General features: G+C 39.2%; 52 protein-coding genes, 1 other RNA gene and 2 pseudogenes (1 of these 55 running past the window's edge). 39 read left to right on the top strand and 16 right to left on the bottom strand.

The genetic code is table 11. From position 1 onward, the window contains the following. The 3 genes from hppD to HC000_RS08750 form a co-directional block, all read right to left on the bottom strand. Positions 1 to 482 carry the start of a 4-hydroxyphenylpyruvate dioxygenase gene (gene hppD, locus HC000_RS08760; RefSeq protein ID WP_179807459.1) on the bottom strand. It extends 565 nt beyond the left edge of the window, so 482 of the gene's 1,047 nt are visible here — the first part of the coding sequence; it begins with the start codon at positions 480 to 482; its stop codon lies off the left edge, out of view. Between the two features lie 320 nt (positions 483 to 802). Next, the gene (locus tag HC000_RS08755) at positions 803 to 3,535 is read right to left on the bottom strand and encodes a metallophosphoesterase (protein WP_179807458.1); all 2,733 of its coding nucleotides are present in this window, start codon (positions 3,533 to 3,535) and stop codon (positions 803 to 805) included. Positions 3,536 to 3,710: 175 nt separating this feature from the next. Further along, positions 3,711 to 5,201, bottom strand: coding sequence for a peptide MFS transporter (locus HC000_RS08750; protein ID WP_179807457.1), 1,491 nt, complete (start codon positions 5,199 to 5,201; stop codon positions 3,711 to 3,713). 735 nt (positions 5,202 to 5,936) lie between these two features. Between HC000_RS08750 and bcsG the strand changes: the two are divergent. From bcsG to HC000_RS08735, 3 genes and pseudogenes are all read left to right on the top strand, one after another. Then, a pseudogene (bcsG, locus tag HC000_RS08745) lies at positions 5,937 to 6,203 on the top strand (cellulose biosynthesis protein BcsG); the annotation flags it as partial. Between the two features lie 129 nt (positions 6,204 to 6,332). Next, positions 6,333 to 7,889: a transcriptional regulator TyrR gene (gene tyrR / locus HC000_RS08740; protein ID WP_011328814.1), complete on the top strand. Its 1,557-nt coding sequence runs from the start codon at positions 6,333 to 6,335 to the stop codon at positions 7,887 to 7,889. A 128-nt stretch (positions 7,890 to 8,017) separates the two neighbouring features. Beyond that, positions 8,018 to 8,554: a thioesterase family protein gene (locus HC000_RS08735; RefSeq protein ID WP_179807456.1), complete on the top strand. Its 537-nt coding sequence runs from the start codon at positions 8,018 to 8,020 to the stop codon at positions 8,552 to 8,554. A 95-nt stretch (positions 8,555 to 8,649) separates the two neighbouring features. On the opposite strand, the gene HC000_RS08730 is transcribed toward HC000_RS08735, so the two are convergent. Next, complete coding sequence (locus HC000_RS08730; protein ID WP_179807455.1) at positions 8,650 to 9,303, bottom strand: OmpW family outer membrane protein; 654 nt, start codon at positions 9,301 to 9,303, stop codon at positions 8,650 to 8,652. 242 nt (positions 9,304 to 9,545) lie between these two features. Here HC000_RS08730 and HC000_RS08725 point away from each other — a divergent pair, with 242 nt between their 5' ends. The 9 genes from HC000_RS08725 (at position 9,546) to HC000_RS08695 (ending at position 16,709) form a co-directional block, all read left to right on the top strand. Further along, on the top strand, positions 9,546 to 10,964 hold the full coding sequence (locus tag HC000_RS08725; protein WP_011328811.1) for an MATE family efflux transporter: 1,419 nt from the start codon (positions 9,546 to 9,548) through the stop codon (positions 10,962 to 10,964). A gap of 50 nt (positions 10,965 to 11,014) precedes the next feature. Further along, complete coding sequence (locus HC000_RS08720) at positions 11,015 to 11,935, top strand: glyoxylate/hydroxypyruvate reductase A (RefSeq protein ID WP_179807454.1); 921 nt, start codon at positions 11,015 to 11,017, stop codon at positions 11,933 to 11,935. A 459-nt stretch (positions 11,936 to 12,394) separates the two neighbouring features. Then, the gene (locus HC000_RS08715) at positions 12,395 to 13,180 is read left to right on the top strand and encodes an SDR family oxidoreductase (protein WP_179807453.1); all 786 of its coding nucleotides are present in this window, start codon (positions 12,395 to 12,397) and stop codon (positions 13,178 to 13,180) included. A 9-nt stretch (positions 13,181 to 13,189) separates the two neighbouring features. After that, positions 13,190 to 13,651, top strand: a complete 462-nt coding sequence (locus HC000_RS08710) for a MaoC family dehydratase (RefSeq protein WP_179807452.1) — start codon at positions 13,190 to 13,192, stop codon at positions 13,649 to 13,651. Positions 13,652 to 13,803: 152 nt separating this feature from the next. Further along, the gene (locus HC000_RS18540) at positions 13,804 to 14,382 is read left to right on the top strand and encodes an AraC family transcriptional regulator (RefSeq protein WP_257025470.1); all 579 of its coding nucleotides are present in this window, start codon (positions 13,804 to 13,806) and stop codon (positions 14,380 to 14,382) included. 26 nt (positions 14,383 to 14,408) lie between these two features. Continuing rightward, positions 14,409 to 14,819 (top strand): AraC family transcriptional regulator, encoded by a 411-nt coding sequence (locus HC000_RS18535; protein ID WP_257025469.1) that lies wholly within the window; start codon positions 14,409 to 14,411, stop codon positions 14,817 to 14,819. Between the two features lie 130 nt (positions 14,820 to 14,949). Further along, positions 14,950 to 15,552, top strand: a complete 603-nt coding sequence (locus tag HC000_RS08700) for a class II aldolase/adducin family protein (RefSeq protein WP_218910973.1) — start codon at positions 14,950 to 14,952, stop codon at positions 15,550 to 15,552. A gap of 26 nt (positions 15,553 to 15,578) precedes the next feature. Continuing rightward, positions 15,579 to 15,719 carry a hypothetical protein gene (locus HC000_RS18425; protein WP_218910972.1) on the top strand — a complete coding sequence of 47 codons (141 nt, stop codon included), beginning with the start codon at positions 15,579 to 15,581 and terminating at the stop codon, positions 15,717 to 15,719. A gap of 39 nt (positions 15,720 to 15,758) precedes the next feature. Beyond that, a complete protein-coding gene (locus HC000_RS08695) occupies positions 15,759 to 16,709 on the top strand; it encodes a TauD/TfdA family dioxygenase (protein WP_179807451.1) in 951 nt (316 codons plus the stop codon). A gap of 240 nt (positions 16,710 to 16,949) precedes the next feature. On the opposite strand, the gene HC000_RS08690 is transcribed toward HC000_RS08695, so the two are convergent. From HC000_RS08690 to HC000_RS08680, 3 genes are read right to left on the bottom strand one after another with little or no spacing between them, the layout of a single operon-like run. Continuing rightward, positions 16,950 to 18,455 carry an FAD-dependent oxidoreductase gene (locus tag HC000_RS08690; protein WP_179807450.1) on the bottom strand — a complete coding sequence of 502 codons (1,506 nt, stop codon included), beginning with the start codon at positions 18,453 to 18,455 and terminating at the stop codon, positions 16,950 to 16,952. Between the two features lie 33 nt (positions 18,456 to 18,488). Continuing rightward, positions 18,489 to 19,256, bottom strand: a complete 768-nt coding sequence (locus HC000_RS08685; RefSeq protein WP_179807449.1) for an SDR family oxidoreductase — start codon at positions 19,254 to 19,256, stop codon at positions 18,489 to 18,491. Positions 19,257 to 19,305: 49 nt separating this feature from the next. Next, complete coding sequence (locus HC000_RS08680) at positions 19,306 to 20,289, bottom strand: MFS transporter (RefSeq protein ID WP_346010170.1); 984 nt, start codon at positions 20,287 to 20,289, stop codon at positions 19,306 to 19,308. Between HC000_RS08680 and HC000_RS08675 the strand changes: the two genes are divergently transcribed. The 3 genes from HC000_RS08675 to HC000_RS08665 are packed head-to-tail and all read left to right on the top strand — an operon-like array spanning position 20,271 to position 23,292. Further along, the gene (locus HC000_RS08675) at positions 20,271 to 20,894 is read left to right on the top strand and encodes an AMP-binding protein (RefSeq protein WP_346010169.1); all 624 of its coding nucleotides are present in this window, start codon (positions 20,271 to 20,273) and stop codon (positions 20,892 to 20,894) included. The two genes, HC000_RS08680 and HC000_RS08675, sit on opposite strands and share 19 nt — an antisense overlap. Before the next feature lie 21 nt (positions 20,895 to 20,915). Then, on the top strand, positions 20,916 to 22,073 hold the full coding sequence (locus HC000_RS08670; RefSeq protein WP_179807448.1) for an acyl-CoA dehydrogenase family protein: 1,158 nt from the start codon (positions 20,916 to 20,918) through the stop codon (positions 22,071 to 22,073). 25 nt (positions 22,074 to 22,098) lie between these two features. Continuing rightward, positions 22,099 to 23,292 (top strand): acyl-CoA dehydrogenase family protein, encoded by a 1,194-nt coding sequence (locus HC000_RS08665; RefSeq protein WP_179807447.1) that lies wholly within the window; start codon positions 22,099 to 22,101, stop codon positions 23,290 to 23,292. 205 nt (positions 23,293 to 23,497) lie between these two features. On the opposite strand, the gene HC000_RS08660 is transcribed toward HC000_RS08665, so the two are convergent. Further along, entirely contained in the window at positions 23,498 to 24,292 is a 795-nt protein-coding gene (locus tag HC000_RS08660) for an SDR family oxidoreductase (protein WP_179807446.1), read from the bottom strand. A 55-nt stretch (positions 24,293 to 24,347) separates the two neighbouring features. Further along, positions 24,348 to 25,553, bottom strand: coding sequence for an acetyl-CoA C-acyltransferase (locus tag HC000_RS08655; RefSeq protein ID WP_179807445.1), 1,206 nt, complete (start codon positions 25,551 to 25,553; stop codon positions 24,348 to 24,350). Positions 25,554 to 26,711: 1,158 nt separating this feature from the next. Here HC000_RS08655 and HC000_RS08650 point away from each other — a divergent pair. From HC000_RS08650 to HC000_RS08625, 6 genes are read left to right on the top strand one after another with little or no spacing between them, the layout of a single operon-like run. Further along, positions 26,712 to 27,182, top strand: coding sequence for a hypothetical protein (locus HC000_RS08650; RefSeq protein ID WP_179807444.1), 471 nt, complete (start codon positions 26,712 to 26,714; stop codon positions 27,180 to 27,182). 51 nt (positions 27,183 to 27,233) lie between these two features. Further along, complete coding sequence (locus HC000_RS08645) at positions 27,234 to 27,710, top strand: hypothetical protein (RefSeq protein ID WP_179807443.1); 477 nt, start codon at positions 27,234 to 27,236, stop codon at positions 27,708 to 27,710. A gap of 56 nt (positions 27,711 to 27,766) precedes the next feature. Beyond that, entirely contained in the window at positions 27,767 to 28,465 is a 699-nt protein-coding gene (locus tag HC000_RS08640; protein ID WP_179807442.1) for a fimbria/pilus periplasmic chaperone, read from the top strand. Next, positions 28,465 to 29,190, top strand: a complete 726-nt coding sequence (locus tag HC000_RS08635; RefSeq protein ID WP_257025467.1) for a hypothetical protein — start codon at positions 28,465 to 28,467, stop codon at positions 29,188 to 29,190. Before HC000_RS08640 ends, HC000_RS08635 begins: the two co-directional genes overlap by 1 nt. Positions 29,191 to 29,195: 5 nt before the next feature. Beyond that, the gene (locus HC000_RS08630) at positions 29,196 to 31,601 is read left to right on the top strand and encodes a fimbria/pilus outer membrane usher protein (RefSeq protein WP_179807441.1); all 2,406 of its coding nucleotides are present in this window, start codon (positions 29,196 to 29,198) and stop codon (positions 31,599 to 31,601) included. Next, positions 31,591 to 32,442 (top strand): hypothetical protein, encoded by an 852-nt coding sequence (locus HC000_RS08625; RefSeq protein WP_179807440.1) that lies wholly within the window; start codon positions 31,591 to 31,593, stop codon positions 32,440 to 32,442. The genes HC000_RS08630 and HC000_RS08625 overlap by 11 nt, the downstream gene beginning before the upstream one ends. On the opposite strand, the gene HC000_RS08620 is transcribed toward HC000_RS08625, so the two are convergent. Further along, positions 32,432 to 33,022: a LuxR C-terminal-related transcriptional regulator gene (locus tag HC000_RS08620; protein ID WP_011328777.1), complete on the bottom strand. Its 591-nt coding sequence runs from the start codon at positions 33,020 to 33,022 to the stop codon at positions 32,432 to 32,434. The genes HC000_RS08625 and HC000_RS08620 overlap by 11 nt on opposite strands. A 385-nt stretch (positions 33,023 to 33,407) precedes the next feature. Between HC000_RS08620 and HC000_RS08615 the strand changes: the two genes are divergently transcribed. After that, positions 33,408 to 35,594, top strand: coding sequence for a TonB-dependent receptor (locus HC000_RS08615; protein ID WP_089368579.1), 2,187 nt, complete (start codon positions 33,408 to 33,410; stop codon positions 35,592 to 35,594). Positions 35,595 to 35,667: 73 nt separating this feature from the next. On the opposite strand, the gene HC000_RS08610 is transcribed toward HC000_RS08615, so the two are convergent. The 3 genes from HC000_RS08610 to HC000_RS18675 all read right to left on the bottom strand — a co-directional run bounded on the left by HC000_RS08610 (position 35,668) and on the right by HC000_RS18675 (position 37,813). Beyond that, entirely contained in the window at positions 35,668 to 36,033 is a 366-nt protein-coding gene (locus HC000_RS08610) for a hypothetical protein (protein WP_041454510.1), read from the bottom strand. Positions 36,034 to 36,228: 195 nt separating this feature from the next. Continuing rightward, a complete protein-coding gene (locus HC000_RS08605; protein ID WP_080516816.1) occupies positions 36,229 to 37,431 on the bottom strand; it encodes an aromatic amino acid transport family protein in 1,203 nt (400 codons plus the stop codon). Between the two features lie 172 nt (positions 37,432 to 37,603). Beyond that, entirely contained in the window at positions 37,604 to 37,813 is a 210-nt protein-coding gene (locus HC000_RS18675) for a hypothetical protein (RefSeq protein ID WP_179807425.1), read from the bottom strand. On the opposite strand from HC000_RS18675, the pseudogene HC000_RS08595 reads away from it, so the two are divergent. Then, positions 37,713 to 38,542 (top strand): annotated as a pseudogene (locus tag HC000_RS08595) (DMT family transporter). The gene HC000_RS18675 and the pseudogene HC000_RS08595 sit on opposite strands and share 101 nt — an antisense overlap. Before the next feature lie 10 nt (positions 38,543 to 38,552). Here the strand turns inward: HC000_RS08595 and HC000_RS08590 are convergent. Then, positions 38,553 to 39,431 (bottom strand): OmpA family protein, encoded by an 879-nt coding sequence (locus HC000_RS08590; RefSeq protein ID WP_086998494.1) that lies wholly within the window; start codon positions 39,429 to 39,431, stop codon positions 38,553 to 38,555. Positions 39,432 to 39,638: 207 nt separating this feature from the next. Here HC000_RS08590 and rnt point away from each other — a divergent pair, with 207 nt between their 5' ends. From rnt to HC000_RS08545, 9 genes are all read left to right on the top strand, one after another. Further along, a complete protein-coding gene (gene rnt / locus HC000_RS08585; protein ID WP_179807439.1) occupies positions 39,639 to 40,337 on the top strand; it encodes a ribonuclease T in 699 nt (232 codons plus the stop codon). Positions 40,338 to 40,512: 175 nt separating this feature from the next. Continuing rightward, positions 40,513 to 40,869, top strand: a transfer-messenger RNA (tmRNA) gene (gene ssrA, locus HC000_RS08580). A gap of 185 nt (positions 40,870 to 41,054) precedes the next feature. After that, positions 41,055 to 42,287: an integrase domain-containing protein gene (locus HC000_RS08575; protein WP_179807438.1), complete on the top strand. Its 1,233-nt coding sequence runs from the start codon at positions 41,055 to 41,057 to the stop codon at positions 42,285 to 42,287. 1 nt (position 42,288) lies between these two features. Then, positions 42,289 to 43,035, top strand: coding sequence for a hypothetical protein (locus HC000_RS08570; RefSeq protein WP_179807437.1), 747 nt, complete (start codon positions 42,289 to 42,291; stop codon positions 43,033 to 43,035). 74 nt (positions 43,036 to 43,109) lie between these two features. Beyond that, the gene (locus HC000_RS08565; RefSeq protein ID WP_179807436.1) at positions 43,110 to 43,391 is read left to right on the top strand and encodes an AlpA family phage regulatory protein; all 282 of its coding nucleotides are present in this window, start codon (positions 43,110 to 43,112) and stop codon (positions 43,389 to 43,391) included. Next, positions 43,384 to 43,662 carry a hypothetical protein gene (locus HC000_RS18530; RefSeq protein WP_257025465.1) on the top strand — a complete coding sequence of 93 codons (279 nt, stop codon included), beginning with the start codon at positions 43,384 to 43,386 and terminating at the stop codon, positions 43,660 to 43,662. Before HC000_RS08565 ends, HC000_RS18530 begins: the two co-directional genes overlap by 8 nt. A 319-nt stretch (positions 43,663 to 43,981) precedes the next feature. Beyond that, positions 43,982 to 45,016, top strand: coding sequence for a hypothetical protein (locus tag HC000_RS08555; protein WP_179807435.1), 1,035 nt, complete (start codon positions 43,982 to 43,984; stop codon positions 45,014 to 45,016). Beyond that, positions 45,013 to 46,383: a VapE domain-containing protein gene (locus HC000_RS08550; RefSeq protein ID WP_179807434.1), complete on the top strand. Its 1,371-nt coding sequence runs from the start codon at positions 45,013 to 45,015 to the stop codon at positions 46,381 to 46,383. The genes HC000_RS08555 and HC000_RS08550 overlap by 4 nt, the downstream gene beginning before the upstream one ends. 724 nt (positions 46,384 to 47,107) lie before the next feature. Then, a complete protein-coding gene (locus HC000_RS08545; RefSeq protein ID WP_179807433.1) occupies positions 47,108 to 47,545 on the top strand; it encodes a terminase small subunit in 438 nt (145 codons plus the stop codon). Positions 47,546 to 47,780: 235 nt separating this feature from the next. Here HC000_RS08545 and HC000_RS18670 read toward each other — a convergent pair whose 3' ends face one another. Further along, positions 47,781 to 48,686 carry a YbjQ family protein gene (locus HC000_RS18670; protein WP_346010168.1) on the bottom strand — a complete coding sequence of 302 codons (906 nt, stop codon included), beginning with the start codon at positions 48,684 to 48,686 and terminating at the stop codon, positions 47,781 to 47,783. 506 nt (positions 48,687 to 49,192) lie between these two features. On the opposite strand from HC000_RS18670, the gene HC000_RS08535 reads away from it, so the two are divergent. The 7 genes from HC000_RS08535 (at position 49,193) to HC000_RS08505 (ending at position 55,293) form a co-directional block, all read left to right on the top strand. Then, positions 49,193 to 50,428: an integrase domain-containing protein gene (locus HC000_RS08535; protein WP_179807432.1), complete on the top strand. Its 1,236-nt coding sequence runs from the start codon at positions 49,193 to 49,195 to the stop codon at positions 50,426 to 50,428. Positions 50,429 to 50,435: 7 nt separating this feature from the next. Beyond that, positions 50,436 to 51,128: a hypothetical protein gene (locus HC000_RS08530; RefSeq protein WP_179807431.1), complete on the top strand. Its 693-nt coding sequence runs from the start codon at positions 50,436 to 50,438 to the stop codon at positions 51,126 to 51,128. Positions 51,129 to 51,258: 130 nt separating this feature from the next. Further along, on the top strand, positions 51,259 to 51,528 hold the full coding sequence (locus HC000_RS08525; RefSeq protein WP_179807430.1) for an AlpA family transcriptional regulator: 270 nt from the start codon (positions 51,259 to 51,261) through the stop codon (positions 51,526 to 51,528). Then, positions 51,518 to 51,823, top strand: a complete 306-nt coding sequence (locus HC000_RS08520) for a hypothetical protein (protein WP_179807429.1) — start codon at positions 51,518 to 51,520, stop codon at positions 51,821 to 51,823. Before HC000_RS08525 ends, HC000_RS08520 begins: the two co-directional genes overlap by 11 nt. 310 nt (positions 51,824 to 52,133) lie before the next feature. Then, positions 52,134 to 52,700, top strand: a complete 567-nt coding sequence (locus tag HC000_RS08515) for an inovirus Gp2 family protein (RefSeq protein ID WP_257025464.1) — start codon at positions 52,134 to 52,136, stop codon at positions 52,698 to 52,700. Between the two features lie 560 nt (positions 52,701 to 53,260). Further along, positions 53,261 to 54,673: an AAA family ATPase gene (locus HC000_RS08510; RefSeq protein WP_179807427.1), complete on the top strand. Its 1,413-nt coding sequence runs from the start codon at positions 53,261 to 53,263 to the stop codon at positions 54,671 to 54,673. After that, positions 54,673 to 55,293, top strand: coding sequence for an HNH endonuclease (locus HC000_RS08505; RefSeq protein WP_218910971.1), 621 nt, complete (start codon positions 54,673 to 54,675; stop codon positions 55,291 to 55,293). The genes HC000_RS08510 and HC000_RS08505 overlap by 1 nt, the downstream gene beginning before the upstream one ends. A gap of 256 nt (positions 55,294 to 55,549) precedes the next feature. On the opposite strand, the gene HC000_RS08500 is transcribed toward HC000_RS08505, so the two are convergent. Beyond that, positions 55,550 to 57,001, bottom strand: a complete 1,452-nt coding sequence (locus HC000_RS08500; protein ID WP_179807426.1) for a hypothetical protein — start codon at positions 56,999 to 57,001, stop codon at positions 55,550 to 55,552. Positions 57,002 to 57,671: the final 670 nt, after the last annotated feature.

Below are 57,671 nucleotides of genomic sequence, written 5' to 3'. Positions count from 1 at the left end.
GTTAAATGGTCGATGCGAATAAAGCCTTTATCGTCAACCACGTTTTGCTCGGTTAGATCTTCAAAGTCTTGTGCGTAAATAGAGCCTTTTTCGCCAAATTGCTCAATAAAGTAAATTAAGCTGTCGCCAATGCCATAAATTGCAGGGTAAGGTAAATCTTTATTTGCCGAGTCGGTTGCTGGTTTTGCACCGCGCTCTACCGCTGCTTCAAATGCTTTTTGCGCATTCTCTACTCGCCAACCCATAGAACAAATAGCCGGGCCATGATCTTTAGCAAACTGTGCCGAAAAGCCATCACGCTCGTTATTTAATAAAAAATGAATATCGTTTTGATTGTAATAAACAATGTCTTTACCTTTGAATTTTTTTAGCTTTGAAAAGCCAAAGTCGGTAAATACTTTATCCATGTAATCTGCATCAGGTGTTGCATATTCGGTAAATTCGATACCAACTAAACCTAAAGGGTTATTTACTTCACTCATTATCATTACTCCCGCAATTAAGCACTGCGATTATTTGTTGTCGTATTGCTGTAGATGATTAACTAAATTTGTACTTTGGGGAAGAGGGCGTTGTTATTTAGTAAACAGCGCGTGTGTAAATTTTATAGGACGGTTAGCAGTAAGTTACTTTTTTGCTGTGTACTTTAAATGCGCTTATGTATAAAAACGTTTGAATAAGTATAGTGGTTTAAGTTTTAGTTGTTGATTGTATTGTGGTTTATTTGTTTTTAAAGAGATTTAAGCTAACTTAAATCTCTTTTTTTACCCTAGTAAAAATAAGGTTTTTTGTATTCAATTGTTTACGGTTTGCTATTGTTAAAGAACTTGCTACGTTGCTCTAACCATAAATTAGGTTTTATTGCAGGCGCAAGTTGGTAATGGCGTTCAACACTTTGATTAAGCTCTCGGGTTGTTTGCTTAAAAGTCAGCTTTTGTTGCGCGTTACCCATACTTTTTATTTCACTGCGAGTCATTGCGCGACCAGCATAAAGCAGTGCGTTTAAATAACCCGGTTCGGTTTCGTAGTTATTATCGGTTAATAATAATACGGCTTGATCGAGTGCCCAGCGTTTACCTATTTCACCGTCTCTTTTAACACCCGCAAATTCACCATCAATATACACTTCAAATACGCCATTGCTTGGTGCGGTATAAAATACAAAAGCTATACGGTGCCAGGTATCAGGCTCATATGTGCCAAAATAACCACTGTCGCTGGTTGATGCACCTAACCCACCAATAGGATTAATAAATATGTCGGCGTCGTTATTCAAATCATTTGTTGCATCGGTTTGAACTAGTGCTCTGTATATTTCTTTTGCTGCAAAAGGCCAATAAATGTCCATCACTAAAGTGTAGTCAGACACCATTCCTTGGTTTGCAAAATCCCCATTTGGCGCGGTATTTAACTCAATCTTTAGCCCTTCGTTAGGAGAGTGATCGGTAAATGCCATTACAGTTGATGCGCCATCAGCTAAATCACTAATATTAAATGTGCTAGTACTAGCAAAGGTGGTCTTTTTAGGACCCCAGCCTTTATTGTCAGGATCAAAGTAACTAAGAGTTGATGGGCCTAAGTCGGCTTTAAGCGGATCGCTAACATCATCAAAGTTCCAAATAGTGATATTAGCAATGTCTTGGCAGGCATTGAGTGGCGTATTTGTATCAATATGCAAGCATTGAGTGGTTCTATGACGTGCGTATTGATCCAGAAGCCACCAAGCCTCGGCTATCGGTGCTACATCATTAAAAGTAACCCCATTAAAAAATAAATCAGGATTAAGAGCTGCCCCTTTAAAAAGTGCGACACTGTAGTTATTTGATGCTTGAATATTTTCAGGCGCTAGTAAAAACCAATCAGGTTGATTGGCTAACATAGCATTTAAATCATTGCCGCTAACCGTGACTTTATATAAAGAGTTAAAGCCTGGGGTGTTAGATGGCTGCCTTTCTACGTAGTAAGCTTTATGAAAGTCCTCTTGTGTTAGGGCGCCAGGGGTCCAACGTTTTTGCACTAACTCAGGGTTGAGTAAAGCTGCTGAAATAGTGCTGCTTGAGTGCTGAGCGGCTGCAGCGGTGACTGCTGCTAATTGCATTGCATTTAAGTAGTTTTCTGATATTGCAATTTCAGTTTGTGCATCGGGAGCATAACGGCCCATAATTGTGTCGATGGCTTGTTGTGTGGTTGTGTCTCGCTCAGTAATGGTGTCGGTTTTTACTGTTTTGTAGTCAACATTTTTGAGCGTTTTATTACTAGTGTCGAACGTTAAGTTTAAGTCGGTTATGCCCTTAGCGTAAAAGTTAGGTTGAATAACAATAGCGCCATTATCAAGGGTATTAAAGCTCTCACCGCCATGGGTATGACCGCCTAAAACCAAATCAATACCACTCACACTTTGTGCGATTTTAGTATCAAGGCCTTCACCTAAATGGCTTAACATCAGCATATAATCTACTTCATCACTGTACTGACTAACAATACTTTGTGCTATTTGTTGCCATTGCCAGCTCATTTTAAATTGTTTGATAAAATCAGGAATAGGGTCATCTTGTAGTGGTCTATCTAGCTCGTTCCACGGGACCGATGTCATACCAAATACGCCGAGTGTAATGCAGCCTACTTGTACTTTAGCAAAACCTACTGCTGCAAAATCTTGTGTTTGTTCGCCTTCGTAGCGTGTATTACTGGCAAGTACAATGGCATTATCATCCTTTGAGAAGCCTAATAATTTTTCAGGGCCCCAAGCATAGTCATGGTTACCTATTACACGAAGATCGAACTTCATTGCTTTTAAGGCTTCATCGGTCGCTAAACCTTGTGATATTTGCTCAGCTACAGTGCCTTTTTCGTAATCATCTCCACCATCGGTAAATAAAGTATGAGGTGATTCGCTTAAAACCTTTTTATGATATGCCTTAATTCGGCTAAAAAATTGCTCTTGATAACCAAATCGAGCATGTAAGTCGGCAATATGTACAAAGCGAATAGATTGCTCAGTGCTGTTTACATCACAGGTAGGGCCTATACTGGCAGTGCGTTCTTTACGCTGCATTTTTATGGCATATGTGCCTAACTGATTAACTTGAGCTGTAACAAAACCATTTAAAACACGAGAGTTCTCTATAGTTTCCCAAGTTGTAGCGTTTAAACGGGCAATATAAAGTTGGCCGCCTAATGCGTAATCGTCAGGGATTTTTAAGGAAATTGTAAAAGGATTACTAAGTGAAAGCCCTGCGGGAGTTAAGCTATGTAGATTAGAAATAATATTTTGATTCTGCGACGTTTCGTCTTGCTCAATACTAATATAAGTAAGCTCTGTATCAGAGTTAACACTATTGGCAGGAATTTCAATTTTAAAGTTATCGTTAATAGTGGCAGATAAACCTGCACCAGTAATAAGTAATACGTTAGCTTGGGGAGTGGAAGGGTTATTAGGATTAGGAGTGACTTGATCGCCAGCGCCACCACAAGCAGATAAAAAACCAATGAAAAAAACAACTAAAATTACTTTATACAAAGTGAACAATTGCATCTACCCGCTATCCCTAAAAATCTAATCAGTAATCAATTGGCTAAATAATACCAGTTAACAACTAAGCAATAAAAGATTATCAAGAGGAAACTTCCCCATACTGCTATGGGGAAGTAATTAAAAGTTGGGTAATAGATATTTAATTAACAAATAGTTTAATTAAATACTTTAACTACTAGGCTTCCTCACTTAGTCCCTGTCTTTCCCACACTTTAGATTTAAAGGTCATTAGTACTAAAATAACACCAACACCAATACTAAATAATGCTATTTGTAGGTATAAGTTAGGTATTTCATCAACATTATTTGGATCGAAGTTACCAGCAAGTAATCCTGCAATGATATTACCGATAGAATAAGTTAATACAAATACGCCCATCATTTGGCCTGTGTAGCGACGAGGCGATAACTTACTTACAGCACTTAATGCCACAGGGCTCAAACAAAGCTCACCCACAGTGTGTAAAAAGTAGGTAGTAACAAGCCAGTAAGGTGCTACTTTTAGGCCTTCAGCCGCATAATGCGCTGCCATAAACATAACTAAGAAACCTGTTGCCATTATAATTAAACCAACAGCACATTTTGCACTATAAGATGGTGAAACAAGACGCTTTGACATATTGATCCAAAGCGCTGCAAAAAATGGTGATAGCGCAATAATAAACAGCGAGTTTAATGACTGAAACCAAGTTGTAGGGATTTCAAAAGTACCAATAAGACGGTCAGTATAATCACGTGCAAATAAGTTTAATGATGAACCTGCTTGCTCAAAGCCAGACCAAAAACAGGCAGAAGCTATACATACTAAAAACAGTGCCCACATTCTTTGTTTTTCAGCATCGGTTAACTTACCTTTAAAGTAGATAAGACCAAAATAAACAAAGAAAATAATAGTGAATGCAATCGCAGTATAACCTGCAACTACCGTTGGATTAATAATTATAGCGCCAGTCATAGCGGCGGTAGTGATAGCAGCCGCTATAATGATAAACATAGCAATACTGCCCCATGCGCGAGCAGTACCTTTAGGACCTAAAGGATTAGCTGGTAGAGCACTATGCTCAGGTAAGTTTTTAAGTGAGCGCTTGTATTGCACTAAACCAATAGCCATACCAACAGCTGCAACACCAAACGCCCAGTGCCAACCTAGATTTTCCATAAAGTAACCACAAACGTAATAACCAATTAATGAACCTAAGTTAATACCCATGTAGTAAATAGCATACCCGCCATCACGACGTTCATCAGCATCACTGTAAAGTTGTCCAACCATGGCGCTGATATTTGGTTTTAGTAAGCCGGTACCCGTTGCTACAAAAATTAAACCAATAAAAAATGAGTAATCATGTGGAATAGCCAAAATAATGTGGCCACACATAATAATAATACCGCCATACCAAACCGCTTTTTGACCGCCGAATAATCTATCAGCTAGCCAACCACCAGGTAAGCCTAAAAAGTATACTGCGCCTGTGTACAAACCGTAAATAGCAGCAGCTGAAGCAACGGTGAAGGCTAAGCCTTCTTGTTGTAAACTTGCTGTCATGAATAATACGAGCATAGCTCGCATACCGTAATAACTCATTCGTTCCCACATTTCGGTGAAGAACAAGGTTGAAAGTCCTTTAGGGTGGCCAAACCAACCACTATCTGGAGCTGAACTCATATTTACTTCCTAACTTTAAGTATTGTTGTAATGGCCTTATATATTTTTGCTTTAGCTATTTAGCGCCATGTATTACACGCTAAATGCTCGACCATCAGTATTGTTTAATGCAGCTAAGGTAATGGTTTGCCGTTAAGGTAGTAAAGCTGTAGGTAAGAGTCACACCCTTATCCTAGCTACAATTGCGCATTAGTATACATAGACCTTAGTGCGAGGGGAAGTGTTAAGCTTTATGGTTTAAACACAACAAACCTTGTTAAAAGTCAGCATAAGGTATTATAGGTTTGCCTGGGAATGCTAATGTGCCGTAAACAGGATTGAAATAGTAACATATAGAAAGCTGCCCTAAATTAGGCTCTTAAAAGTCGATTGTGTTCGATTTAGTTTATGGGTAGGAAATACTGATTTTAATCAGGTAGATAAAATTTTCACCTTAACGTGCGTCATAACTTAATGGTAATGAAATACCTATATAGTTTGACGGGCTGTAATATTCCCTATAAACATAAGTTTTTCACTTAAACTAATAAAACCCATTAGCGGATAACGTTGATTACTTTTGACGTTTTGACTGCAAGTCAATACTTAACCAAAATCCCAGTTAGCATCTAAATCGTACGATAAATTAGCGGTCAAGCTAGTTGAGCATAGCCCTCCTAAAGCATCTCAGATTGCACATAGGTTAAGAGGGTATAGTGTATACTGAATTGGTAACTGATTTATCTACTTGGTATTGTTAAATTTATAGGTCCTGACCTGCCTCGTATGTCGCAAATAACAGTGACAAATACAAGCAGCTACTTTGCTCTATCTGAGCTGATAACTAAGGTGATGAAGAGTAATTACTTTGCAGGGAAAAGTAATAATATGGCAGAATTAGTGAGCCAGTTACCCACTTCGCAAAAAGTAGCAGAAAACGCCGGAACAATAATGATGTATGTTAATAAACGTCCATATATTCAATTAGATGGCGGTGAGTGGACTTTATATCCCCGAGGGTGAGTTATTTTTTTATATTTAGCTCAAGCAAAAAAAATGCATATATGTCCAAATTTGTTTACATTAAACTATCCAGCTGATCAGAGTTAGCGTATTATTCAGCGCAAATAGTTTCCCCTTATTTGAGGCTGTATGCGTTTAGATATTCATTGTGCGGATCGAGTTGGTATTGCTCAAGAAATCCTTAATATTTTAGTTAACTATAATGTTGATTTAAAAGGGATTGAAGTCGACTCAGTTAATTGTCGTATGTATGTTAGCTTTCCTGAAATAGAATTTGAGCAGTTTCAAAAAATCATGCCATCAATTCGCTTAATTGATGGTGTGCATGATGTACGCACCACGGCATTTTTACCCTCAGAGCGTGAACATAACGAATTAAATACACTACTAAGAGCACTACCCGATGGCGTTATTTCAATAGATGCCAAAGGTTGGGTGCGTTTATGTAATGACGCAGCGTGCAAAGATTTACAACTAACAGAAAAAGAAGTTATTGGTGCCAATATTAATAACTTACTTAAAGGTTTTAATTTTACTCGCTGGCTTGAGGGTAAAGAAGTACTTGGCCAAACTACGCGCGTAGAAGTGGCAGGTGAAGATTTTATTGCGGATATTTTACCCATTGCTGTTCCGCAAAGTAACGAAGGCGATGTGTTAGCCGGGGCGGTAATAAATATTAAATCGCAAAGTCGCTTAGGCCAACAAGTAAGTGCTTTTAGACGCTATGGACAAGAGAGCTTTGCTACTATTCATAACTTTAGCACTGCAATGCGCCGAGTAGTGCGTGAAGCACGTAAAATGGCGCAGTTAGAAGCGCCTATTTTAATTACTGGCGAAACCGGTACTGGTAAAGAGTTGCTCGCACGTGCATGTCATTACGCTTCTAATCGCTCTGTTAAGCCTTTTATTGCTTTGTCGTGTGCTTCGTTACCCGATGATGTGGCCGAATCTGAATTATTTGGTTATGCCGGTTACGAAGAAAACGCCGCGCCAAAACGTGGCGTACTTGAACAAGCCGATGGCGGTACTGTATTTTTGGATGAAGTGGGCGAAATGTCTACTCAATTACAAACCAAGTTACTGCGCTTTTTACAAGATGGCACATTTAGAAAAGTAGGCGATGAAAACGAAGTAAAAGTTAATGTACGTATTGTTGCTGCCACTCAAAAAGACTTACCTGCTATGGTACAAGAGGGGGTTTTTAGGGAAGACTTATATTACCGTATTAACGTTTTAACGCTAGAAATAGCACCACTGAGAGATCGCAAAGCCGATGTGGGGCCGCTTGCTGAGCACTTTATTCAAAAGTACGCACAGCAAAATGGTCATGACGTGCCGTTGTTATCACAAGAGTGTTTAAGCTTTTTACAAGATTATCCGTGGCCGGGTAATGTGCGCCAATTAGAAAACGCAATTTACCGTGCTGTGTCTTTGTTAGATGACAGTGAATTACGCGTTGAGCATTTACAGCTCCCTACATTTACCCATGATTTAGGGTATTTAGAATCAGATTTTGAAGGCTCACTTGATCAAGCAGTTAAACGCTTTGAAGCTACGTTATTACGTAAGCTATATCCTGCTTATCCTAGCTCACGCCAACTAGCAAAGCGCCTTGGTTTAAGCCACACCGCGGTGGCAAACAAGTTACGTGATTATGGTATTAATCGTAAAACAGTAAAAGTTTAGTAACGCAAAGTAATAACTATAAGCTTAAACGTGCGCGGGTAGCTTATAGTTATTTACTTTAATAAAGTAAACTTTGGCTAAACGCGTGTGATACACTTAATTTAATTTTAACTGGTAAGACCTCTGCCGTGAACTTATACATTCGACTTATTTTATTGTTTTTTAAAATTAAACGTAACCATGACTATCAACACTTACTTGATACGGTAAATATTGATTACAAAGCCCTACCTACAGATTGCGATATAAACTTACATTTAACTAATTCACGTTACTTGGCTATGATGGATTTATCGCGCACTTGGATGACAGAGCGGGTGGGTTTATTAAAGCACATATTAAAACGTCGTTGGTTTCCAATTGTAAACGCGACTGCTATTACTTATATTCGCGATATAAAACCTATGCAGCGTTATACAATTAGCACCCGTTTAGTGGGCTGGGATCATAAGTACTTTTATATAGAGCAAAAATTTCACTCTCAGCGTGGCTTACACGCAATTGCTTATGTGCGCGGCGTATTTAAAAGTAAAAAGGGCATAATTAGCATTGAAGAAATGCTGGAAGTAGCTGACTTTAAAGGTGTAGCCCCTATTTTACCAAGTGAAGTAATGCACTGGAAAGAAATGTTAGAGCAGAAAAAAGTAACTAATTTACCACGATAATAATAGTTAACCTGAGCTCTGGTTAGTTATGAGTAATAATCAATAGTTGAAAAAAAAAGGCCTTACGGCCTTTTTAACACACATGCTTATTACTATTAAAAGCTGTATTTAACCCCAAACATCGCCACAATTGGGTCAATTTTAACGGTTGACGTTAATGCTTGAGCGCCATCGGCATAGACAGTTGCATCAGTTTCAATATCCATAATTGAAACCATAGCGTGTAGGCCCCATTTTTCATCTATTTTATAGTTAGCACCCACTTGCGCTACAAAGCCAAACGAATCATCAAGTTTAACTTCTACATCATCTGTTCCAAGTACTGTTTTTAGTGCTTGAGAAGGTTGCTCATCAAAGAAAGTTGTATAGTTAACACCTACACCAACAAAAGGGCGAAACGCGTAGCTTGAATCTAAAAAGTGATATTGCGCTACTAACGAAGGAGGTAAATGCTTAATATTAGCTATTTTATTGCCCGCTAAACCACCCGCGCCATTTATATCATGTGAAAACGGTGTAGCTGCAATTAACTCTAACACCCATTGCTCATTAAAAGCATAATCAACAGTAATACCTAACTGAGTATCTGAACCCGGATTAAGTCCTCGGGCAGAATCTTCGTTAATTGGTGAGCTAGTACTATCAGGGTTTACGTTTATAGCACCCACGTTTACGCTAAAGTTAGCGTGTGCAGCAGGAGAGAGTGCTAATAAAGAGGTGAGTAATGCAATGCTTAATTTAGTTTTCATGTTGTTCTCCAAGAACTACTTTGTGATTGCCGCTATTATTATTCATTAACACAAACAATAACTTGTTTTAGATCAAGGTTTCAGAAATGTTTGAAGTTAGCAAAATCATTTATTGATTTAGATTAAGTTTCTCCACAGTACATAACAAAAGCTATTGACTTATTTAGGTAATATTCAGAATAAAATCAGCCAAGTTTGTTAAACTTATCTTTATGTCTCCTTTTCAATATTAAGCAGGTTAAATGAACGCTACCCAGCAGCTGTTTCTTCATGGTTCAATTTCTAAAGCGCTGCTTAAGTTAGGTATTCCTATAATTTTAATCAATGTTTTACAGTCGGCGTATCAACTCACTGACGCTTTTTGGGTGGGGCGTTTAGGGGCTGCGCAAGTTGCTGCTGTGTCTATTAGTATGCCTGTTACTTTTTTAGTCATTGCCATAGGTGCAGGTTTGGCGATGGCGGGAGCTATTTTATCGGCACAATATATGGGAGCAGGGCAGCAAGACAAAGTAAATCATGTTGCCGCGCAAACTATGTTAATGGTGACGCTAACAGCCATAGTGCTGGGGGGCATAGGTTATATGCTATCGCCTTATTTTTTAACCCTTTTAGGGGTAGAAGACGCTGTTTATGGCGATGCACTTAAGTTTATGCATGTATCGTTTATTGGGGTTATTTTTGTATTTATTTATGCCATGTTCCAATCGTTAATGCGTGGTATTGGCCAAACAAAAGTACCGCTAATTATTGTGAGCGTGACCGTGTTGCTTAATTTTGTACTCGATCCGTTATTTATTTTTGGCTATGGCAGTTTTCAAGGCTTAGGGGTAATGGGAGCTGCACTGGCAACTTTAGTAACGCAGAGCTTAGCTGCACTTGCTGGGGTAATTATATTTTTACGCGGCCGTCATGGTATTCAATTACAGCTAAAAAGCTTTTACCCCGATTGGCAATATATAAAACAAGCCTTCTTTTTAGGCGCTCCGGGTTCAATTGAATTGTCGGCTCGTGCTTTTGGTTTAATTATCATGTCTTTTTTAGTGGCAAGTTTTGGCACGCAAACGATTGCATCTTACGGTGTTGGCTCCAATGTTTTACAAATGGTGATGATCCCAGCAATGGGTTTGTCGATGGCTGTGTCTACATTAGTGGGGCAAAATATGGGCGCAGGAAACCCCAAACGCGCTGCGCAAATAACTCAGCTTGCTAGTTTATGGGGCTTACTAGGCCTGTCGTTTGTGGGAGGGGTAGCCTATTATTTTGCCGAGCATTTAGTTGCATTTTTTATTCCCGATGATGGGGCTGTAATCGCTAAAGGCGCAAAATTTATTCGCATAATGTGTTTAACTTGGGGGGGAATTGGTGTACAACTTTGTGTCGTGGCTGCTTTTAGGGCATCTGGCAATATGCTTAATGCTATGTTAGTTGCCCTGTTATCACAGGGGGTTGTACAGTTTCCTGCGGCGTATATTTTATCTAAACATACGCAATTAGGAGATCACGGTATTTGGTATTCATTTGCCATTACCAACGTAGTTATTGCGCTTATTACCTATGCGTGGTTTGCTCAAGGTTCGTGGCAAAAAACTATTTTAACCAAAGAAGACAAAGACATAGCTAAAATTAGCCAAGAAGCTTTCATCGAAGAAGGCAGTCACTAAACATTGCGGTGGGGTTTGCTGCCGTATAATTAATTTTATAAGGAATAACTATGTCTGTTTTGGTTGCTATAGGGGATCGTGATAATTCTAAGCTGGTGTCGCAGTTACAAGCACGCTTACCTAATATACACATTGAGCAATATTCACAGTGTGAAGATTTCAGTAAAGTTGAGTTTGTATTAGCCTGGTATGCACCAAAAGAACTATGGGCACAATTACCTAATTTAAAAGTGGTGTCGTCGTTTGGTGCTGGGGTTGATAGCATTGATTTAGACTTGCTGCCAGAGCATGTTGAAGTGGTACGTATTGTTGATCAACAATTAGAAATTGATATGGCCGAGTATGTACTTACTCACGTATTGGCGCAAAAGCTACAATTAAAAGAATATTATCAAAAACAAGCTGCAACGCAATGGAAACCCAAGCGAGTATTAAGCTATAACAGAGTGGCTATTTTAGGCTTTGGTCAATTAGGTCGAGCCTGTGCGCAAAGACTCGTTGATAATGGCTTTAGCGTGAGCGCGTGGGCACAAAGCCATAAAGACGTGAATAACGTGACCATGTATTATGGAGAACATGGGCTAAACGAAATGCTGCCTAATACAGATTATTTAGTGTGCTTATTACCGCTGACCGAAAACACGGCCGGAATTATTAACAAAGATTTATTGGCTAAATTACCCGCCCATGCAGTATTAGTAAATGCGGCACGCGGCCAGCACGTAATAGAAGCTGATTTATTACAGGCACTTAATAGTGACCGTTTACGCGCCGCCACGCTTGATGCATTCGATCAAGAGCCATTACCAAGTGAGCATCCATATTGGCTGCATCCTAAAATAACCATAACACCACATTGCGCTGCATTATCAGATGTTAACTGCGTTATTGAACAAATTGAAGTGAGTATTCAATGCTTAACTAATGGCACACCACTTAAAAACCGGGTTGATAGAACCAAAGGCTATTAGCCACGAAGAAAATGATTTGGTAAACATCTTGTTAACAGGTGTAATTTTTATTATTGTATGAAACTTATTCTTACTAATAAAAATAATATCGAGAATACTATGAAGTCTAATCAGGGCGGCGTTAAATTAAGTTTAGTGGTTATATCTATTATAATTTTAGGAGTATCGGCATGGTTTAACCAAGCAAATGCTTGCGAGCTTGCGCTAATACTCTATTAAAACAAAACCTATGCTGAGTTTTTATCAAACCTAGCATAGGTTTTTTGCTATAAGCACTAAAATTATCTCCTTAATTAGTTATCTAATTTAAGTCCTCAGTATGCTGCTTGTTGTATCACACCACAATTTCATTCTTATATTGCTAATAGTTATCGGGTTAGTCCAGATTGACGATGATAGTTGCTCAGCGTCAGCCTTATGCTGGGTGCTAAATTAATAAGCACGACATCGGAGATAAGAATGACGACAGCACCTAAGTACGTAGAAGGGCATAACCTGTTACGCGGGAAATCGGTTTTAGTAACGGCCGCCGCAGGCGCGGGCATTGGCTTTTCAGCCGCATTACGTGCAGCCGAAGAAGGGTGCCGGGCATTAATGATATCTGACATTCATCCACGTCGTTTAGATGAAGCTGTAGCTAATATAAAAGCGCAAACAGGTTTGCAACAGGTATTTGGCCAATTGTGCGACGTAAGCCAAGAAGAACAGGTTCAGGTATTGATCAATGCAGCAGAGGATAAACTCGCAGGTGTTGATGTGCTTATTAATAATGCAGGACTAGGTGGTCAAACCGCTGTAGTAGATATGAGCGACGAGCAGTGGAGTAAGGTGATGGACATTACTCTTACCGGTACATTTCGTATGACCCGTGCAATGCTGCCATTTATGCAACAACGCAAGGCAGGTGTAATCATTAATAATGCTTCAGTATTGGGTTGGCGAGCACAAAAAGAGCAAGCATATTACGCCGCTGCTAAAGCCGGTGTTATGGCATTTACTCGCTGCTCGGCATTAGAAGCTGCTGAGCATGGAGTGCGAATTAACGCGGTATCGCCATCAATCGCTTTACATGAATTTCTTAAAAAAGCCTCAAGTGCCGACGTACTTGAGCAATTAGCCTCAAAAGAAGCCTTTGGTCGTGCTGCCGAAGTATGGGAAATCGCCAACGTGATGATGTTTTTAGCCAGCGATTACTCGTCTTACATGACGGGCGAAGTTGTGTCTGTTAGTTCACAGCGTGCTTAGGGGGGCAAAATGGCAAATAAAATAATTACTAGCAAAACGCAATTACTTGCTTCAACCGGACTTGATTTAGGCGTAAGCGACTGGATTGCAGTAGAGCAAAGCCGTATTGATATGTTTGCCGAGGCAACGGGAGATCATCAATGGATCCATGTCGATCCCATTAAGGCTGCAGAAGGCCCATTTGGCGCATGTATTGCGCATGGTTATTTAACCCTGTCATTAGTTAATTATTTTTTACCTCAGTTGGTAGATGTGCAAAATATAAGCATGGGAGTTAATTACGGCTGCGATAAAGTACGCTTTCCTAATGTGGTTACAGCGGGCAGTAAAGTACGCGGCACAGGGCAAATAATTAGTGTGGAAGAAGTTAAAGGCAGTGTGCAAGTGATCACGCGAGTAACCATTGAAGTGGCAGAGCAACAAAGGCCAGCCTGCGTGGTAGATACCATTAGCCGTTACTCGTTTGTCTAAATGTTTTGGTTAAGCACGACTAAAGCATAACACTTAAACAGCTAGCGGTTATGTTACAAATAATAGTATTAAATTGCTTAATATAAGAGTGCAATTTAAGAATAACGGTTATTGATAAAAGGTTGGATTTAATTACACAAACGAGGGGTAACATGGTCAATACTGATACGCGTTATATTATTTGGTTGCTGGATTTTTTATCTAGCTTGGGAATGGATACCAACACCATTGCTGCCAACAATGGTATCAGTCGCAGTGAGCTCCACAAACCTAATGTGCTCATTAATGCTAAACAGCATCGAGGTTTACTAACTGATGCACAGCAGTGTTATGAGGGCAGCGATCTTGGACTCATATTAGGTTTAAAACGCTCTATTGCTACCCACGACCAACTTGCATATTTAATGATGAGCAGCGCGACGCTGCGCGATGCCAGCCATATTGGGCTTAAATATCAAAATTACTCAGGCCGCTTTTCTGGTAATTTAGTAGTGACCTCCTTTAGTGAAATTCAAGCCGAAGGCTGTTATCAAATTGACGCTAAAGCTGAGCTGGGTGAATTGCGTGTATTAGCAATAGAAGATTTACTTGCCAATATAGTCACGACTTGTCGTTGGGTGCTTGGTCAAGCATTGCCTATTACTAAACTACGTTGTAATTATCCGGCGCCAGTTCATGCTGAGTGTTACCAAGCCATTTTTAATTGCCCCGTCGAATTTGATGCCCAGTAACCCAGCTATTTTTTGATGCTGCGATTTTGGATCAACCACTCCCGCAGTCGAGCCCAGAAAGTGTCAACTTTTATAAAAAACTGTGCGAAGAAAAAAGCATTACTCGAAATCATGGCGACATAGCATGGCGCTTGTCGCAAATTATTGTTGAAGATCCTGCCAGTCCTCCATCGCTGCACGATGCAGCACTAAAGCTGCATTGTAGTTGCCGTACCTTGAGCCGTAAGTTATTGGCGCAAGGTTGGCGCTATCAACAATTAATCGATCAAGTACGAGAGATACATGCGCGGCGACATTTGAGCGATCCTACGTTATCAATCACTCGCATTGGTCAGCAACTTGGGTATGCCGATAGTTCGGGGTTTCATCGCGCTTTTAAAAAATGGACTGGGTTGTCGCCAAGTGCTTTTCGCCATGCGTTATTTGCGGTGCGCTAATCGCTAGTTAATGGCTAGATCGGATAACAACTTGGCGCAATGAGACAAGCTTTATTAACCACTCAGACCTATTATTTTAACCATGATTTAACATGTTTATTTTGCACAGCAACAGGAAGGTATAATAATAATGAAAAAATATGATGGCCTTAATCAATCAATGCTAGAGCGCTTTGCAACTCGTCCGGGTCGCAAAGAATTATTACCAGAGTTAAGCGAAAAAGCGCAAGTTGCGCTTATGTGTCGCATGCTTATTCGTGAAGGATGGGATGAGCATATTGCAGGGCATGTTACTTACCGATTAGAAAACGGTAATATTTTAACTAATCCATGGGAGCTCGCTTGGGGGGAGTTAACCGCCAGCGATATCGTTACGCTAGACCCAAAGGGGAATGTGCTTGATAGTGATTGGAATGTGACCCCAGCGATAGGTTTGCATTTACAGCTGCACGCAATGCGACCTGATGTACATGTTGTTATTCACAATCATCCGCATTGGAGTGGTATTTGGGCTTGTATGCAAAAAGTGCCGCCAGTATACGACCAAGCAAGTGCTTATTGTGGTGTTGAATTACCACTTTATGATGAATATGAAGGCACCTTTGAAAACGAAGCAACTAGCTTATCAGCAGTTGAAGCGCTCGGTGATGCTAAGTGGGCATTACTGGCAAACCACGGCTCGTTAGTGGTGGGTAAAAATCTGCGCCAAGCACACCTAGAGCAATTACTTTAGAGTGGCGCAGTAAACGCGCGTATGAAGTGGAATTAGCAGGTGGCGGGCGACCATTAAGTGATGAAGAAGTTAAAAAAGTGTCTATTGCTGACGACAACGGTTTCCCTTTTGTTTGGGAAGCAATGGCGCGCAAAGAATTACGCCTAGATCCAGGTTTAGTCGACTAAATTTGTCGGATTCACTTAGCTAAGTAGAAGGAATAAAAAATGAAGCTTACAGTAACTCCGCTTGATAATGTTGGCGTAGAAGTGTCGGGTTTCGATATTAACGAGCCACTTACCGATGAAATAAAAGCTGAACTAAAAGCACTATGGTACGAACACGCTATTTTAGTGTTTCGTGATCAGGATATTAGCCCTGAAAAGCAAATTGAGTTTAGTCGCATTTTTGGCCCGTTAGAATTACATCCGTTAAAAGTTACCACCAGTGATAAATATCCAGAGTTATTTGTGCTACAAAATGGTGGCCCTATGGATAAGTTTCAAACTGCTTTTTATAAAGGCGAAGAAATTGTGGGTCGGTTAGATTGGCACATGGATTTGCATTATACAGCGCGTCCAAATCATGGTGCACTGTTGCGCGCTGTGGTGGTGGTGGTGGTGGCAGCAGAAGATGGCATGACCGGTTTTGGCGATTTAGCAAAAGCGTACGATGCACTCGACGACGACACTAAAGCTTTAATTGAACAGCTAGAAGTGGTTTACAGCTTTAGTATGCAGCGCCGCCATATGCGCTACGTTAACTTAGACGGTTATGAGCCTGGCCCTAACAGCCCAACAAAACCAACCGACATTGGCTTTCCTGACTTTTCAGACGCTGCTTACCCTATGGTAGTTACACACCCGATCAGTGGCCGTAAAGTACTTGAGGTGGTAGAGCAGTTTTTAGATAGAGTTGTTACTCCACAGCAATTTGGTTTATCGAATGATGAATCTATAGAGCTACTTGAGCGATTTGTTGCGCATGTACAAAAGCCGGAATTTACTTACTTTCATAAATGGCGCGAAGGCGACATGGTACTGTGGGATAACTGGCGTGCAATGCACTGCAATGCACTGCACTGCACTACCGGCACTAAGCCTGGGATCAATCGCGTTATTAACCGCACCACCATTGAGGGCGATATAACGCTTGGCCGTGTGTTAAAAACAGAATAACTTTACATCTATTGCAGCAGCTTAAATTAACCAGCTGCTGCTTTTTTATATCTTTCATTAATACTTACCAGCCTCTACACGACATTTCAATCTGCTAATTTTTAATCTATAGCATGCACTTAATATACTTGCGTTTAATACGCAGATTTATTACCTAAGCAGAATAAGTAAGTTAAACCGTTACGCTGTTTGCTATAACGGTTGTTAAATTAAGTGCTAGGGCGTGTTTATTTTTCGAGGTTAAATTGGCAGGTGCTTAGCGGCGCTGCGCCCAGCGAGCCTGCCAAAAAAAGTGGCATCTCCAACCGACATACCACTGGCATATCCCTTGGCTGTACGTGGTAATCCCGCGGTGGCTCGACCAGCAGCATAAAGCCCACTTATTATTTCATTGTCTAAATTAACCACTTCACCCGTAGTGAGTGTTTTTAGCCCACCAAGCGTAAATATGAGCGGGCCTTTGGTGCCGGGCATAATTACAGCAGTCATTTCACTTGCAGAGTATTCTAATAAGGCAAAAGGGGGCTTGTTTAACGGTTTTAGCCACTCGGCGGTTTTATGAAATAGTGGGTCTTGTTTATTACTGGCGTGCTGATTAAAGTAGCTAACAGTTTGCTCAAGCATACCGGCCGGGAAGGGCGCTTCACTGGCAACTTCTGCTATGCTATCGCCAGTGGCAACAATGGCTGCACGTTGTAAATAATGCGACGCCTCAAAATCCTCTTCTTGTACTAACAAATAAAACTTTTGCTCAGCTTGTTGGCAAGAATAATGCTCCAATCTGGCTAAATACGCATCTTCATTTATATAACGCTGACCGTGTTTATTTAGTAAAATACCGTAGGTTAGCTTTGCTGGTGGATAGAGCGGAAACGACATAAAAGCCTGTTCCATATTAATTGTTTGCCCGCCGACTGCTTGGCCTAATTGAATACCATCCCCCATATCGAAGGTGTTGCCATAAGGTACGCAATACTCAAGTAGATCAGGCATGTATTGACGTGTCATGGTGTCGTTCATTACAAAGCCACCGGTGGCTAATACCACACCACGAGTTGCACGAATCGCAATTTCTCGGTTGTCGCGCTTAGCAATTACGCCGCAAACACGATTGTTTTTATCTACTAATAAAGCAATAGCGCGACAATCATTAATTACCTCAGCGCCCGCGCCTGCGATGCGCTGCATTATGGCATCCATAAATATTTTACCGCCTTCGTCGCCCACTTTAGAGGGCACGTGACCGCGTGGAACGGGCTTAGCAATGGTATTAAAAGGGTGAGCTTTTTCATTACCGGTAAATAATAACGACTCATCACTGAGTGGCACTACTGTACGCTCTAAAAAGGCTGCGCGTTTATAAGGTACACCAAGGGATTCAACCCAATCAAAATGTCCTGCAGCGCCTTGTGCATAACAACGCATCTTATCTTCATCGCCATACGGGCCAAGTGCTTCGCGTAAATAAGCCAGCATGTTTTCGGTGCTATCTTCTAAACCTAACTCTTTTTGTAATGCAGTGCCGCCACTGCCGCCTAAATACATTTCACAGCTTGATAATGCAGTCGAGCCACCCCCAGCACTGGCACGTTCTAAAATAGTAACCTTAGCACCTAAGGTTACAGCTTCTAGTGCGGCGGCGGCTCCTGCGCCGCCATAACCGCACACGAGTACGTCGGTGCTAATATCAAAGTGGCTAATCGATTCAAAAGCGCGAACTTTGTGTGTGCTTAGTATTGGGTTCATGTTATATCCTTATAAGTATTTAATATTTAGTGTTTAAAACTTGCCATTGCGCATCATGGCGTCCATACCACCATCTACATAAATAATGCTGCCATGCACAAAAGAGGCTTGGGCTGATTGTAAAAAACTGACCGCATCGGCAATTTCACTTGGCTGGCCATTGCGACCAATAGGCGCAACAAAGTTACGTACGGCTTCGCCAAAACGTGGATCTTGCTTAGAGGCTTCGTGCAATGGAGTTTCAATTGCACCAGGCGCAACTAGGTTAATACGCACGCCGGTACTCCCCGTTTTAACGGCTAAACGACGACAATGCACAGTGAGTGCATATTTAGACGCAGAATAGGCTATTTGTGGTTGGCCAAGCTCATCTGCCAGTGCGCGAGCGGCTGGCTCGTCATTGTTGAGCATTAACTCAATAATAGGGTGTGGATCTGCCACTTGTTGACTAGCGGCCACTGAGCCAATAACGGTAATAGCTGGCTGCTCACCTTTAGCGAGTGCAGGTTGAAGTAATTCAATTAACTCGGTTGAGCCAAAATAATTAACCGAAACCACTAAACTGCTACTTGGTGCGGTAACGCCAAGGCCCGCACAACAAACCAGGCCATCTAGTTTACCATTGGCTAATTTGATAACTTGCTCTGCGGCATTAGCGCGACCTTCAGGGGATGATAAATCGGCATTAACTTCGGCTTGATGGCGGTCTATGCCGATCACAGTATGACCTGCTGCGCGTAGTTTTTCACAAACGGCGGCGCCAATCCCTGATGCTGAACCTGTAACTGCGGTAACTGACATAATAAACTCCTAGCATTATTGGTTAATAGTAATTAAAACAAAGTTTAATTTACTGAATGGGTTTTATGAGTTGTTTTGCTTGATAAGATTTTAATTTAAACAGTAAAAATACCGATATTAATGTTGTACTCGTACTAATAAGTAAAGCATAACGTAAGGATTCAACACCGGCCTCCTCGCTAAATACTTCACTAAGCACGCCCACCAACATAGGCCCAACACCTATGCCTAAAAAAGTAATCAGCACGGTTTGCATTGAAATAGCCAATGCTCGCTGAGTGCCCGGTACAATTGAAGTGAGTAATGTGAGACAAGGGCTAACCCACCATACAGAAAAGAAACTCGCTAAGGTGCAAAACAGCATAGCAAATGGAATACCGGCAAAAAATAGGTCATCGCCTAAGCCTTTAGGCCATAAAAAATATATAACAATAAATACCCACCCCAGTATATGGCCTAGTATAGGTAGCCATAAAACACCTTTTCGTCTGGCGATTCTATCAGCCAAATAGCCACTAGAAAGAATTCCAATCGCTGCCGCACCGCCGCCAAAAAAGCCTGCCATCATGCCGGCTTGGCTCAGTGTTAAGTCGTGGCTGCGTACTAAAAAAGTGGCATTCCACATGCCAAACGCATTTGCGCCTAACGTTGCAATGGCGCTTGAGCAAACTAATAGTCGATAATCTTTGCGCTTTAACAATGCTTTTGTTGATGCTCTAAAACCTGTGGTTAGTGCAGGCTGCAGCGGTGAAGTTGGAGAGCTAATGGCATCATCGTATTGACCGCGTTTAGGTTCGGGTATCACAAAAAATAGCAAAAAAGAAATAAACAAAGCGGGAGTAGAGATAATAAAAAAGGTTTCTCGCCATCCATACAGCTCTACCCAATATGCACCTAAGGTAAGCGCAATAATGGCGGCAAAGGTAGCGCCAGAGGTAAAACAACTAATCGCAAATGAGCGTCGCTCAACCGGGTAACTGTCCGAAAGTAACGATAAAGAGGCCGAAGTAACCGGTGCTTCAGCTACTGCCACCAACATACGCATTATTAGCAAGTATTTGTGGCATTGATACCGACGTTGCCACCATCGCTAGTACCAGTGGCCGTGCAATTGAAGGCACCGAAATAGCAATAATGTCTGAGCAGGGTGAAATACTCGGTGCTAATGAAACTGGCGAAATTTGTATTCGTGGTTTTCATGTAATGAAAGGGTATTTTGAGCAACCACAAGCAACCGCCGAAACCATAGATAAAGACAATTGGCTGCACACCGGCGATGTTGGGCATTTAGATAAAAATGGCTATTTAAGCATTACCGACAGACTAAAAGATATGTACATTTCGGGCGGATTTAATTGTTATCCGGCAGAAATAGAGGCAGTACTTATTGAGCACAGCGCTATTGCACAAGTTGCAGTGGTAGGAATTAAAGATGAGCGCATGGGAGAAGTTGGCTGTGCATTTATTACTTTAAAATCATCAGCAGAACTTGATGAGGCAACGTTAATGACTTGGTGTCGTGAGCGCATGGCAAATTATCGAGTACCCAGAAAAATCAAAATAATTGACGCAATGCCAGTAAATGCTTCTAACAAAGTAGTTAAAGCAGAACTGATAAAGCATTTTTTGCAACAGTAAAATTTTAGAAGGAGCAAACATTTGGAATTTTCATTTACCGAAGAGCAGAAAATGATCCGCGATACTGCGCAAGCCTTCTTAGCTGAAGTATCGTCATCGAATGCAATACGCAGCGCAATGGACACTGAGCAAGGCTTTGATCCACAAATATGGCAACGTATTTGCGAAGAAATGTACTGGCAGGCAATTCATATACCGGAAGAATATGGCGGCATGGGACTAGGCTATGTAGATTTGGTGGTTATGCTGGAGCAAATGGGACGTTATTTATTATGTTCGCCGTTTTTTTCAACCGTGTGTTTAGCCAGTAATGCCTTAATAGTTGCCGGCACTGATGAGCAAAAGCAACAATATTTAACGCAAATATGTGAAGGTAGTTTAACCGCTACGCTTGCCTATACCAGTAAAAATGGCCAGTGGGACGCAACAGCAGTGCAAGGCATTGTAACTGCACAGGGCGATGATTATTTACTTAATGGCACATATCGTTATGTACTAGATGGCCACACGGCGCAATTATTAATAGTTGCCGCACGTAGTGAAGGCAGTGAGGGCGAGCAAGGAATAAGTTTATTTGCAATAGACTCGGACACCCCTGGAGTAAAGCGCACTTGGTTGCCAACTATGGATCAAACACGTAAACAGGCAGAAATAGTGTTTGATAATGTGCGAGTGAGCAGCAGCCAATTAATGGGCGAGGAAAATAATGCTTGGCCACAGCTAAATAAAGTATTGCAACTAGCTGCTATAGCCATTGCAGCAGAGCAAGTAGGTTGCTCGCAACAAGTATTAGATTTAACTGTAGAGTACACCAAAGAGCGAGTGCAGTTTGGTAGGCCTATAGCGGGTTTTCAAGCAGTTAAACACCAAGCGGCAGATATGATGCTGCGTACCGAGGTGGCGCGCTCAGCCGTTTATTACGCTGCGTGCGTAGCAGAGGAGGCGCTCAGTGGTGGTTTGTTGGCCGATGAGTTAGGCGAAGCAGCCAGCGTAGCTAAGTCGTATTGCTCAGAAGGCTACTTTAAAAATGCCGGAGATGCGCTGCAACTTCATGGTGGAGTAGGGTTTACCTGGGAATATGACGTGCACTTATATTTTAAACGAGCTAAATCGTCTGAGTTATTTTTAGGTGATGCAGCTTATCATCGTGAACACGTCGCAACATTGTTATTAGATTAAACGGCTGCTAAAAAAGGTAAAACAGATGAAATTAAGTTTTAGTGATGAAGACGAAAAATTTCGCGCCGAAGTGGCACTTTGGCTCTTTGAGAATTTAGTGGGTGAATTTGAGCAGCTTAAATTTCGCGGTGGCCCTGGGGATGAGCATATGTTTCCTCTGGAGCGTAAAAAGTGGGAACAAAAGCTCGCGCAAGGAGGTTGGACCTGCATTGGTTGGCCTAAAGAATATGGTGGCCGAGGGTGCTCTATTGAGCAGCAAGTTATTTTTAATGAAGAATATGCTCGCGCGGGTGCACCGGGTCGTGTTGGGCATATAGGTGAAGGGCTTGCTGGGCCAACGTTAATTGCCTTTGGTAGTGAAGCGCAAAAACAAAAATACTTGCCAGGCATTGCAGCCGGAACCGCACTTTGGTGCCAAGGTTATTCTGAGCCTAGTGCAGGCTCAGACTTAGCTAATGTTAATACCAAGGCACATTTTGACGAAGCCAAAGGTAAGTGGATTATTAGCGGGCAAAAAGTGTGGACATCGCTTGCGCATGAATCTGATTATATTTTTGTTATAGCGCGTACTAACCCAAATTCTAGCGCTCACAAAGGGCTAGGCTTTTTCTTAATGAAAATGGATCAGCCAGGTATTGAAGTGCGTGGCATAAGGCAACTTACCGGCACCTCTGAGTTTAATGAGGTATTTTTTGATCAAGCCGAATGTGATGCCGACGATATTGTAGGGCAACCAGGTGAAGGCTGGGCTATTGCTATGGGTTTACTTAATTTTGAGCGTGGCGTGTCGACCTTAGGTCAGCAAATGCAGTTTCAAAATGAGCTTAATCAAATTATTGATATAGCCAAAGCCAATGGTAAAAGCCAAAATCCAACTATTCGCCAACGCATTGCTGACGCTCATATAGGGCTTAAAATAATGCGCTACAACAGTATGCGTATGCTCTCAGATACAGGTGATGGCGGCTTACAAAAAGAAGCGCTGATCTATAAATTATTTTGGGCAACATGGCACCGTGATTTAGGCGAACTGGCAATGGATGTACTTGGCCCCGAAGCCGAAATACTAGAGTCAGGCCCTTATACATTAACCCGTTTACAGGCTATGTATTTGTTTGTTCGCTCAGATACCATTTATGGTGGCACTAACGAAATACAACGTAACATTATTGCTGAACGTGGCTTAGGTATGCCCAAAGAGCCTAAAATAACCGCATAAAATAATTGTATTACTTAACCTGATGTAACGGATAAAAAATCGCTTAACCAGCACATCAGGTTACTTATTTTATTGCTCATTACGACTGGGCTGGTGGGGTTATTTTTAGCGAAGGCTGTGAGTTCAAAAATTAACTAAAGAGTAAGAAGGGCTGTAAAGCTAAGCCCGCTTAATCAGCGGGCTTTATTTGAATACAGTAAGGACGTTAAAAACTACTGCGAGGCATAGGCATTGGTGCGTCGGTTAGTCCCCCATTAACACCAAAAATTTCACCAGTGATATAGCCCGCCGCGGGCGAGGCTAAAAATAGCGCACAAGCCGCTACATCTTCAGGCTGACCTAAGCGATTCATAGGTGTACGTTTAACAATAGCCTGCTCCATTTCATCATTCATTACGCCTTTAAGTGCTTCGGTAAGGGTTGAGCCTACGCTAATTGCATTAACGCGCACTTTAGGTGCAAAATCTTGCGCTAAATTAAGCGTCATAAAATTTAATGCCGCTTTGGCGATGCCGTAACTAATAAAGCCGGGCTGAGCTAACTGCCCAGCTACCGATGAAATATTAATAATACTGCCTTGGCCACTGGTATTTACCATGTGCGGGGCACTAATACGTGACAAATCAAACGCGGTAGCGGTATTGAGCTTAAAGCAATTTTCTAACTCTGCTGCGCTGCTGCTAAGTGTAGGCTTAATTGCGCCTGAGCCACCGACGTTATTGACTAAAATATCGAGCCGGCCAAAATACTCAATTGTTTTATCAACTAATGACTGTCGTTGTTGCTCATCAAGTACATCGCACGCAACGACTAAAGCGCGGCTGCCGCGTTGGCGTATTTGCGCTGCTGTTTGTTCAATATCTTCGATGGTTCTGGCAGTGACTACAATATCGGCACCCGCATCGGCTAATGCCAGTGCTATGGCAGCACCTATGCCACGCCCTGAGCCGGTAACAATAGCGACTTGGCCATCGAGGCGAAATCTATCGAGTATAGACATTAATATCTCCTTACTTAAATTAGACTAACATGTTGCTGTGCAAATTAAGGTTGCCTTACAGGCATACCTCAAATAAACCCGCAGCACCCATGCCACCGCCAATACACATGCTCACCACAACATATTTAACACCGCGACGCTTGCCTTCAATAAGGGCATGGCCCACCATACGCGCACCACTCATACCAAAGGGGTGGCCAATGGCGATAGCGCCGCCATTAACGTTAAGTTTATTGTTATCAATACCTAGGTAGTCGCGCGAATAAATAAGCTGACACGCAAACGCTTCGTTAATTTCCCACAAACCAATATCATCAATTGATAAACCATGTTGTTTTAATAGCTTAGGAATAGCATATACAGGGCCAATACCCATTTCATCGGGCTCGCAACCTGCAACCGCCATACCACGAAACACACCCATTGGCGCTAAGCCTTTTTGCGCCGCTAATTGTGAGTCCATTACCACGCAGGCTGATGCGCCGTCAGATAACTGACTTGCATTACCTGCTGTAATAAATTCACCTTGTGAAATAACGCGACCATCTTTCCACACCGGTTCTAAGCTTTGTAGGCTCTCAAGAGTTGTAGAAGGGCGGTTGCCTTCATCTTTAGCTAGTAATACGTCCTCAAAGGTCACTTCTTTGGTTTCGCGGTTAAATACTGATTTAGTAGATGCCATTGGCACAATTTCGTCATCAAACAGGTTGTTTTTTTGCGCCGTAGCAATACGCAGTTGCGACTGTAAGCTGTACTCATCTTGCGCTAAACGTGAAATATTGTAGCGCTTAGCAACCACTTCTGCCGTTTCGATCATCTGCATATAGGCATGCTCTGAATGCGACAGTACTTTTTTTGAAATATTACGATAAGTATTTTTGTGTTTGTTTTGCACCATAGAAATAGATTCAACGCCACCAGCAACCACAATATCCATTGAACCAAGCATAATATTTTGCGCCGCAAAACCTATACTCATTAATCCAGATGAACACTGACGGTCAAGAGTCATACCCGGCACGCTATTAGGTAGGCCTGCAGCGGTCGCTGTTAAACGGCCCAAGTTATAGCCTTGAGTACCTTGCTGCGCTGCACAACCAATGATCACATCATCAACCTCAGCACCATCAATACCCGCGCGTTTAACGGCTTGCTCAACTGCATGACCTGATAATGCAGGCGCTTCGGTATCGTTAAAGGCACCACGAAAGGCTTTGCCCATAGGCGTTCTGGCGGTAGAAACTATAACTGCTTCGCGCATGATTATTCCTTTTTTATTTTGAAGTGCAAAGGCACTCTTACGGTTAAATTTTAGCTAGGTAATAATGCTGAGTTGCTGCAATAACACGTGTGTATTGGTTAAATTAGTCAGATTAATTGCAATTATTACCACGGGTAAAAATAGAGTTTTCCATATCTACATTAACCCTTATCGCGTCACTGTGAACATCGACCATTTGAGGTAGGCAATAACTAATTAGTAAAATAAAGAGAATTAGTAATTGGTTTGTACTGCTTATTAATTCGCTTATTGGGCGAGTTTAGCTTTAATAGTGATGAGTAAAGCAAGACAATATTTGCCGCGGATTTTAGAAAGGGAAACAGTTACAAACGGAATTAATTTTAATGAATTTACGTTGTGCTTCCTGCAATTTATTGAAAGTAGTTAGGGTATATTGACCGTTCATGGTTGAACCTTTTTCACTCTAGGGGGCTTTAATCGCGGTGCGAGATTTGTAACCTAGTATGCTCGGTAACTGTTTTTACCTTATTCTACTAGCTTAAAACCAAGTAAAAATAAGTAAAAACGAGCAAAGCTTCCGCCGCTCACCTATACCCATGTAGATAAAAATAGTTCATCCCCCTAGGCAAAACTACTCGATCAGCGTGTGTTTGGCATTTATACGTCGATATCACCTAGTTTGTGGGGAATAACGACATTACACAGGCTCTGCCTACCTAAAAGCCAAACACATTGCTAAAAAATTAAACTTCAGATGGTAAACATGCCCTAATTAAAAAGAGTTTTTAAGTGGGAAAGTTGCTTTTTATTAATTAAACAGACTAAAAACCACACGTAATGAATAAAAAATGAACGAGGTGTTTAATTATGTTTAGCTAATAGAGTTTATAAAAGTTATTAGGATCAAATAAAGACAGTTTATTTTTTGTTTACCTAGTTTAACGTTGTTTATAAATTATAAACACATATTTTACACACCATTAAAACGGTTTTTAATTTATGGGTCGTTGAGGCTTGTGAATTGTTTAGTACGCATATTTATAAAAATTAAGTACTAATACTATTACATTTAATTGCAGGGTTGTTTGATAAGTAAGCAAATGAAAACTCACTAAACCGTTATTTTATCTTAAGATTAAATCGTCTTACCGAAGTTGCTCAAAGGAAATGGCAATAATGAAAAAATATCTAGGTTATTTATTATGTTGCTTTGCATGTAATGCATATAGCAACGATGAAGTAGCACTTACTTTAGTTGGATACATTTCACCTAAATGTGAGTTTACGGCAGAAAATAAAAACTTAACTATTTCTTCAGATGGCTTCGCTAATACAGAGTTAGCAATTAATTGTAACTCACCTATGCGGGTATCTATGCTGTCAGAAAACGGTGGTTTGCGCCACCAGCAGGGTACTCACTTAAATGCTTATAACGTTAACTTGTCAATTGCAGATGCTAATCAAAGTATGTCTGTTTCGTCACAGACCCTAACAGTATCACAAACATTTAATGTTGATAAAATTTTATTTAACAGCGTAGCAAAACTACAGTTAGAGCTAGTAGACCCTTTAATTTATGCAGGAAATTACCAGGATGTTATTCGCATAGAAATGACGCCATCTGCAGTCTCTGGTGGCGTGCGGTAAACCATTAATTATTAAACATAAACATATATCACATGGAAAAGGAATATAACAATGAAAAAGTTAATCGTATTATCAGCAATCGCAGCACTTACATCAGGTGCAGCACTAGCAGACAGCATAAACTTAGGTGCGGCTGTACAGTCTGTGTGTGGAGTTAGCAACACGGATACTGTTAAATATTTTCCAGCTTTAGCGCTCGGTAATAGTGCTACTGTTAATTTTGATCTTCAGTGTAATGATGTTGACGGCGCAACAATATCGCTAACAACTTCTGAAGGGCATTTACAAAATTCAGATAATGAAGATATGGGCGTTGGTTATACTGCAGCATTAAGTGCAGGTCCATTTGCGTTTACTTTAACTGCAGATGATGGTGCAAATGATCAGTCAGCATCTCAAAGCCAAGCAGGCACAGCTGCACTTGCTGCAGGTGGTCTAGCGGGGACAATTTTAGTTACTGTTACACAAACACCTACATGGTCAGGGACGTATGCGGATACGCTTACACTAGGTATAACAGCTAATTAATTCGTCACTTTAAAAGGCAGTTATTAACTGCCTTTTTATTATTTAGAGGGAATTTTATGCGTTTATTTATAATTTTTATTTTATTTACAGCTTCTTACTCGGCATTGTCTTTTCAAGTACAACCTATGGTTGCAGAGGTACAACCTATGGGGAGCCAATCGCAACAAACAATACGCATAGCAAATACATCAGTAAATCCTTTAACTATTGAAATTACAGCATATGATTTATTAATAACGGATCAAGGAGATGAGTCGTTACGTGAAAATGAAGATGACTTTTTAATTATACCTATGACAACTATTATTCCTGCAGGAAAAAGCCAGTCAGTTATTGTTAGGTATATTGGTGAGCCTGTACTTTCCGCTTCAAAAGCTTATCGTTTAATGATTGATCAAGTAAAAGTTAATTTACAAGATGATAATACATCAGGTGTTGGTATGAGCTTGAGCTTTAGAACGTTACTTAATGTGGTTCCGCAAGGAGCAGAAGCCAAGTTAATGATTAAAAGTAAAGCACAAGCAGCAACTGGTGAGTGGAAAGTATTATTAGAAAATACCGGCAATAAATATATTCGCTTATCGCAAGCACAGTGGGTAATTAAGGGTAATAATGAAAAATTTGTGCTTGAAGGAGAAAGCTTAAGTAAAGCGTTAAGTGGAAAGCTGCTTTTACCTAACTCAAGTCGAGAAGTAACAATAAAAATACCAGCGCAATTTAATGCAGAGCAAAGTGAGTTGGAGGTGCTGTTTTAATGTGTAGGCTGCTGAATTATTACTTATTATTATTTGTAATGTTAGCTTTGCCCGCCTACGCTTTAGAAGTAACGCCCATGGTAGTTACTTTTTCACCAAATGGCGTGTCAAATGGTGCATCTAGTTTAATACATAACCAGTTACCACGTGATATTGCCTTTGATATACAGGTATACGAAATTCAATTTACACAAGATGAACCACAATTAGTGCCGTTAGAAGATTCGCCATTGTGGGTGTTTCCGCCGTCATTATTGCTACAAGCAGGGCAAAGTCAGCGTATTCAATTTAGATGGCTAGATAAAGTACTGCCAACCACAGATAAAAGTTACCAAGTTAGCTTGATTGAGCAACCATTAAACGCTCATTTAGCAGACAAAACATCGCAATTGACCATGCTGCTTAATGTGAACTTAATTGTGCATGTAGATCAACCACAGTTAACAGCAGATTTAGCCATTGGAGAGTCTCATATTGAGGGAACAGACATTATGGTAAATATAATAAATAAAGGCCCAGGTGCGAGTCGATTAAGTGATTATGAGATCAAGTTAACTGATGAAAGTTCTGGAGTATTAATAGAGCGCATTTTAAAGCAGCAATTAAAGGCACAAGGGTATGACGTGTTTTTTGCACCTAATAGTAGCCACTATATAAAAATACCTAAACCAAAATCGATAAAAGAGGATAGTTTTAAAAGCTTACGCTTAGAATTGATGAGGTAATAAATATGCGTATATTTATTTGTTTATTATTAATTGTATTCACTCAAGTAAGCCTAGCAAAAATAAATCCATCTAACCGAACCATTGAGCTAAGTGTTGAGGCTGAGCTTAATAAAACAGATATTGGCAGAGTAACACTTGCTGTGGAGCCAGGTGATAATTTATTACTTAAGTGGAACGAAGTTGAAACAGTATTAAAGGAAGTGTTATACCCTGAAGGCCTTGCCATATTAAAAGCTAAGGTTGTTGATGGTTTGCTTAGCAAGCAAGCATTAGAAAAGTTTGGCTTTGTGGTTAACTTTGACCTAAGCGATTTTAGTTTAAAAATAAATGCCCCTCTTAATTTAACCCGCCCGCAAACATTAAGTTTAAAATCAGACTCTAGGCGACTAAAAGCTTCAGAAGTGGCTAATTTAAGTGGCTTTGTTAACCTGTATTCTAGCTACTTATATCAACAAAATAACAATACAGATACGACAGACAAACAGCTAGCCTTTCGTGCTGAAATGGTGATGAATTGGGGGGGCTGGGTAGTAGAAAATGAACTTGAGTATTTATCAGATGTTGAGGCAACATCATCAAATGTTAAACGTTTAGGCACACGCTTAGTGCATGACTTACCGTTAAAAGGCATGCGTGTATCAATAGGCGATAACTACAGCTCAGGAAGTTACTTTCAATCTACATCACGTATTTTGGGAATTTCGCTTGCTCATGACTTCTCGCTAGTATCCGATAGGCCAATAAGACCCAGTGCCTCTAGAAGCTTTACTTTAGAAAGCCCATCTTCTGTAGAAGTATTGGTTGACGATAGGATTGTAAAGCGATTAAATTTAACTGCAGGCATATATTCATTAGATGATATACCGTTGAATGAGGGAAGTAATAATATAAGTTTGCGGATCACTGATATTGCAGGGGTAGTACGATACGTTAATTTTGATGTAACCACGGGCTTAGATTTATTTGCAGAGGGACAGCTAGAATATGAGATTCATATTGGAGTGCCATCGACATTAACCGATCAGCTAAATTACGATAATGACAGCCCATTGATAAGTACCTATCTTGATTATGGGGTATCGCCTAGTTGGACTATTGGCTTTACAGCGCAGGCAGATGAATTTATACAACAAGCAGGCTTTAAAAGTATTTATGCTGCCAATATTGGCCAATTTGCATTTGAAAATGCAGTGAGTTTTGGCGACGAAACAGGACACGCTTACCGATTGGTATATAGTAGCTTTACAGACAGAAGTGAATTACTACAAGATATTAGTTTTGGTTATGAGTACTCTACTGAAAACTTCCGTGCTGTAGGCTATCGACCTGATCTACAAGGTAGTGCTCGACTACGAGAACACTTTATTCAGGCAAACTATAGCTTTTTTAATAGCCCTACTTTACGTACTTCTTTTTTTGCCAACCTATCAAGAGCACATAATGAAGCTCAGTTTGATAAATCAGTAGGGTTAAGTTTATCTGGTGATTTAAGTAACAACCGTTGGCGTTATAGCCTAGGCGCTCAATGGGATGAAATAGCAGATAATGCAGAGTGGGGAATTAGGCTCTCTTTAACCTATAAGTTTAGTAATGATCGACGTTTAAAGTTATCTCACCAATCACGTAGAAACAAAACACGTTTAGAGTATACCCAAGATGCTAATCAACGCTATGTAGGTGCCTTTAGTTTAAGAACGGGAATTGAACATAATGACCAAAATGAAGCATTATTTGACTTAAACACACAATATAATGGCAACCGATTTTTAGCTAGTTTAGACCATGCTAGCTTTTATGAGCAATTAAATGCAAGTTCAGCTTATCATCAAAGTCGGGTTAGTTTTGCATCCAGCGTAGCATTTGCAGAAGATGATTGGGCAATAGGTAAGCCTATATACGACAGCTTTGCTTTAATTAAACCCCACTCGAGCCTAAAAGATAAAAAAATAACCTTGGGCCAATACAAAGATCAATACAGAGCAAACAATGCAGATTTTGATACTATTTTATTACATGATATTAGCTCATACGATAATTCGGCTATTTCAGTAGATGTAGAAGATTTGGAGCCTGGGTATGATATTGGGGCGGGTTTAGTGGTGTTTTTCCCATCTTATCGCAGTGGGTATAGTGTAATGATTGGTACTGCTGCAAATATATCGGTTATCGCCACTTTACTAGATCAACAACAACAGCCGTTAGCATTACAAGTGGGTGTTGCTGTATGTTCAGATAATACTGAAAAACAATATAAGTTTTTTACAAATAAATCGGGTCGTTTTGCATTAACTGGGCTTACCCCTTGTAGCTATGAAGTGACATTAAATAATAGCGAAAAATCGCAATTTATTTTAGATGTAAAAGAAGGTGAGCAACTACAAAGAAAAGGAAAGATTTATGTACACTAAACAAACGGTTACCTTTATTAGCGGCTTAGCTTTATTACTTTTACCTTATATTAGCTACGCACAGTGTGATGCAAGGTTAAATAATATTGACCACTTATTTGATGACTTTGATCAGTACCATGCATTACAAAAAGTAGATGCAAAAAAGCAGCTGCGCATTAATGTAATAAATGACGAACAGTGCCAGCTACATATTATACTAACCAGTGAAAACCAAGCGCAGCTAAAAGGCGCTTTTCAAAGTATTGCTTATCAATTTCGCAGCGATACTCAGCAATTAGTCAGCTCATCAATTAGTCGTTTACAACTAGTAGAGTCAGCGGCTGAAGTTGAACTTTTGATCCCATCGGGTACACCGGTAAAGGCAGGGTTATACACAGATAGATTGCAAATAAAACTTTATGATCAAAATAATCAGCTGCTCGATGAGCGTCAACTTGACATTGAAACAGATATTGCCCCAAGAACCAGCCTGTCGGTGCTTGGTTATAATACTTTTGCAAATATCATTAACTTAGGAGAGTTAATACCTCTGCAAGAATACGCTATGTTACCTAGCCTGCAAGTAGTGACTAATTCAGATGTTCGGCTGCGTGTTAGCTCTGATAATAAAGGTAAGTTAGTGCACAGTATGTATCAGCAACAATATGCGATAGATTATAATTTAGATTTGGCGGGTAATTGGTTAGGATTGAGTCAAGATACAAATAAAACGTTTTCATACGCTGGGCAAACTGTGTTTTTATTGCCACTTAAAATACAGTTAGCTGACTTTAAAGAGCAAGCCGCTGGTGAGTATACAGATACTATAAGGTTTCAAATTAGCCCACTTAACTATTAACTTTGTTTAAGTTTTTTTGACACCATGCAAGTGCTTGCTGCTTATTTTTAACGGCAATTTTTTGATACACTTTATGTAAATGAACTCGCACAGTTGCTTCGCTGATAAACAGGCTATCGGCAATAGCACTGGAGTGCATTCCTGAAAACAGTAAGTTTAAAACTTTAATTTCTTTACAGGTAAGGTTATTCGACTGCAGTGTTGTTTGTTGCTCGCTAGCCAGCATTTGCCTCATCCAACAATCAGTAACTGCGCGAGGAAACCAAAGTTCTCCCTTATTAATCGCTTCTAACCCTTGGTGAAAAAGAGCTTCGTCTGTATTAGCATAAAATAAGCCCTTTAAGTTAGGCCATTCTTTTAATGGAATAACATCACTGTCTTTAGGCACGTCAAAAATAACAAGCCCTTGGTGCTCATTTTTTAACATAAACTGATTAATTAGTTCATAGTTAGTGATAACGTTAAGTGCTTGATAATTTACCAGCAGTATATTGTATTGTGTCGCCACACAAAATAAAGAAGTATACCCGGAAGTATTTAAACACTTTATCTGTTTATTCGTTATATTTTCAATTGCCATAAATTTATTCCATATACTTAAGTATTACTACTATATTCCTAAGTTCAGTTAATATCAATGGTGAAGTAATGTACAAATCGTTTGTTATTTAACTTAAATCGCTTGTTTAATTGTAGTATACGCAATAGGCTCTGTGGGTTTATTTACTTCCTCATTTTAATAATTTAAGGTGAATGGCGTTTTACTGAATAACTATTAGCGAGGAGTTGTGGCGCGGCAGGGTTTTTATTAATAAAATATTAGAAAATGATACATATCATCTTGTTTATATCATATAATTTACATCCAGAGGAAAGATGCTACAACGCATCTTTTTTTATGCCTACAATTTATATTTTATAAAAATATAACGCATAACAAAACCTATACCCTTTGGAGATTATTTTTGAAATTACGCAACCTCTCACCGTTAAGCTTAGCAATTATTGCTGCACTCACTACCTCAGTAAATGCAGAAGAAACCAAAACAACAGCAAAGCAAGACGCATTTGAAAAAATAGAAGTAACCGCTCGTAAACGTACAGAAAGCTTATTTGAGTCTCCAACCGCAATTACATCAATTGGTGCAAACCTCATTGATAAAGCCAATATGAGTAATTTAGAAGATATTGGTAAGTATGTACCTAATTTAAATATTACTCGTTATGGCGTGGGGAACTCTGCACATGCATCTGTGTTTATTCGCGGTATAGGCCTTCAAGATCATGTTATTACTACCGATCCTGGTGTTGGGGTTTACTTAGATGGTGTGTATTTAGGCCGTCAAATGGGGTCAAATTTATCGCTACCGAATGTTGAGCGTGTAGAAGTATTACGTGGCCCTCAAGGTACTTTATATGGCCGTAATACTTTAGGTGGCGCGGTTAATGTAATAACCAAGCAACCAGGTGATGAAGGCATTTTAACAACGACTGCAAAAGTGGGTAGCCGCGGTCGTGTAGCAGGCGATATTTACTTTAATAACGCATTAACTGATGATTTAAGTATGTCGGCAAGTGCGTCATACAAGCAGCGTGATGGGGTGGGTACTGCAGTTAATTTAGCTAACCCAGAAAAGGAAATTGGTGAAGAGCAAGAGTTTAGTGGCCGTGTTGCATTTAAATACCAAGCAACTAGCGACCTTGCATTTACTTTTTCTTTAGATGGCGTTGATAACGAATCGGGCCAATCGCCTTATACAATTGAGCTTACCGCACCACTTGATCCAAATGATCAGAACAATGGCGATTTCCCATTATTAACACCAGAGTTAATTCCGGCAAATCCAGATGATTTAGGCACAACCGTTGCGGGTATTGAATCAACTTCTTACTCAGGTTGGGGTACTTCATTTGCTGCTGATTGGGCAATTAACGACACTTATACAAGTAAGTTTATCTCAAGCTACCGTACCTCTGAGTATGAAGGTGGTTTAGATGATGATGCATCAGCGCTTAATTTATCTGAGTTTCCAGAGCAAGGTGGTGCTGATCAATACTCATTTGAAGTTCAGTTAAACGCAACGTTTGACAACATGGACTTTGTATCTGGCTTATACTTCTTTAATGAAGATGGCTTTACCCGTTCAGAAGACTTTGTATTTAGCCCATACAATACGCCTGACAGTTTTGGCTTCTTCGAAATAAATCAAGAAACCAACTCTTATGCTGCTTACTTTAATGCCGGCTACGATTTAACCGACGATTTAAGCATTGGTGGTGGCCTGCGCTACTCAAAAGATAAAAAAGAAGCGAATGCGATTTTTCCATCTTTTGCCGAACGTAAATATGTATCTGCAGACTTTGATGCTGTGACATGGGATATAAATGCTTCGTACCAGCTTAGTAATAATATGAATGTGTATGGTCAAGTTCAAAAAGGTTACCAAACAGGTGGCTTTCCACCGCGTCCATTTGGCGGGCCTGATCAGTTTTCATCATTTGATGAAACAAAAGCAATTAACTACGAAATTGGCTTAAAAGGCCAAGTACACGAAAATGTATCTATGATGTTGGCTGTATTTGTAACTGACTACACAGATTTAGCGCTGCCATTTTCAGACCCTACTTCGGGCGGTGGTTTTGTAACTATCGTTGAAAATGCTGGTCAATCAAAAGCGCAAGGTATTGAGCTTGAAACAACAGTAGCCATTACTGACGACTTTACTATTCGCAGTGCAGTGGGTTACTTAGATTCAGAAATTAGTGAAGTAGCAGCAGGCGTACAAGGAATTGGTAAAGGCGATTCGCCTGCATTAACACCACGCTGGACTGTGATGATTGCGCCTTCATATTTTATGGATTTAAATAACGGTGGCACTCTGGCTTTTAATGCAAACTACTCGTACCGCAGTGAAATGCAAGGTCAGTCAGTATTTAACTATAGCGAAACAATTGATTCTCGTGAGTTAGTTGGCTTTAATATTTCTTACACTAACCCGTACGGCGATATGGAAGTAACGCTATATGGTGAAAACGTATTAAACGAAGTGTACGATGTAGGACGCCTACAACAAACTGGTTTTGTTGGCGTTATGCGCAGTAATGACCGCAGTGAATTTGGTTTAAAGTTCAAAAAAGACTTCGAGCTGTAAACTAATTTAGCTAACGCATTTAAACAAAAAAGGTAAGCCGCGGCTTACCTTTTTTAATATTAGTAGGGCAAAATTAATCTTTGTTAAGATCTTTACGTGCTTGCTCAATTTCTTCGGCAATTTCACGTGCTTTTTGTTTGGTTTTTTCGGTTAGCTCGCCTGCCGTTTCTTTACTTTTTATCCACGCATCAACAGCAACTTCTTTGCCGTCATCGTACATATCTAAACCCATTGCTTTACTTTGCTGTAATAACTGATTTAGCGACTCGTCATGTTTAATTTCGTGAGTGGTTTCTTTTACTTTAGTCCACGCTTTATCTAGCTCTTGCTGTACTTGAGCACCGGTGTCTTTGGCGTCTTCTTTGATCTCTTTGGCATCTTCACACGCGGTTAATGTAAGTAAAGTACCTAATAATGCTAAACCTGCTAATTTATTCATGTGTAATTTTTCCATCGATATAAAATAATATTTAACACCATTATAAGTAACGAAAATGAACATACCCGTAACAAAACGATTAAATTTTAAATTAATGGATAAAAGTGATTGCCCTAAGCTGTTTAAATTGGCTCAATACTTGGGTGTAACTACGGTTTATTGAGCCCCGAGCATTAAGCTCGGGAGTTATTAGAATTAGCCTATTGCGGGTATTAATCCGGCCATTTGTAGGCCTTGGGCACTAATAATAGTTAAACCGCATAATGCTGCAATGGCTAAGCCAATATTACCGCTGCGTACTTTATAACCTGTGTTCTGTGTACTTTTACGTTGCTTATAAACCATAGCTACAGGTAAAAAAACGGCCAAAATCACTAAGGCAATCGCTGCGTAGCCAAGCGCCATAATAAACCCTTGCGGATAAAATATGGCAAAACCAAGAGGAGGTATAAAGGTAATTAATGCCGTTTTAATTCGATCCGCTTTTGTATCTGCTTTTTTGAAAGTGTCGGCAAAAAAGTCAAACAAGCCTAAACTTACACCCAAAAATGAAGTGGCCAATGCAAGATCAGCAAATAACTTAACGGCAGTGGCAACGTTTGGGTTGTGCGCAATGCTCGCCATGCTTTGTACAAAGCCACTTAAACCTTGGCTATTGAGCAAATCATTTTGACTCATAATACCCTGGCTTAATATTTGCCAAAAAATATAAATACCTAACGGTAGCGTTGCACCCGCTATCATTACTTTACGCAGTGTTTTTATGTCTAATCCTACGTATTTAACAATTGAAGGAATAGAGCCATGAAAGCCAAATGAGGTAAATACCACCGGAATAGCCGAGAGTATTAAGCCTTGCTCTACTGGCATTTCAAGTAAATGTTGGCCATGTACATAAGGCGTTAACATATAAAACAGGCTGGCAAGTACCACAATTTTTATTGAAAACAGCACTCTATTAAATTTATCGACCTTACTGGTACCCAGAGTTACGACACCAGCAATTAAAACCGCCAGTAAAACAGAGGCCAGTTGCGGTGCAATACTCACGTTAAACCCCGTGTTTATGCGATCTTGAAGTTGTGCACCGCCACCAGCAATATAAGCTGCACACAAAGCGTAAAATAAAAATATCACCGAAAAGTTAGCTACATATTGCCCACGTTTGCCAAGCCAAAGTTTAGCTAAGGTATTTAGCGTCGCATCGCGAGGAGCATACTGATGGAGCTCAAGCATTAGCAGTGCAGTATAGGTCATTAATAACCAACAACCGACAATTAGTGTTAATGCAGTACTAAATCCTAGCCCGGCAGACGCAATCGGTAAGGCCAGCATACCTGCACCTATGGTAGTACCTGCAACAATTAACATGCTACCTATTGTTTTATTTTTAAGCACTTAGTGATCCTGATCAATCTTGAGAGGTACGCAAGATATAACTAGTTAACCAAAACTTAAATAGTTTTGTTATAAAAGAAATAAAATAAAGTGTAATCTTCTATTTACAACTGTAATTTAAATGCGTCTTTTATTAATGTTAACTATTAAAATAGTGCTTTAAGCGTATATTTTATTTGAAGTTTATTTGAGTTTTATTGTTAATAGCGAAGGAGCGGCATGTGCCAATTAAAGTATTGTACTTTATAATGGTTCTTATATGGTCAACCACACCATAAGGTATAGTGTGGAGCAGCGATACAGTATCGCCAACATTAGTGGTTTTATTACGCATGCTGGTAGGGCTTACTTTAGGTGCTGTAATTATAGCTATTACGCGCATTAGGGTGCCGTGGAATAAAAATGCCTACTTACTTTATTTTACTCTAGCATAGGTATTTTTGGCGGCATGTTACTTAGTTATATGGCGGCTAAAACAGTGCCCTCAGGCATTATTTCATTAATGTTTGGCTTAGCGCCTATTTTATCGGGCTTACTTGCCCAGCAACTCCTTAACGAGCCTAAGTTTAGTGCAATTAAGCTAATCGCACTTGCATGTGCCCTAATCGGATTATATTTTGTCAGCTATAACCAAATTAAGCACTCGCAAACTCAGGGGCTTGGTTTGTTATATGTGTTTATAGCGGTGTGTTTTTTTAGTTTAAGTGGAGTGATGATCAAGCGGGTTAAAATTGCTATTCATCCTATGGCAACTACATTTGGTGCTCTGGTGTTTGTAACACCTTTATTTTTTATTGCTTGGTTGCTGCTAGACGGTGAATTAAATATACAAAATTGGAGTGCTAAATCAATATGGGCTATTGGTTATTTAGGAGTATTTGGCTCATTGTTAGGAGCGCTGGCGTATTTTCATGTATTACAAAACTTAAATGCCAGTACTGTTGCACTTACCACGCTTATTACCCCAAGTTTTGCATTAGGGCTTGGCGCATGGCTTAATAATGAACCGCTTAGCAAGGAGCTTATTAGTGGTGCGGTTATTATTTTACTAAGCTTAGGTGTGTTTCAGTTTGGCGAGCAAATAGTTAATCGAAATAAGCAAAAAATATGATGTTAAAGCATCATATTTTCGCTATTTGAATTACTAATCTACGGTTTTTGTTGCGCCCTAAAATAGTATCGTTAGTGTCTACAAAACGTTTTTCACCTAACCCATCGGTATGCACTTTAGTTTCATCAACACCTAAACTAATCATATAATCTTTAATTGCTTTAGCGCGTGTTTTAGAAAGGTCTAGGTTATTCCATCGACCGCCATAGCTATCGGTATAAGACGCTATATTAATTGACTCAATACTTGGATCATTTTTTAAGTATTCAGCAATTTTATCTAAACGCTGCTGCGAAGATTTAGTTAATTTACTGCTGTTAGACTGATAGTTCATTACCGTAAACGAAATATCTTCAAAGCTATATGGCAATAATTCATCGCGGCATTGTAAAAAGGCCCAATAGGCTTGTTTAAAATTAACCCCCGACATGCCTACGGCAATTTTATCGGCACTATTTTGCCAGTCTTGATAATAAAAAGTAGGCTGATTACCTTTTTCAAGTTCGGTGAGCATTTCCCATGCGGTTTTATTACCCAGTTCGCCGTCAAACTTTTTAAGTAACTTCATGTCAGCTATATCGCGAACTGGCGTACCGGCACGCCATGCTGGTGGCACTGCTTTTAAGCCCGCAATAGCGTAATTATCAGGGCGAACAACCATATCTAAATTAAAAGTAAGGTCTTTGTTTTTACTTGCATTAACATTAAATATGGCTTCGCCATAATATGGAACTTCATGATTTAACTGGCATTGTAAACGAGTGGTTTTAACTACTTGCCAATTAGAGTTGTCTTGATCGGCAATGTATTGGCGCATAGCACCATAGCTGCTATAACTGCAAAGTGCGCTGGTAATACCAAGGCTAATAAATAACAACTTAAACTTCATCGGGAATTCTCCAGTAAATCAGTATTGCCAATAATTTGGCAAAATACCGTGTAATAGCACTTAATAGTAAACAATACTGAGTAAGCTCTAACTGTAAAGCAAATTGCATGCCTATAGTTTTAGCTGTAATTAATCAATAAATCCCCTAGCCGAAAGGCCCTCAATTTTGACATAATAGATGGCTTACACCTACAAACCAAGAAGACTATGGCAAATACTGAGCAAACACTTTTCGCAAAACGCTTTCGCGGCTTTTTTCCAGTGGTAATTGATGTTGAAACTGGCGGGTTTAATAAAGATACCGACGCTTTATTAGAAATTGCAGTATCTGTTTTAAAAATGGATGACGAAGGATTGCTTAGCATAGATCACACGGTGCACTTTCATGTAGAACCGTTTGCAGACGCTAACATTGAACAAGCAGCCATTGAGTTCAATGGTATTGATCCATTTTCAGCACTGCGCGGTGCCGTGCCTGAAGAGCATGCAATTAAAGAAATTTGCAAAGTTGTGCGCAAAGCGCAAAAAGCAGCAGGCTGCCAACGTTCAGTTGTGGTTGCGCATAATGCAGCATTCGATCATGGTTTTTTAAATGCAGCAATAGAGCGCAATAATATAAAGCGCACGCCGTTCCATCCATTTGTAAGTTTTGATACTACATCGTTAGCAGGGCTTGCTTTAGGGCAAACTGTACTTGCCAAAGCATGTAGAGCAGCGGGTATTGAATTTGATAATAGCCAAGCACACTCAGCACTTTACGATACAGAGCGTACCGCTGAGCTTTATTGTTTAATAGTGAATCGCTGGCAACAACTAGGCGGTTGGCCACTAGCGCCATTAGAAAACACCGATACTGAGTTACAAGTAGATGATAGTGATAGCGATGATGCTAAAACGTCTGAGTAATTTTACCTTCGCTTAGTTTGACTAAATGTAACATTCTACTTGGGTTGTTTGTATAGTTTTGCCCGTTTAATGAACAATAGTGCCTAGTAAGTAAAAATAAAGCATCGAAGGGCCTTGAGTATCAGCATGTTACTCGGTTATACTAGCCGTACGCTCTGAATGAGTTACTAATTCAGGGGCTGATTAGGATTCGACGGAATTCAAGAAGCCCAAGGTGCATGTCGAGGTGCGGTTTGCCTCGTTAAACAGCCGCAACCTAAAGTAATCGCAAACGACGATAACTACTCTCTAGCGGCTTAGGCCAGCTAGCGCTCCTTCTATGTATTCTTGTGGACTAGATTTTGGAGTGTCACCCTAACACCTGATCGCGATGGAAACCCTGGCCGGGGTTGAAGCGTTAAAACTAAGCGGCCTCGCCTTTATTTACCGTGTTTGTCCGGGACTTAAGGGTTAATTAAATGACAATACTAAGCATGTAGTACCGACGGTCGAGGCTTTTCGGACGGGGGTTCAAATCCCCCCAGCTCCACCAATTAAGGTTTTTAGATACGTTGCTAAGAACCGTAAAAGACCCGCAACGCTAGTTAATTCGAGCCTTGCGGGTTTTTTTATGCCTATCGTTTAACCATTAGTGACCGTTTAAAACTTGTAACAACCGCGATTTGTTGTAACACTAAACGTAACAACTGGAAAATTACATAGGGATCGTTGTTACAAATGGCTATTCACAAACTTAATGCAAAGCAGGTCGAGGCAGCTAAACCAGAGGCTAAAGAATATAACCTTACTGATGGTGGCGGCTTAACATTACGAATAAAACCCAGTGGTGGTAAGTTTTGGTTATACAACTACACAGCGCCCATTACAAAAAAACGTAAAAATATGGGGCTTGGCTCATACCCTGATATTAGCCTTGCTAAAGCCCGCGACCGTCATAAAAAATATAAAGCATTAGTGCTTGATAATATCGACCCTATCCACCAGCGCCAGCTAGATGAAAAGCAAGCACAAGAAACCCACTTACAAACATTTAAAGCAGTTGCTTTGATGTGGTACGAAAAAAAGAAAACAGAAATAAAACCACAAACAGCGCAAGCGGCTTTAAATTTATTAACTAACCATGCTTTTCCTGCATTTGGTAATGAGCCAATAAGCCAATTAAAAGCGTTTCAAGTAATAGAGTTAGTGCGCCCCATAGAGGCTAAGGGCAGCTTAGAAACAGTTAAGCGAGTATGTCAGCGTATAAATGAAGTAATGGTGCATGCGGTTAACTGTGGGCTTATTGAGGCTAATCCACTTACAAACATTCGACAAGCATTTCAAGCACCGAAAAAAACAGCTATGCCGTCTATTAACCCTGATAGGCTACCCGAGCTAATGAGCGCGTTAAATCGCGCCAGTATCAAGCTGCCAACACGTTGTTTAATAGAATGGCAGTTACACACCATGACGCGCCCAAATGAGGCTGCAACGGCTAAATGGCAAGATATAGACTTTAATACAGGCGTTTGGATTATCCCCGCAGAGCAAATGAAAAAGGGCATTGAACAACGTATACCGCTAACCCCGCAAACACTCGCTTTACTTGATGTAATGAAACCTATTAGTCAGCATCGCGAATATGTATTTCCAGCGGATAGAGACCCGCGCAGCCATGCCAACGTGCAAACAGCAAATGCTGCAATCAAACGGATGGGTTTTAAAGGTGAGTTGGTGGCGCACGGTTTACGCTCACTAGCTAGTACAACGTTAAACGCACAAGGATTTGATCCTGATGTAATAGAGGCGGCTTTAGCACATGTAGATACAAACGAAGTAAGGCGAGCTTATAACCGAACAGACTATTTTGAGCGCAGAAAAAAAATGATGTGCTGGTGGTCTGAACACATTGAAAGTGCAGCGCAGGGCAGTAGTTCATTAGCAGGAATTAAGGGATTAAAGGTGGTTTGATATGGAGAATGATATTAAAGAAATAGAAAAAGTAACTAAGGTTAAAATTAATTCACCTGAACTCAAAGAGATTACTTCCAATATATCTCAAGAGGCTAGATATTTGCTGGGCTTACACGGTTCTTATGTTGAAATTAAATATAAAAATTCGAATGCAATCGAAAGAATTCCAGCACATCGTTTCGTAGAAAAAGCAATTCAATATGCTAAAGATAGTGGAGATGAGTCACTATTAGATAAAGTTTTCGACCTTGGTTTAGATGAGATACTTAATAAGACTGAACTTAAAAGAGATTACTCAGGTTATAGAAACAAAACTCATAAAAATAAGGGGGGAAGACCTAAAGAATCTTCATTAATAGAAAGGCGTTTATGTTATTGGACTAAAATTCAAGAGCATAGAAATCAGGGGGTAACACTGGCTTTAGCCATAGAAGCAGTGGCACTTGAAATAAAATGCACGCCTGATTATTTAGAGGGGCAATATAAAGCCCAGCAAAAAGAAAATTTAAAAGTAAAAAAACTAAAAGAAAAAAAGGCAAAAGAAGCCAATCGTTATATGAAGATCGGCAATTCAAGTTTTATTTCAGATAAAGGGATTGCTGAGTTTGTAAATGATGAGCTAGAAACAAGTAGCGATATTGCATTGGCAGTTAAAAATGTTAGTAAAAAAATAAAACAAGACGAAAAAGTATGCCTTAATGCATATAAAAAATATTTTGTAAAGGGTGATAACTTAACCTCCTAGTTATCACCCTTACTCAATCTAATCAAAACCTCCACAATTAAGTCTCAACCAATAACGCAATTAGAGGCTTTTTAATGATCACTAACTTAAATTTAATCCGTAAATCACAAGTCCAAGAACGCTATGCATGCGGCAAAACTCTTTGCCAGAATAAAATCAATGAGGGCTTGATCCCACCACCTTTAAAACTAGGTAGCCGAGGCGTTGCTTTTTACGAGCAAGAAATAAACGCAACACTTGCCGTTACCATAGCAGGCTACACTGATGAGCAAATTAAACAGTTTGTTCATGATCTAGTAGCAAAGCGCAAAGACCTACTTAAACAATACACCCACCTGGAAGCAGCTAATGATTAATTTAAATAGACTACCAACACCGATTACATTAGAAGATTTAGAGAAATTAGCACCAGTCGCTTTTGAGGAATTAGTTAGAATGAACATTATTCACCGCTCAATAGTACTTGCTTGGCTTAATGGGCGTTCAACAAGCCCTGTTGGTAAAGGTTATGCAGATGTTGAAATTGATAAAGAAGATGCAAAGCATAGCTATCTTAAAATGAAGTGCTTTATTGATTATCAAAGTAAGCGTGAAGTAGGGAGAAAAGTATCTCACTCAATGTCTTAGCACAGCGGTTCGACTTTTTTAATGACCGAGACTCACAGCGAGAGCAAGTAAAACGAAGGGTAAAAAAGGAAAGAGAGGATAGGGCAAAAAAGAATCTCATTAAAACTCTTGAGCAACTTGGTCTTGAGCAGGTTAAAACCATTATTGTGACCGAGTATTTTAAAATTACAGGCGCGGCTAATGACCCTATCTTTGAAAAAGAAAAGCCGACTAAAAAATAACTATTTAATCAGCTTAAACACTTTTTGATATATAACTTAAAGCTGGTGGTTAGGTCTCCAAACTTTCACCTCCAGCACAATTAAGAGTATAAATTATTATGAAATTTTTAACAGCTAAAAGCCACAATGTAACTAGAGCATTTAGTTATATCAATTGGCATGAATTATCACTTAAAGTCACAATGCCAAACGATTTAGGCGAACTGACATACACACAAGCAAAGGCTAAAAGTCCAATTATTGCGGCTACAGATGCGCCCGACAAGCAAAAAGAAACAATCTTACAGCATGATAACTTTACACTGTTACGCCTTGATCTTGATGATACCGACTTAGATATAGACAGCATAGCCGACACGCTCGAGGGTATGGGTATTGAGTCGTATATCATACACACGACAGCAAGCCACCAGCAGGACGGCAAAGGCGAACGCTACAGAGTTTATATAGAACTAGCCGTTTCTTTTACTTACAAGGTATGGGCGCTGGTGGAAAGCTATCTAAGCTATGTATTTATGGCGGACGATTGCGCCACAAGACCCCAGCAAATAATGTATTTACCTGTGCGCTTTGATGGTGATTGCTACGAGTACAAGATAGGGAAAGGCGAACCGCTGAACGTTACAAACTCGCAAATACTAACAGATGCTAAAGCGTTTGAAGTTGAACAGGCAAAGCAACAAGCCGAGCAACTAGAAGCGGCTAAAACAGCTCCAATTAAGCCCACGTATAAGCAAAATCTAGTCGGGAAACAAATATCCATAATTAACCTAGTTAATAACGCTTACTCTTGGCATGAGTTGCTTTTAAATTATGGTTATAAGATGCAAGGTAAAGCCTACTTACCACCAGAAGCCACCAGCAAGAGCGCAGGCGTATATATTTTAACAAGTCATACAGATGGTAAAGAACGTTATTATTCACACCATGAAAGCGATCCCTGCGCCACAGGGCAATGCTTAGATATGTTTGATTTTATCGCTATACGGGAATATAGCGGGGATTATAAACGCGCACTAAAGGATATTGCACAAACACACTTTAAAGCTATTCATAAGCACAACCAGCAAGAATACTTTACGCATTTACACAATGAAAGTGTAAACAAGTTTTTTGCAGGGGGTGAAAAATGAGTTTACCAGCAGTTACTAATCTACCTGTAGAGGTGGAAAAAACAACAGCCGAAAAAACGCCAAAGTTAAGCCCTAAATTCCCAGATATAAAAATCAGTGAGGACGGCAAAGGGCGCACATTAAACACAGCCGCCAACCTAACAGAGCTGGGCAATTTTTACGGGATAGAGTTTGCCTTTAATACGATGATCTTTGAGCCTGAGTTATTAAAAGGTACTAAATCATTAAATAATAGCTTTGAAGAAGTTAGAAGCAATTTAATAAGCGCAGCGGTTAAGCATGATCTACCTAAGACGGCAATTGAGGATCACTTAATAGCTATTAGCCACAGTAACAAGTTTCATCCAGTAAAATTTTACTTAAACAAAGGTGAATGGGACGGCATAGAGCGCGTTAACAAGGTTATAGCGTGTTTAAATGCTAAAGATGAACAGTTAGCCTCCTCTATTATGAAACACTGGCTGGTGGCGTGTGTTGCATGTATTTATGAGGAGACATTCAAAAGTAAATTAGTGCCTGTTTTACAAGGTGGTCAATCCTTTAGAAAAACCGCCTTTGTTGAGCGTATCGCAGCAGTAATGCCATACGCTTTTTTAGAGGGCGCAGAGCTAAACCCAGATAACAAAGACAGTATTTTGTCTAACATACGATCATGGATTGTTGAGCTTGGCGAGCTTGAACGCACAAGTAAAAACTCACAAGGCAGCTTAAAGGCATTTATTACAAAGTCTATTGATACAGTGCGCCCACCATACGCCAGAAGCGATATAAAGAAACCGCGCCAAACGTGTTTTATTGCAACAGTGAATGAGCGCGACTTTTTAAAAGACGATACTGGCTCAAGTCGCTTTGCAGTGCTTGAACTAGAAAAGGCGATTGATATGGACACTTTGAACAGTTTACTAGGTTGGACGTTTGACGGTACAGGCTCAATTAAACAAACCGATCCCGACAAGCTTCACCAGTTTTGGCTTGAGGTTAAAAAGTTATACTTGGACGGTTATGGTTGGGTGCTCAGTGATGAAACACAAGAAAAAGCCCTATCTACTAATGATAACTTTCAAGATAAAGGCTTTGCTTATAATCACATAGTTGATAACTATATCGCGCCAGAGAGTAAAATTGATTTGCCGCAGTATATAGAACGCCCAACGTGTATAAATGGCTGGTTTACCGCTGGCGAGTTAATAGCAGAAGATAAAAAGCTGCAATCAAACCATAGTGGTATGTTGGGTAAAGCTTTAAAGCGCTTGGCTAAAGAGGGTTTGATTACTTCTAAAAAAGCCAGAGCGAACAGCACAGCTTATAAGATACCTATAAAAATCACACCAGCGGCAAACGATGACGGTTTAGAGGATTATTTTTAGCCGCTTCTATCGTTTTTAAATGGTTATGGTTAAGTAATGGTTAGGTAGATTTTATTTTACCTAACCACCCCGAAACCCTTTGTTTATAGGGTGTTCACTCGTTTTTGGTTAGGTGGTTAAGTAAAAACACTAACTTTGATTTTTTTATAGGTTTAATAGTATAGGGATAGCAAACAACAAGCAGCGGCTAAAATCCTAAAGGTGGGTAAAGTCACTTAACCACCTAACCATTATAAGCTGAAAGCCTTGCTATTAAGGGTTTGTAGGCTGGTTAGCTTGTTTTTGTTGCACTTAACCACACCTAACCACTTAACCAAAACAATCTATTTTTAATATTTTCGGACACCTAAAAAGGTTATAATGTAGTGATAGAAATTATAAACAAATAATTCCTTATGTTTGAATCAAAAGAGTCCTTATAGGACTCTTTTTATATCTGCTACTTTTTACAGTTTGATTTTATAAAGCTATTACCTAAGCCTTGGGCTTTTTCGACTCGTGTATTTTTTTCACATTGTTAGATTTCCATTATCTATAGTTTTAAATATCAAAAGAGTTAAAACAAGAAGCGGCTAAAATTGACCTAACTACTTAATAAAGTGTACTCGAAGTCACACCCTGAAAGGTTTTTAGCGTGAGTTAGCTACTTGTTTACTTACCCAACCTGCTTAAACAGCTTAACCACTCATGCTATAATAAAGTCATTATATTGTAAGGGTTATCTATGGCGCACATCGAGTACCACCAGCATACCGAAAAGCTAACGCTTAAACAAAGCGCCTTCATTAAAGAATATTTATTAAACGGTGGGAATGCGACACAGGCAGCAATTAAAGCTGGTTATAGTACCAAGACGGCTCAAGCTATTGGCGCTGAGAACCTTACAAAACCTGTCATTCAAAAAGCCATAAAAATCCACCAGCAGCAAGCGCATAATGAATTTATATGGTCTAAAACTAAAAAGCTGGTGGCGTTACAGTCCATCATTGAAACGGCTATGACTGAACACCAAGAAAAGGGAGTGTTAAACGCAACGGCAGCCATTGCCGCTATAAAAGCCCATAACGAGATGCAAGGCGATAACGCACCGCTCGAGACTAACACCAGTATAAAAGTATCTGCCACACTAGCAGAGCGTTTAACGGCAGGGTCTAAGCGGTAATATTGTTAAAACTTGATATTGTTAGCAAAAGTTAGCACTCAGAACCTAAATTACCCTAGTAAAACTCAACGTATAAAAGGTGAGTGGAGTATCAATAATGGCAGCAGGTAAAAAGACAGGAGGGTACAAAGCAGGAGCACCTAACAAGCTTACGTTTGATACTCGCAGCTATTAGTAAATGCTTTAGCTAATGAGTTTGAGCACCCTCGTTTTTATCACTTTATTTATTTTTCAATTAATTATCAATTATTACAGCTGTTCCAGAGGCAACAATAAATAACATGCCAGATTTACCACCTCCTGAAATTTCGCTATAGTCTAAATCAACTCCTATTACTGCGTTTGCTCCAATTGAGGCTGCTTCTTTTCGAAGCTCAGCAAGTGCTGTTTTTCTCGCATCTCTTAGTGTGCTTTGAATGCTATCGCTGCGCCCTCCAAAAACATCAGTAAAACTTGCAAAAATATCTTTAAAAATATTCATTCCGTAAACACATTCAGCAGTAATTATATCAATACGTTTAGTAATATTAAAATTTGGGGCAGTTTCAGTTGTTAACAATATACCACTTTGCATAATAGACTTTATTTTTTCTTGTTCAGCTTTATTTCTTTTAGATTCTTCAAGCTGTTCTTTTGTTTTACTGCCAATAATACCGTACTGTCTTGCAAGGGATATATCTTTAGCATCTTCTATGGCTTTCGCATAGCTTTCATCTACAGTTGTTAAGTAGTTACCGTAGGTATATAAGTCACACCCTAATTTAGAGCTTTGAGTCCTTAAACCACATAACCCATAGTTTTTTGAATTTAAAGTTAGAATAGGGATTGATAGTTTTACCTCATTATTTAAATGGTCATTAAACTTAATTTCAGTAAAATCATTTATAAAATCATCACATTCCCTTATGTAATAATTTCTGAATAAGTCGGACTGGTTAGCTGGAATAGTTAAATTACAAAGGTATTTATTTTGATACCATAAAGTAGCTAATGTATTGCTACCTTCTATTCTTGAGCTAAAGGATAACCCACCAATATCATAAAGGTGTCCAGTTAAGTTATTTTTTACTCCTTTTTCAGAAATACTCCAATCCGAGTTTTTTTTATCGGATTCAGTTTTATTTTTTTTAGAAAAAAACATATCTTTCCTTAGGTTTATTTATAATCAATTAAGTTAATACATACAATGACAAATATTTTCTTGTTTAGCAATTTACATGACAAAGTGATTCATTGTATCTATTTAGTAGTAGAAGTATTTATTGATCTACAAACGATTCTTGTAGGTCAATTATTAAATGTTGAATATAAAAATCTCATACACTAAAACCAGTTCAGTGGGAAAGAGCGAATTTGAACCCACGCAAAAGCAGGAAGTAACAACAATAGTAACAACTACCTCTTGTTTTTGTCTGTATTCCCTTTTGAATCAGTGTATTGCATTGTTGATTAAGACTCCCCCAGCTCCACCATTTCAAAGAACTAAGACGCCAATAGGCGTCTTTTTTTTGCCTTAAATTCCCCATATAGCTCACTTTCCGCTAGGTTACGATTCCAAGTAGGATTATTAATGAACAGTGACATCCAGATTTTAAAGTAGTACATTTGGTAGTACTACTTCAGTTAAAGTAAATCGGGTACTACTTTATGGCAAAAACAAAACCACTAACCAATACGGAAGTTAAGCAAGCCAAAGGAAAAGAGAAAGTATATAAACTATCTGATGGCGACGGCTTACAACTTAGAGTTAAACCTAACGGCAATAAATCTTGGTTGCTGGACTATTACAAACCTTACACAAAAAAGCGGACCAGTATTGGTTTAGGAGGGTACCCAGCTATATCTTTAGCTGATGCCCGTAAATTAAAATCAAAATTTAGAGAGTTACTGGCTAAAGACATCGATCCGAAAGAGTATAAAGATGATCATGAGCGTATACAGTTAGAGGCAGTATCAAATACCTTTAATCATGTTGCTACTAATTGGTTTGAAATCAAGAAAACACAAGTAAGTGAAAACTATGGTATTGATTTATGGCGCTCGCTAGAAAATCACTTATTTCCTGAGCTAGGAAAGCTACCTATAAGCAAAGTAACGGCACCAAAAGTTATAGAAGTAATAAAGCCTTTAGCTGCAAAGGGCAGTTTAGAAACAGTTAAGCGCTTATGCCAAAGGTTAAATGAAATAATGACCTATGCTGTCAATACAGGGTTAATACATGCTAACCCTTTATCAGGCCTAAGAGCGGCTTTTCAAAAGCCAATCAAAGAAAACATGCCTACTATCCTACCTGAAGAACTCCCAGAGCTGATGAAGGATCTTAGCTATGCGAGTATTAAGCTTGTTACTCGTCTTTTAATCGAGTGGCAGCTACACACCATGGTTAGACCAAGCGAAGCTGCCGGTGCAACATGGCGAGAAATTAATTTTGAAAATAGGGTGTGGGAGATTCCAGCTGCTCGAATGAAGATGAAGCGAGGGCATACCGTTCCACTAACAGATCAGACAATAGAGATTCTAAATAGGTTAAAGCCTATCAGTGGTCATCGAGAGCATATATTTCCTGGGGATAGAAACCCTCGAACTCATCTTAATGAGCAAACAGCTAACATGGCTTTAAAGCGCATGGGGTATGAAAATCGTTTAGTAGCACATGGATTGAGATCTATCGCAAGTACTGCATTAAATCAGCATGGCTTTGAAGGTGATGTAGTTGAAGCAGCGCTAGCACATGTTGATAAAAATGAGGTAAGGCGAGCATATAACCGTGCAGATTACTTAGAGCGTAGACGAGTAATGATGAGCTGGTGGTCTGAATATATTGAGCTAGCTAAGCAAGGCAAGGTAGGGCGCTCTAATACCACCTTAAAAATAGTTGGTTGAGGTTATTATGGATAATAAAGAAATGAATATGGGAAATGATTTTAAAAATGACTTTTTTACCAAAGAGCAGCTACAGTCGTTAATTAATATACCGATTCATGACGTTATAAATGATCTTGATACTTATATTTATTATGAAGGCATAGTAAGTGAAATTCCATTTGATGAAGATCCCATAAAAGCCTATGTAATCGGGTTTATTAAACAGACCAAAGAGCCTGCTACCTCCTTAAATAAGCCAGGGGATAAGCCTATATTTGCTTTCTCTTATGAATGTGGAGATTACTGTTCTCGACCTGACTTAAAAGGTATTGAGCATTTAGAAATAAGTAACGGTTATGATAGGCAAGTTTATTTTAATTACTCAGAATTTATTGAATTTTGTGCAAAGCTTGGTGTGCCTTTAAAAAGCAATGATAAACCTATCGGTACTCAATCAAACTCTATAGAGAACAATGAAAAACAATCTAGTAATAATGAAGTAAATATCTCAAATCGATACCCACCGGAGCTTCAATTGGCAATAGATGCATACGAACAACTTTGTGAAGGTAAAGATAATTTGCCTTTTAACAAAGAAATAGAGGCTTGGTTAAAAGAAGAAAGTAAACGCCGTGGAATTGAGCATCGAGATGGTCGCATTTTTCAGGGCATTAGCAATGTAAAAGCTGAAAGAATTGCTTCAATTATAAAATCATAATCTAAGTAATAATTAAGGGGGTTACCTAGGTTACCCCCTTAATTAATTAGTTAACCCGTCTAGCCTTACCCCCATGCTAATGGTTTTTAATGTGCCTGAATCGTTTTATAACGTCTAAAGGTAATTAATAATGAACATTAAAAGTTTTTCTAAAATCATCCGCAGACCTGAAGTTTTAAACAAAACAGGCTGGTCCAAATCCACTCTATATAATCGTATAAATGATGGTGTTTTTCCTAAACCAATAAGCTTAGGTGCGCGTGCTGTTGGCTTTGTCGAAAGTGAATGTGACAAAGTAGTCCAAGCAATGATCGCAGGTTACACAGAGCAACAATTAAGAACATTAGTACAAAGTATCATTGGTAAACGTGGCATGAAGGAGTTTAGCAATGATTCGTAAGAATAAATGCTTAGAGCTAGGCTTGCCAGAACCACATTGGAGCCAAAAGGAGACGAGTTATGTGTTAAGTGTGATAAGCCAAGGGCTAACAATAAATACTAATACGGCTCGCTATATTGGAATTGATGACCTGCAAAATGTGGTATATGCACTTAAACGTAAAGGCTACTTATTTACAGTAGAAGATAAGAAGGTCGAATGTCCTTCAACGGGGCGGTTAACAGCATTTCCGATAATGGTTTTATCGATGACAGAAGAGCAGCAAGTGTCGTTTAAAAGTGAAGTTAGTTGCTGATAGGGTTACGACTAAGTGGCTTTTTGATAGTGTGCTGGTGGTGAAATATGAAAGTTAAGCTATCAGCAACTTTTAAGAACAACGTTAATACCGAACTTAAAAAGGTTAGTGTTTACTTACTTTATAGTCTCAGCTTTGGATTTTAATAATGCTTATTAAGCGCTATTTATAGGTTTTTTACCCTAAAAACAAAATAGCAACGGCATTACAGTCTCTTTCACCTTAATTCAAACAGTGATAGTAACAACTAACCTATAGCTAGGTAATTAATAATATCTCTAACTTATTAAGTACTACTATGTCTTATAAAATGAAGACTCGCTTCCTTGAAGTAAATGAGCAAATATTTTGGGTCAATGGAAAGCATAGCGGCATCTATTCAGCTATGGCTAAAAAAATGATTAACCAAGTTGTTGTAATGCTCAATCATCACAGTAAAGTTCATTTAGTACGGTTTGATCTTAGGCTATATGAGTTCACCCAAACTAACCAAGTGATCACTAAATTTAACCGAATTTTATTTAAATGGCTCAAGCGTTCCTATAATTTAAAGCGCATAGGCTTCATTTGGTGCCGTGAAATTGAAACAGCTAAGCAACAGCATTACCACTACGTTTTAATGCTTGATGGACACAAAATACGTCACCCACATGATATTTTACTAAAAGTGAAAACGGTGTGGGAGCATCAACTACAAGGCTCACAATATACTCCTAAGCATTGCTACTATAATATTAAACGAGGAGATTATAACTCGCTTCAACAGGCAATATGGCGTATATCGTATTTGGCTAAAGTGAGAGGCAAAGGCCAGAAGCCTCCGCAAACTAAAAACTATAGTACTAGTCGTATTAAACACAAGTTAGGTTCACAATAAGGTGATGCTATTTGTTAGTGAATAAATAACGCAAACTTTGAAGTAAGTAATTAATATTCACTCTCTGAAAATAACAGGAAATCAAAACTTTTCAAAACATGTTAGCTAATCATTCAAAGCCTTCAAGATAAAAGTGGTCAATAAAATTTGGCCACAGGTTTTAGGGTCTAGGTATCTAACCTCGGATTCATTCGACGCTAAACCTGTATGATAGTGATACGCTCTGTAGATGCACCAAGCTTTATGGTTGAAAACTCGTCTTGGTTTAGATTAGAGAAAGCTTAAGGAGTGGGAATATGGAACCCTTATTCTTATAGCCTCAAATAGTTAACTTGTAACTAGCTTTCGAGTTAGCCCAAGTACTGATTAGTCTTTCTAGTCCATTTTTTTTAATACAGTATTAGGTTAAGCTAGGCTCAAGCTTGAGAATATTTGTAATATGTATAATTCAAACATGCAGCAATTTAAAAGCCTTATTTTAGTTTATATAAAATCTTGATATTAGCTAATTTGTACTATTGAAATGCTAAAATCTTAAAAATCATTGAGTTGAGAGTATAATGGGTTTTCAAGTACGACGAATACGCGATAAAGAATTATTTACCGGTAAAAATACAAATGAGAATGTTTATACATTACTTATTGGTAATAATGGTTGTGGTAAGTCTCATTTACTTGTTGATATTAGTAATTATTATAGAAAGCTATATAGTGATGTTGTATGTTCGCAGGATATTGATTTACATACCACTTATAAGCAGTATTTAGCAGGTTACCAATCTTGGGAATGCGTAACTAGAGTACTCGGTGCCTCTATTCCTAAAAAGCTTATATGCGCATCGACTAGTCAATTCGAAAAATTTTGTCCGAAGTGGCGCATAGCAAAAGACCAAAAAGCCGGTGGTTTTTATTCATATATTGGCTCAAAACCTTATATCCCGGACCATCAACCATCAACTCGCATTGCCTCATCAGCTATTAACCAACTTCTAAAATCTGATACTCATGATAAAAGAAAATTAACATCGCTTAGACGCTTCCTTAAAGAGTTTGGCTTCACAACAAGGCTTGTTCTTTCAATTGAGTCCACTATTAGCTTTGAAGAGTTAAATAATTACAAACGAGATATTGCTTTGCAGCCAGAAACGCAGGTAATACTTAAGCGTGCATTAGAGTTCTTTGAGCCGTTAGAAATTACTGAATTACTACTAGAGCTTGAGCTTTGTATTGATAATCCGGAATACGTTTTAAATATTTCAGAATCTGGTATCACTTTAAATGTGGCTGAGTTCAAAACTAGCAATTTTAGTACGAATGCTCCCTGCATAGATCAATCTACCTTTTCATTATTTCTTCAGGCTGGCTTTATTACAGTTAAAGACATACAGACCCTACATACATCCAGCCCTGAGATAGTTGATAGTGTTTTTGATTTAAAGGTTACTCCTCTGGAAAAAAGAAGTTCTGGAGAACAATGCTTGTTTTTGTTGTTCCTGGGTTTAATCTCGTCTATTGAAGATAACTCTTTAATTCTCATTGATGAGCCCGAAATTAGCTTGCATCCTAGCTGGCAACAGCGATTTGTTTCAATACTACATGATGCATTTGATCAGTATAACGGATGTCATTTTATTATCGCGACCCATAGCCCCTTAATTCTGTCTGATTTGGGAGGCTTTAATAGCTATATTTTAGATATGACAAGTAATGAATTAATTAGCGGTAAAGAGCATCAAGCTCGTTCGTCCGATTATCAATTAGCAAATATATTCCATAACCCTGGTCAAAATAATGAATATTTAATTTCGCAAGCTATTGAGGTTATTGATTCAATCTGTGAAGGTGCAGAGCTATCTGAAGAGAATAATCTAAAAGCAGAAAAGCTTTTTGGTATTCAAAAGCTGTTGAAGCGCGATGATAAAGCCCACGTATTGATTCGAATACTCAAAGAAACTATAGGGAGAGTCCGCTAGTGGATTGTTATGAATTTACTCCTCAAGAACTCAAATTAGTTGAAAATCAGAGTGTAAATGGCGATAGCAAGCTTCCAAGTTGGCCTAATGAAGAACTGAGGGATTTAAGGGGTAAAATAAAAAGGCATTACATTGCGGAACAGAGTAATACTTGTGCTTACTGTAAGATCGAAAATCTTTCTACTAACGGTAATGTTTGGCATACAGATCATATTATTTGTAGGCATGAAGAGCCTAAATATACGTATACCCCACTAAATTTATGCGCCTCATGTATAGATTGTAATACAGCGAAAGGTAGCCGCCCTGTCACTAAGAAAGGTTATTCAGCTTATAAATCATTTCCAAATAAGTCAGCTAATTATTTAATTGTACATCCTCATTTTGATAAGTATGAGGATCATATTGAAACACTTGTACCTGGTCTCACCTATCGCTACATGACAAGTAAAGGAAGGAATACTATAGAAATTTGTGGTCTATTGAGATATTGCCAAGCTGGTGGCCGCAAACAAGTTGATTTGAGTTTAAAAGCAGTTTTAATGATGGCTGCTGACAACCAAAGTAAAGAGGTTCTCCAATTAGTTAGTGAGCAAATAAATAAGAAGCTATTAAAGTAATTATTAAATAGCTCAGTTGCCAAATGGTTTTAACAGGATATGCTTATCCTGTTATCGGAAACTTTTTGAGTTTTGGTTTATAGTGAAGTGAGGCTAGTTGTCTGGCAAAAACAGTACACTGAACAAGATAGTACGAACGTTAAAGTGATTTAGGTAAGTACTGTTATCCTATTACAAAAAATAACAAGAACTTACCGATCACCGCTAAGTTACTTTTAGCGATGTTTTAAGAAAAGCTCTCATAATAATCTAGTTATTATTCAAAATACGAGTTACCAATTTGTTCCATTTCTCGGTCTAATAGTAACTGTTGCTCTTTAGTTGTTTCTGGTTGGTCATCTTGATGATAAGGCTCCCCCATTTCGTCGAGGAAAACAGTATCACCTGGTAAAAAAAAGACTCCATCAAGGCTTGTCATTTTCTCATATTGACCATTATTTACTAGCTGACCCACAACTCGACCGTCTTCGAGTAGTTGCACATGCACCCGCTTAAATGAACCATCATACTCTTCCTTAGCCATGTAGACATGGGCTATGACTTCATCATTTTTATCTTGTGCTAAGTGCTTATGGTTGATACCACCCACTCTGCAAGTGAGGCCTTTAGGTGAGAAGTTTGGGCTGTCTATAGTAACCAAAAACGTGCAAGGGTTTGGTAATACCTTATTACGCATATTAAAGACAGGTTCGTAGGAATCAAAATGAATATGAATTGGTTGATTTAATTGCTCACTTAATGTATCGCGAATGTAGTAACCGTTATTTTTACTAGTAGCAATTGCTTTTTTTCGGCTTACTAGTGACGTATTAATAAAATCTATAACAGTTTTAGATGTTATGTGTTTCTTATGCTTCGCAATTGTTTCATGTGCTCTATTAATCATTTCTAAAATGAACTTTGATTCCTTTTCAGATAGAGTATTCTCTTTTACGTATATTTCACCACCCACTATTACGGATATTGCGAACATACACAAAAAGTCATACTGCTGATTATTGCGTGCATTCTCTGCAAGGTTTTCAACAACTTGAAGGGCTGAAATTATAGGGGGGGTTGTTGCGTCAAAGCTTTCTCGCATTGAGAGCATTATAGTTTTAACAAGGCTATTAGCATTACTTTCCGTTAACTCTAAATCGGTGTGGGAAAGAGCATTAGTAGTTAGAACAACCACACACTCAGTGATTTCCTGTAATTTTTTATCATTTCCATAGGGTAACGCTATAGGTTGTTCTTGTGCTGGTTTGTTGTTCCAGTCCGATGACTTAAAATTTGGTTGGGGAGTGGTTTTTGTTTCACCCAAAACTTGGTTGGGAAGTTGAATACCTAAATTCGACAAGTTGAAGAACTTGGATACATTGCTCCAGTCGTTTACACGACATTTGAGTAATTGTGGTGCTAAAAAATTTGAGAATTTAGTATCAAAGCGCTCGGTACCCTTTATTTGTTGGTATTGAACCCTAGCATTTTCAATACACTTTGAGGTTATTAATAAATCATTATCTGGGGGAACCAGTGCTGATTCTGCCATATTAAGCGTTCCTTGCGCTTTGCTGAGCAAAGTCTGTTCGTCTCTTGTAAAAAGTATTCGGGCTGCTTGTGCCCGTCTAGCTTTCATTAAACCTGCAGGGATTGCGAAAATGATAACAAAAGGCAGTATTAAGAGCTGTATTACCAACCCTGTAAGTTTACCAAGTAGTCTTGCCATTATTTACCTTCCTTTTTAAATGAGGCACACGATCTAACTTTTAAATGAGTGAAAAAAGACTAGAACTATTAATCCACAAAAAAGCGTAGTGGTTAATACGAAAGCGGAGAAAGGTGTTTGTATTAAATTCAGCCAATCCATAGCTTTGCGCAGACAATATTCTTGCTTGATAGTGCGCTAAGTTTTATTTTCTATAACTCGTCTAGTCTAATTTTTTACCAATTAATTTGTAATTATTATCTAATTTTAAACATAATACAATTAGTAGCTTCTAACATTGCAATAGTTACTAAGTAATAATTTAGTTGATTATTAACAGGCGAAAGTTTAATACAAAGACAATGTTACTTCGTTATTGGTGAGAGTGTGAGTTAGGCGGTATATATGTGTTTGAAAACTCCTTTTGGTAGTACTGTTAGTAGTACCTACTTTGTTTTGTGATTAGTATTTTTATTATTTTCAATACCTTAATCTTTAACTTCAGATGACCCCAGCCCAATATCGGTTTTTAGATTCGTTTGTCTAAAAACCCTAAAAAACCCGCAACGCTTGAGAAATCAAGCTTGCGGGTTTTTTTATGGCTAAAGGTTAATTAACCTGAGATCTGCTTAAGCGATAACTAGTGCGTTGAGCTCTACGTCAGTTAAATTAAGGTGTGGCTTATTTTCTT

The organism is Pseudoalteromonas sp. MIP2626 (assembly GCF_013414205.1).
In the GTDB taxonomy this organism is placed as follows: Bacteria; Pseudomonadota; Gammaproteobacteria; order Enterobacterales; family Alteromonadaceae; genus Pseudoalteromonas; species Pseudoalteromonas nigrifaciens.
This window is presented reverse-complemented; position numbering and strand designations above follow the sequence as displayed.

Bases quoted from the DNA above. Each gene is read 5' to 3' on its own strand.
- HC000_RS08545 (WP_179807433.1), top strand. From the start codon at position 47,108: ATGGCGCACATCGAGTACCACCAGCATACCGAAAAGCTAACGCTTAAA.
- HC000_RS08525 (WP_179807430.1), top strand. From the start codon at position 51,259: ATGAACATTAAAAGTTTTTCTAAAATCATCCGCAGACCTGAAGTTTTA.
- HC000_RS08575 (WP_179807438.1), top strand. From the start codon at position 41,055: ATGGCTATTCACAAACTTAATGCAAAGCAGGTCGAGGCAGCTAAACCA.
- rnt (WP_179807439.1), top strand. From the start codon at position 39,639: ATGGCAAATACTGAGCAAACACTTTTCGCAAAACGCTTTCGCGGCTTT.
- HC000_RS08620 (WP_011328777.1), bottom strand. From the start codon at position 33,022: ATGGCAATTGAAAATATAACGAATAAACAGATAAAGTGTTTAAATACT.
- HC000_RS08645 (WP_179807443.1), top strand. From the start codon at position 27,234: ATGAAAAAGTTAATCGTATTATCAGCAATCGCAGCACTTACATCAGGT.
- HC000_RS08640 (WP_179807442.1), top strand. From the start codon at position 27,767: ATGCGTTTATTTATAATTTTTATTTTATTTACAGCTTCTTACTCGGCA.
- HC000_RS08690 (WP_179807450.1), bottom strand. From the start codon at position 18,455: ATGAACCCAATACTAAGCACACACAAAGTTCGCGCTTTTGAATCGATT.
- HC000_RS08710 (WP_179807452.1), top strand. From the start codon at position 13,190: ATGGCAAATAAAATAATTACTAGCAAAACGCAATTACTTGCTTCAACC.
- HC000_RS18530 (WP_257025465.1), top strand. From the start codon at position 43,384: ATGATTAATTTAAATAGACTACCAACACCGATTACATTAGAAGATTTA.
- HC000_RS08660 (WP_179807446.1), bottom strand. From the start codon at position 24,292: ATGTCTATACTCGATAGATTTCGCCTCGATGGCCAAGTCGCTATTGTT.
- HC000_RS08695 (WP_179807451.1), top strand. From the start codon at position 15,759: ATGAAGCTTACAGTAACTCCGCTTGATAATGTTGGCGTAGAAGTGTCG.
- HC000_RS08635 (WP_257025467.1), top strand. From the start codon at position 28,465: ATGTGTAGGCTGCTGAATTATTACTTATTATTATTTGTAATGTTAGCT.
- HC000_RS08650 (WP_179807444.1), top strand. From the start codon at position 26,712: ATGAAAAAATATCTAGGTTATTTATTATGTTGCTTTGCATGTAATGCA.
- HC000_RS08610 (WP_041454510.1), bottom strand. From the start codon at position 36,033: ATGAATAAATTAGCAGGTTTAGCATTATTAGGTACTTTACTTACATTA.
- HC000_RS18675 (WP_179807425.1), bottom strand. From the start codon at position 37,813: ATGCGCGTAATAGCTATAATTACAGCACCTAAAGTAAGCCCTACCAGC.
- HC000_RS08520 (WP_179807429.1), top strand. From the start codon at position 51,518: ATGATTCGTAAGAATAAATGCTTAGAGCTAGGCTTGCCAGAACCACAT.
- HC000_RS08510 (WP_179807427.1), top strand. From the start codon at position 53,261: ATGGGTTTTCAAGTACGACGAATACGCGATAAAGAATTATTTACCGGT.
- HC000_RS08655 (WP_179807445.1), bottom strand. From the start codon at position 25,553: ATGCGCGAAGCAGTTATAGTTTCTACCGCCAGAACGCCTATGGGCAAA.
- HC000_RS08755 (WP_179807458.1), bottom strand. From the start codon at position 3,535: ATGCAATTGTTCACTTTGTATAAAGTAATTTTAGTTGTTTTTTTCATT.
- HC000_RS08625 (WP_179807440.1), top strand. From the start codon at position 31,591: ATGTACACTAAACAAACGGTTACCTTTATTAGCGGCTTAGCTTTATTA.
- tyrR (WP_011328814.1), top strand. From the start codon at position 6,333: ATGCGTTTAGATATTCATTGTGCGGATCGAGTTGGTATTGCTCAAGAA.
- HC000_RS18670 (WP_346010168.1), bottom strand. From the start codon at position 48,686: ATGTTTTTTTCTAAAAAAAATAAAACTGAATCCGATAAAAAAAACTCG.
- HC000_RS18540 (WP_257025470.1), top strand. From the start codon at position 13,804: ATGGTCAATACTGATACGCGTTATATTATTTGGTTGCTGGATTTTTTA.
- HC000_RS08725 (WP_011328811.1), top strand. From the start codon at position 9,546: ATGAACGCTACCCAGCAGCTGTTTCTTCATGGTTCAATTTCTAAAGCG.
- HC000_RS08630 (WP_179807441.1), top strand. From the start codon at position 29,196: ATGCGTATATTTATTTGTTTATTATTAATTGTATTCACTCAAGTAAGC.
- HC000_RS08500 (WP_179807426.1), bottom strand. From the start codon at position 57,001: ATGGCAAGACTACTTGGTAAACTTACAGGGTTGGTAATACAGCTCTTA.
- HC000_RS08530 (WP_179807431.1), top strand. From the start codon at position 50,436: ATGGATAATAAAGAAATGAATATGGGAAATGATTTTAAAAATGACTTT.
- HC000_RS08730 (WP_179807455.1), bottom strand. From the start codon at position 9,303: ATGAAAACTAAATTAAGCATTGCATTACTCACCTCTTTATTAGCACTC.
- HC000_RS08565 (WP_179807436.1), top strand. From the start codon at position 43,110: ATGATCACTAACTTAAATTTAATCCGTAAATCACAAGTCCAAGAACGC.
- HC000_RS08535 (WP_179807432.1), top strand. From the start codon at position 49,193: ATGGCAAAAACAAAACCACTAACCAATACGGAAGTTAAGCAAGCCAAA.
- HC000_RS08570 (WP_179807437.1), top strand. From the start codon at position 42,289: ATGGAGAATGATATTAAAGAAATAGAAAAAGTAACTAAGGTTAAAATT.
- HC000_RS08685 (WP_179807449.1), bottom strand. From the start codon at position 19,256: ATGTCAGTTACCGCAGTTACAGGTTCAGCATCAGGGATTGGCGCCGCC.
- HC000_RS08750 (WP_179807457.1), bottom strand. From the start codon at position 5,201: ATGAGTTCAGCTCCAGATAGTGGTTGGTTTGGCCACCCTAAAGGACTT.
- HC000_RS08550 (WP_179807434.1), top strand. From the start codon at position 45,013: ATGAGTTTACCAGCAGTTACTAATCTACCTGTAGAGGTGGAAAAAACA.
- HC000_RS08715 (WP_179807453.1), top strand. From the start codon at position 12,395: ATGACGACAGCACCTAAGTACGTAGAAGGGCATAACCTGTTACGCGGG.
- HC000_RS08665 (WP_179807447.1), top strand. From the start codon at position 22,099: ATGAAATTAAGTTTTAGTGATGAAGACGAAAAATTTCGCGCCGAAGTG.
- HC000_RS08700 (WP_218910973.1), top strand. From the start codon at position 14,950: ATGAAAAAATATGATGGCCTTAATCAATCAATGCTAGAGCGCTTTGCA.
- HC000_RS08590 (WP_086998494.1), bottom strand. From the start codon at position 39,431: ATGAAGTTTAAGTTGTTATTTATTAGCCTTGGTATTACCAGCGCACTT.
- HC000_RS08515 (WP_257025464.1), top strand. From the start codon at position 52,134: ATGAAGACTCGCTTCCTTGAAGTAAATGAGCAAATATTTTGGGTCAAT.
- HC000_RS08555 (WP_179807435.1), top strand. From the start codon at position 43,982: ATGAAATTTTTAACAGCTAAAAGCCACAATGTAACTAGAGCATTTAGT.
- HC000_RS08720 (WP_179807454.1), top strand. From the start codon at position 11,015: ATGTCTGTTTTGGTTGCTATAGGGGATCGTGATAATTCTAAGCTGGTG.